This window comes from Collinsella sp. LCP19S3_B7 (genome assembly GCF_052121795.1).
Classification (GTDB): Bacteria; Actinomycetota; Coriobacteriia; order Coriobacteriales; family Coriobacteriaceae; genus Collinsella.
In genome coordinates, this window is record NZ_JBQKDO010000006.1 from 1 (window position 1) to 57,671 (window position 57,671).

A 57,671-nucleotide genomic window follows, 5' to 3' on the forward strand; every position below is an offset into this window, starting at 1 on the left:
TCGAAGAGCCCGATCGCCGCCTTCCTGGCCACGATGTCGTGCTTCACCCTCAAGTCGACACGCATAAAAAGCCTCCCATTTCTCATGTCCAAGAAATGGGAGGCAGTTCACGAAGTGCGCAGCGGGGGTTCTTTCATGTCCGAGGACGTGCTGGGAAGTTACCCCATGCGGCCAGCGGACAACTATGTGGCCTTGGACTAGAACATGCCCAAGAAACCGTGCACAAACAGCGCGGCCAGAGCGGCACCGACAAACGGAGCGATGCCAGGAACGAGCAGGCCGTACTTCCAGTTGTTGTCAGCCTTGTTCTTGATCGGCAGCACCTGATAGGCCATGCGAGGACCAAGGTCGCGTGCCTGGTTCATGGCGAAGCCGGTGATGCCACCCATGCCCATGCCAACGGCCCAAACGATCAGGCCGACGCAGATAGCGAGCATTAGAACGTTCTCGCCGGCGCGGCTAGCGGCAGCAAGGATGGCGCTGATGAACACAAAGGTGCAGATAGCCTCACAGAAGAAGTTGCGGGCATAGTTCGTGCCCTCGGTGGTGGGGTTGGTCGAGAAGATGTTGCGCTGGGCAATGGGGTCGACGACGCCCTCGGAAGCCTTGAACTCATCGGTATACATAAACCAAGCGATTACGGCGCCCACAAAGCCGCCGAGCATATCGGCAATCATGAAGGGGATGCAGCTGCTCCACGGCACCAGACCGACGATGCACTGGGCAAGCACCATAGCCGGGTTCATGCACACGGCGCCGCCAAAGACAAACAGGCAGACCGAGATGCCAAAAGACCAGGTGGTGATGGCAAACATGTGGCCGGAGCCCTGATACTTGGTGCCCTTAAGCACGGTATCGCAGTGTACGCCCACGCCAAAGATGATCATGAGGGCCGTTGCACCGAATTCGCAGAGGAGTTTGGTAAGCATAAAACCTTATCTTTCTTGTCGGTTACAAACGATTCGTTTAGGCCGCGCGCTAGTGCTGAGCGACGACAACGCCCAGGCCATCGGGAATGACGGCCACCTTGGCATCGGCACCCTTCATTTCAAAGGCGAGCTTGAGCGCCTCCTCGAGGGTGTTGACCGGTGTCATATGCATATCCTTGAGCATCTGGTGATCGCACAGGTCGGTGACCATGATCACAGGGTGATGCGCCAGGATGCGGGCAAAGATCTGGCTCGTCCACTGGTCGGGCAGGGTCTCGTCCTTAGGACGGTCGATGCAGGCGCGCTCAAACTCTGCCGGATCGTTGTCAGCGATGTTGTGATAGAAGCCCTCGCCACCGTGACCGTCGGCGCAACCGGCGACATCGATGATCACGCCGCCCTCGGGAAGTGTGGCCTCGGCAGCGCACATGCCCTTCACGGCCTGATAGACGTTCTGATCGAGCGGATAGCCACCGTTGGTGGTGATGGCAATCTCGCACTCGACGGGCTCAACGCCGGCAAGGCTCTTCACGAACTCGCAGCCGGCCTCGTGCGCCTTGTGAATGTCGCCGGCAAAGGAGCCGATGACCTCGTGCTTGCCGTTGAGCACCACGTTGAGCACAAAGGCAAGGTGAGCCATCTCGGCAGCGGCAAACATGTCCTCGCTCACGTGGTTGTGGCACAGGTTGCCGGCGCGCGAATGGGAATCGTTCACAAACTGGCCGTTGTGGTTGTACATGATGGTCTTGTAGCTGGCGATGCCGGGCAGCACGGACTTGCGGCTGCCAGAAAAACCGGCAAAGAAGTGCGGCTCAATGAAGCCCTCGGCAAGCAGTAGATCGCAATCGGCGGCAATCTTGTTGATGATGCACTCGCCACCAGAAGGCAGGGTGCCAATCTTTTCCATCATGCTATCGTCGGTCGCGACGTGCATGACAATTTCTTCGTTGGCAACGATCTCCTCGCCATACTTGTTGACGAGCTCCTCGTGCGTCGATGGACGATGCATACCCGTAGCAACCAGAATGCGAACGCGCGCCTCAGGCGCAGCGGAGTGGATGTGATGCAGCAGAATAGGCATCGTCACACGCGAGGGAACGGGGCGCGTATGGTCGGAGCTAATGATGACAATATCCTTCTTGCCAGCGCAAAGCTCCTCGAGCGAAGGCGATCCATAAGGGTTGGCAAGCGACTCCTCTACCAGCTCTTCCTGCGATTTTGCAGTCTTAAACTCGTTTTGGTGACCTTCCATCACACCCGCGAAGTTCTTATCCTCGAGCTCCAGATGCAATGTCTTGTGGTCAAACGGCAGTTCACATTCAAACAATGACGAGCGCCCTCTTCCTTTCAACTGACACACTAGATAAACCGTTGGAAGGATACGCCGCTCACCGAAAAACGCCACCTTCCACCGAGTCGTTAACACAACGTTCATATTTGACCCACAACAAAACGGCCGCGATCCCAAGAGGGACCGCGGCCTCCTGTCAAAGAAGCTATGGGCAGGGCGGCTTACGCAGCGCCGAGGCAAACATCAATCCTGTGGCATGCGCGTGTAAGCTATCTTGCATAAATAGGTCAATATACTGCATAGAATGACGCATTGGGTTTCGAACCGCAACATGGTAGCCCCCCTCCGGAGCGTGCATTTTTGCGAGTATTCAGCATCGCAAGATAAGATTTTGGTGTCAAAAGTCTTTCAAAAGGTAGATCGTCCTCATGACTCGTCCCATCTGGATAACATGCGGCGAGAAACCAGCCATATATGAGCATCGCCAAGGCCCAATTGTCTTGCAAAATCATCAACAAAGGCAGCGAGGGCCGGCTATGGCCTTATGCATCGATCTTTGGCTGCTGAAAACTCCGTTTTTTGCACGTCGCCCCAGGCACCACCCTCACCCAGCGGCCTTCCGCCGAAGCTGGACATCGCAAGGCCCGCCATATGTTTACTTTTAGGCACACTCCGCAGGACGCAAGAAGCCCTCGCCGCACTCCACGCTAAGCGCGAAGCGCGCCATTCTTCTCCTCAGCTTTAATTCCAGAAGACCGAGGACGAAGGGGCCCTACGGGTTTCCCTCTGAATGCATTCCGCAGCACGAAGCCCTTTCCAAACGCGCGAAGCGCGCCATTATTCCCCCAGCAGTAATCCGCCGAAGACCGGACATCGCAGGGCCCTCCATCAGTTTACTTTTAGGCACACTCCGCAGGACGCAAGAAGCCCTCGCCGCACGAAGTGCGCAGCGAGGGCTTCTTGCATCTCCGAGGACGTGCCTAAAAGTAAACTGATGGAGGGCCCGGACGACTGCAGGGCTATCGATTACCCCGTGTTCTGCAGACCTGCCGAGACGCCGGTCACAGTCGAAAGAATCAGGCTCATGTACTCGGCCTTCTTCTCCTCGGCCATCTCGTCCTGGTTCATACGCACCTCGCGGAGGGCGCGGACCTGGGCGATGGACAGGGCGTCGACGTAGGGGTTACGCACGCGAACGGCACAGCCGAGCACGCGACGACGCTGCAGCGGCCACTCGTCACCGACGATGGCAAGGACCCACTTACGGGTGAGCTGCATCTCGGTAAAGACCTTCTTGGACAGATCATCGCGGTCGCCCAGATGCAGATACATCTTGGCAATGCGCTGATCGGTCTTAGCAATCGACATCTCGATGTTATCGATAAAGGTGCGGAAGAACGGCCACTCCTGGTAGGCAGCCTTGAGCTGGTCAAGATCGCCCAGCTGCTCGCAGGCGGTGCCCAGGCCGTACCAAGCGGCCAGGTTAATGCGTGCCTGGCTCCAGCTGAAAATCCACGGAATGGTACGCAGGTCGTCGAGCGACTTGGCACCCAAGCCGCGCTTGGCGGGACGCGAGCCAATCGGCAGCAGACCGACCTCGGTCAGCGGCGTCACAGTCGAGAACCACGGTGCAAAGTCCTCGGTGTTCAGCAGGTCCAGATAGCGCTCGTGGCTTGCGGCGTTGAGTTTCTCGGCCATATCCCAGAACTTCTGCGTGGTCTCGGTGTTGGTCTTCTCGACGCTCGGGGCCGACTGCAAAAGCGTTGCGGCGGCAACGGACTCAACATGGCGCTGAGCCAGCGTGCGGTTGCCGTAACGGGCAAAGATGACCTCACCCTGCTCGGTGAGCTTAAAGAAGCAGTTGACCGAACCCTTGGGCTGCGCCAGTACGGCCTTGTTGGCCGGGCCGCCACCACGGCCCACGGCGCCACCGCGACCGTGCATGAGCACCAGGTCGATATCGTTCTTCTCGGCCCACTTGGCGATGCGCTCCTGCGCGGAGTGCAGCGCAAGCATGGCCGTGGTAGGACCGGCATCCTTGGAGGAGTCGGAGTAACCCAGCATAACCTCCATGCGGCGGTTGGTCTGGGCAAGACGCTTCTGCACCACGGGCAGCGTAAGCATCTGGTCGAGCACGTCAACACAGCCCTCGAGATCCTCGAGCTGCTCGAACAGCGGGATCACGTCGAGCTCGGGAACGTCCTCCTCGTGTGCGAAGGACAGGTGGGCCAGCTCAAAGACGTCGGCCACATGCTGGGCACTCTTGGTAAACGAGATGATGTAGCGGTGTGCCATCTTCTTACCGTAGCGCTTTTGGATGGAGCCGATAGCGCGGAAGGTGTCGATGACCTCGCGCGTCATGGGCTGCAGGTCGCCATGGATACCGTTTTCGTGGATGTCCTTGAGGGCGCGGGCATGCACCACGGAGTGCTGACGGAACTCCATCTCGACCATATGGAAGCCGAAGGACTCGACCTGCCAGATGATGGTCTGCACCGGGCCGTAGGCGGCACGGACGGCACCGCAGGCAGCCAGCGAACGCTGGACGACGCGCAGGTCATCCAGGAACTCGTCGGCGCTGTGATACATGGTGTCGGTGATACGGCGTACGGTGGCGTTCAGACGGTCGGCCATGACGAGCATGACGGCGCGATGCGGCTCGTGCTCGGAGATAAGCTCGGCGCGGGCCGTGTACCGGGCACTCATCTCGACCTGATGGTTCCACAGGTTGATGAGCTCGGCAGACGGCTTGCTGTAGGTGGCCTCGAGCGTGAGGTTGCGGCCGATGCGGCGGCACTTGTCCTCGAGCTTGAGCACCATGTGGGTGAAGTACTTGGCGGCGACCTCACGGCTCACCTTGGCGGTGACGTTGGGGTTACCGTCGCGGTCGGAACCGATCCAGCTGCCGGGATGGAAGAACGCCGGGCACAGCGGCGGCACGGTACCGGCCTTGTCACCCAGCACCCAGTCGTCAAATCGACGATAGATGACGGGGATGACATCGAACAGCGTGTTATCAAAGATGTCGATGATGGTATCGGCTTCCTCGACCGGCGTGGGCTTCTTGAGCGCGATGGGGCTCGTACGCACCAGGGCGTCGATCTCCTGCAGCATATGGCGCTCGTTCTCCACCAGGTCGGAGCCGCCCAGACGCGGACGCTCCTCCAGCAGGTTAGAGATACGGCGAATCTTGCCCTCGACGGCCTTGCGACGGGCCTCGGTGGGATGCGCGGTAAAGACGGGATGGAACTCAAGCTTGCCGAGCAGCTCGTTGGCGCCCTCGACACCCATCTCATCCACCAGCTGGTGATAGGCGACGGTAAGTTCGTTGGCGGGATCGACCTCGGTATCGGTCGATGCGCCGGCCTCACGCTCGCGCAGCTGCGTCACACGGTAGTTCTCCTCCGACAGGTTTGCCAGATGGAAGAAGCTCGTAAAGGCACGGACGATAACCTGCTGCTTATCGAGCGGCAGGCTGTCGATCAAATCGACGACCTCGCGAAACGCCACAGCAGTGGGCTCGTCGGCGGTGGGCACGCCCTGCTCGTCGACGGCCTCGTCGGCGGCACGGCTACCGGGGTTGCCGGCATTGGCCACGATCTCGGCTGACAGAATCTTGTCGAACAGGTCCGCGATCTCGGGATCATACTCGCTAAGCACACGGCGCTCCAGGCGCAGGAACAGCGCAAGGTTGTCGCGCAGCTCCTCGGGAATCTCAATCTCGGCGAGACGCTCCCTGGACTCGGCATTCGAGCCGATTCGGTTAACGAGGCGGTTGACCACGGCAGCGACGCGCGCCGCGGCTTCGGGTACAGACTGGTTGCTTAGGTTCTCAGCCACGTTTCCTCCCATTCCTCCTTCTATGCACGTAACATGCGGTATTCATTATAGGCACTTGAGAAATACTTTCGACACTGATTGCGCTTTACCACACAAAAGTATTTTCTGCATTGCAAGGCTTTTTGCCCCAAATGGTCGTATTTCTCGGTGGGCGGCATATGCAAACGGGGACATTCCGCATAAATGCGAAACACCCCCGTAACAATCGTTCGCCGCGAGCGGGACGCGCTAGCGGACCCGCAGCTCAAAATGATGCGCTACAGGCGCTCTCGAACCGCCTCGACCACGTTGGCCAGATCGACCAGCACCTCGTCATGGCTCTGCATGTCGCGCACCTTGACCTTGCCGGCGGCAAGCTCGTCGCCGCCCAAGACCAAAATGAGCTTAGCGCCCACCTTGTCGGCCTGCTTAAACTGAGCCTTGAGCGAACGACCCTGATAGTCTGCCTCGGTCACGATGCCTGCGGCGCGAAGCTTCTGCGTAATGGCAAAAACGTTCTGACGCAGTTCCTTGCCGGCGTTGGCAACGTAGACGCACGGAGCCTCATCGGCACCCAGGTCGCTGCCAAAGGCCTGCAGGGCCAGCAGGGCGCGCTCAAAACCGACGGCGAAGCCGACACCGGCCGTGGGCTTGCCGCCCTCGAGCTCGACCAGGCCGTCGTAGCGGCCGCCGCCACCGATGGAGCCGACGCCGGCGCCGGGGGCCTCGACCTCAAAGACGGTACGGGTATAGTAGTCCAGGCCGCGCACCAGGGTGGGATCCTCGACATACTCGATGCCGGCGGCATCCAGATAGCGCTTGACCTGCTCGTAATGCTCGCGGCACTCGTCGCACAGGTTGTCACCCATCAGCGGGGCCTCGGCCATGATCTCGCGGCAATGGTCGTTCTTGCAGTCGAAGGCGCGCAGCGGGTTGAGCTCGGCGCGCTCGCGGCACTCATCGCACATCTCGTTGGCGTGATCGAGAATGAACTGCTTGACCTGCTCGCGATAGGCCGGACGGCACTGGGCATCACCCATCGAGTTGATGAGCAGACGGAGCTTGGAAAGATCGAAGCCCAGACGCTTGTAGAACTCCATGAGCATAATGATGCACTCGGCGTCCGCAGCCGGATCGGGAGCACCGAGCCACTCGATGCCCACCTGATGGAACTGACGCAGGCGGCCCTTCTGGGGGCGCTCGCCGCGGAACATGGCCTCGGCATAGTAGGCCTTAAACGGCGTAGAGCCCTGGGGCACCAGGTTGTTCTCCACGACGGCGCGCACCACGCCGGCAGTGCCCTCGGGACGAAGCGCCAAGCGCTGTTTGGGCTTGAGCTTGGCATCGGTGCCCTCGGTAAAGACACGCTCCAGGTTGGCGCCGCTAAACACGCGGAACATCTCCTTGCGCACGACATCGGTCGACTGGCCGATGCCGTGGACAAACACGTCCACCTGCTCGATCGCGGGCGTCTCGATGGGCTTAAAGCCAAACGGCTCGAACACGCCGGCAGCGATCCGCTGCATCTTTTGCCAGGCGCGCATCTCGGCGCCGATAAGGTCGCGGGTTCCCTCCGCCTTCTGTGCCTGCATGGGCAAACACCTTTCTTTTAGTATCGCGTCATAGGTAGTGGTCATTATACGGCACAAAAACAAAACGCGGCGACGCGTCTGACCGAACGAGGGTATGGGAGCTCGTTCGGCCAGACGTGCCGCCGCTGCAGCCGATCCGCTTTCCTCCGCCCCCTTCGAATCACACAATCTGTTGGGGACAGAGGAAAACGGATCATTTTGTATACCCGTGGCCGCCTTGGAAACCGAATGATGGTACGAGCATCCATTCGGCTTCCAAGGCGGCCCCGGACAGAACACGGGGCGAACAGAAAAGAGCGACGGGCGGCTACTCCCCCGCCACGCTCGCACGCAGCTTAGCGGCGATGGGCTCGGATGCCAGCAGGAATACGAGCATGACCACAGAACACACCAGGCACACGATCCAGGTGCTCGCAAAGGAGCCCGTGGCATCGAACAGCACGCCCGAGACAATGGCACCCACGGTGCCGCCGACCATCTCGAGCGAGGTAATGGTGCCCGTGACCTTGCCCAGATCGGCCATGCCAAACTGCTTGGACGCGGCGATAGTGGGCGTGATGGTGCCCATGCACGTTCCGACACCAAAGCTCACGGCAGCCACGATGGGACCAAGATCGGTCGCGGGGAAGCACAGGGCGACGCAGGCGATAATGCACGCAACGGATCCCAACACGTTGCCAAAACGTAGGCCAAAGCGATCGTAAATGACGCCGAGCGAAATCTTGGCGATAACGACGGTGACCATATAGGCCGAAAGCACAGTGCCCGCCCACACGGGGTCGTGACCGCCCGTGACAATCTTGGCGCCGTTGACGGTAACGCTCGTCATGTTGGTGACCTGGTTGGGCAAGATGGCACCGTTAACGAGGCCCATAAAGAGAAAGGCGACGACAAGCAGCCAAAACGCCGGGCTCTTCTTGATGCGAGACCAACCGACGTTAACCTCGGGAGCCGTGTGCTCGTCCTTGTCGCCAGCTGTCGAGACGGACGGATCGCCCGGGTTCTCGCCGAGCGGCTTAAGGCCTATTTCAGAAGGCTTGGTGCGGAAGGAACAGGCCGTGATGGGCAGCGCCGCCACCATGCAGATAGCCGCGAGCACCAGGAAGGCGGAACGCCAGCCAACGCTCACGATAAGCGAGCTCACGGTGGGAGAAAGAACAGCGCCTCCAAAGCCCGAGCCCGAAAGTGCTATGGAGATCGCAAGACCTCGCTTGGCCGTAAACCAGTTGGCGGTCACAAGGCTAATGAGCAGGCGGGTCGAGGCGACGGCAAAGCAGCCCGAGACGGCAAAGAGCACGTAGACCTGCCACAACTCACCGACAAAGCTCATCCCGGCAAGAACGGCAGAGGTGGCGATAACGGTAAGGGAACCCAAGATGCGACTGCTCACTTTGTCGGCAACATGGCCAATGACAAGCGAGCCGACAACGCTCACCACGGTTGAGATGGCGTTGGAGATGTTGTACTGAGCAAGGGAAATGCCCAAGTCGCTCACGATAAGCGGCTGAAACAGGCTCATGCAGTTAACGAAAATCGTGTAACACGTGGCCATGATGACAAAGCCGGAGGCCACGACGAGCCAACCGGGGAAGAATTTATGCTGCTGGGACATGGATTACTCCTTGTGGTCGGCGATATAGCCCAGGGCGACCGCCGCATAAGCCGCGGCGCCGAGCGGCAACTCGGCATCGCTAAAGCGTGCCTTGGGATGGTGCTGGGCAAAGTGCTCGTCCGTATCGGTCGCAGCCGCACCGAACGTAAAGTACGCGCTCGGTATCTCGCTCGAGATAAGCGCAAAGTCCTCGCTCGCCATGGCATGGAACAGAGGCAGGAAGGCGGCCTTGGGCAACGTCGCACCCACATAGCCAAGCGAAGCCTGGGTCATATCGTCATCGAGCACGAGCGGGGGAACATCCGAGAGCGTCTCGATAGTCGCCGGCGTACGATAAGTCGTGGCAACGCCTTTGACGACCTCCGCGATGCGGGTCTTGAGGTGCTCCATGAGCTCAACGTCAAAGCCGCGCAATGTTCCCTCGAGCACGCAGGTGTCGGGAATCACGTTGGCCGCTTGGCCACCGGCAAACTTACCCACGGTGAGCGCGACCTCCTTGGCCGCCGGCACCTCGCGAGCGATAAGCTCCTGGAGCGCCAGGTGCACATGCACGCCTGCCGTGATGGGGTCGATGCAGATCTCGGGGCTCGAACCGTGGCCGCCCTTGCCCTGCAGCGTGATGCGGAAACCGTACACGCCCGAAAGCGCCGGGCTGCCGTAGAGCACCAGGCCAAGCGGCGACTGGCTGTTGACATGCATGGCAAAAGCCGCCTGAGGACGCGGGTTCTCGAGCAAGCCGTCGGCGATGGCAGCACGTGCCCCCTCAAAGGTCTCCTCGCCCGGCTGGAACAACAGCTTGACGGTGGCATTGGCGTCGACAAGCGCGGCCTCGCGAGCCTTGAGCAGGCGCGCCGCACCAAGCAGCGCCGTCGCGTGCATATCATGACCGCAAGCATGCATGCAGCCATTGGTAGATGCAAAGGGCTCGCCGGATTCCTCGACAACGGGCAGGGCATCCATGTCGCCGCGCAGCATAACGACCGTACCGGCCTGTTCGTCCGTGCAGACGCCATTGCCCTGGGCCGCGGCGGCACCGGCACCAACAAGGCCCACAACGCAGGAACCATCGACGAGCGTGGAAAATGGGATGTCCATCTCGTTCAGGCGCGCTTGGATATACGCAGAGGTCTGTGGGAGGTCGTTACCGAGTTCGGGCATCCGATGCAGATCGTGACGCCATGCGGCAAGCTCATCGGCAAAAGCCTGAGCCTCTTTGACCAGACCGTCACCAATGGCGGCTTGCGCCGCCGCTGAGGTCTGAAGCGCTGGTTGTGGTTGGAAATCGGACAGAGCTGGTGCCATAGATGCCCTCCAGTAAGGTTTTAGCAGCAAGCACTTTCATACTCTAAAGTGCAAGGCATAACTTTAAAGGCGACGCATAAAAAACGCCGCCCCAGAGGGACGGCGCAACAGATTGTTTACAAACGCGCTCGCGGCTTTTTACGCAAAAAGTCAAAGTGCGTCTCGCTCAAGATAATCGACAGGAAGATGAGCGCAAAGCCGGCAAGCAAACGCGAGGTGAGCACCTCCCCCATCAGCAGCACCGAGAACAGCACGCCCGATGGCGACTCCATCGAAAGCAGTAGTGAGCCCGTCGAGGCCGGGACATGCGCCAAGCCCACGTTTTGGATGAGCAAACCCACGCATGTGCAGCCTACCGAGAGAAATGCCATCACGCCAATAAAGCTCGGCGTCCACACGGATAAAGGCGCCTGGGTCTCGAACGGCAGCGAAGAGATCAGGCACAGCACACCGTTGCCCGCAAACATCCAAAACGTGATGACGTTGATGTCCATCTTGCGACCGTACTTAGCGGCCACCGCCATCTGGATGGCAAAGAAGACCGCGCCGCCCAGCGTAATAACATCGCCGACATTGAACTCGACGCTATCAAGCGCCACCAAGCCAATGCCCGCCAGACACAGCAACGCGGCACCCAAGTTGTAACGGGTAAGTTTTTCGCCGCTTAGGACATAGCTCGCAAACGGAACCAAGATGCAGTACGTGCCCGTCAAAAACGCGCTTTTGCCTGCCGTGGTCTGCGCCAGGCCAATCGTCTGCAAACCGTAGGCACCCCACATGAGCGCGCCCATGCCAAGTCCAACAATCAGATTTCGAGCGTTGAAATGGGCAACAATGCGCTTGTGGAAGACGGCAAGCATGACCAGCGACGCCGGAAGAAAGCGAATGTAGAGCAGCTCGAACACCGGAATGGTATCGAGCGCGTCCTTCATGGTGGTAAAGGAATAGCCCCAGATGACCGCTATCGAAAGCAGCAATACCTTCCAGAACAGCGGCGAGCGCGCACCGGCACCGCGAGAGGCACCGCCGGCACCCAGGTCTTCGCGGGCTACAGGGCTATCGGGCATATTTTCGATTTCAATAACGGCATGATGGGCCATAGGGCATCCTCGCGCTCGGTCTGGGCGTGGTGTCCGCACGCGCGCGACCGCATGCCGCCTCATGGTCAAATAAAAACGGGACGCGCCGGACCCCCGGCACGCCCCGCAACTGTAGCAACAATCAAGCAGCCCACGCAATTCAGCCCACTAAAGTATCGAACACAAAAGCCTCGATGCTCCGGCAATGTCAGCGTTCACATTGTTGCGCTAGATTAATTTAGTACTCTCCAGCTTTTCGATAATCCAGTCGTTGGCTTTGATGACCGGACGACGGAAGACCACACCCAGGGCCAGCGACGGAATCAGATAGCTCGCCAGAATACCCAGCTCAACCCAGTACTCCATATGGTAGGCGCCAGCCATGGCGGCATGCATGGCGTTGATGCCATGGGTAAACGGCAGGAACGGATAGATCGCCTGGAACACGGGGCCGGTCATCTCGATGGGGAATGTGCCGCCCGAACCACCGACCTGCATGACCAACAGCACGACAGCGAGCGCCTTGCCGATATCGCCAAACGAAACCGTAAGCGTGTAGACGATATTGGAGAACACGAGGCTCGCGACCCAGCCCGCCAGCACAAACTGCAGGGGGTTGTCGCACTGAATGCCAAAGAACAGAATGTCGCCGGCGCACACGAGCGTTGCCTGCAGCAAGGCCAAGCCGCCAAAGAACAAGTAGCGGCCCAAATAGATCTCGTGCAGGCGTACGGGGATGAGCTCGTTGATAAGCTCATCGTCAACCGAGACCTTCATCATGGCCGCCAGCACAATCGAGCCCACCCACAGCGACAGAATCGTATAGAACGGCGCCATGGCCGAACCGTAGTTGCGGATCGGATAGACCGGCTTGCGGTCGAGCGCGACGGGGCCGGAAAGCGACACGGCCAAACCCTCGGGATCGTTGCCGATCATCGTCTTGATCGTCGCAAGGTCATCCGACATCAAGGCGCCGTCGAGCTCGTCCTTAAACGCGCCGATCTTGTCCGACGCCTCACCCAGCTGATCGGAAGCCTTGTTGACCAGCTTTGCGGCTTTGGAGAGGCCCTTTGCCAGCGAACCAGATGCATCGGTCAGGCCGTCTACGGCGCTATCCAGATCGCCCGAGATGCCATCGAGCGAGTCCAGAATGCCCGAGACGGTCTTCTTGAGCTCCTTGGCCTTAACCGAGAACGTGGAATCGTAATCGGATTTGGCACCCGCGATACCGGCCTTGGCATCGGCGATGGCCTGGTCGACCTCGTCACGCGAGTTGTTGACCTCGGCCATGCTATCAGAAAGGGACTTAGCAGTTGCCGTCAGGTCCTTGGCGTTGTTGCGATACTCCACCGCGATCCTGCCCAGCGATGTTGCTACAGACTTAAGGCTCTCCTGGAGCTTTTCGTCACTGATCTGCTCGGCAAAGCCGCGGAGCTGGTCGGCCGTGGCGTCGATATCGTCGGCACGTGTATTGAGCGCCGCCGCGGCATCGTTGAGCTGGGACACCGTAAGGTCCACATGCTGGTTTGCGGTGTCGAACGCCTTCGCGAGCTCGGCAGACACATTGTCGAACGAGTCCGCGCTTCCGTCAATCGCCGCGTCAACGGCATCGTTGGCGGCCTTGAGCGCTTCCTTGGAATCATTGATGCCACTCTTGGCGTGCTCCATCAACTGCTTGGTCGACTCATCGACGGTACCCGTCTGCTGGAGCATACCGCTCGCCGACGTCAGCGAATCGGACGTGGAGCTCAAAATGCCCGCAAGCGACGTTGCGCTGGCCTGAACGCCCTGCAGGTCCTGGACCGAATCGCCGAGCGTCGAGGACAGGTTGGCGATAAAGTTGCTGACCTGGTCGGTGCTCATGTAATCGAGCAGGCTGGACACCGTCTTAAGACCGATGCTCGTAATGGTCTCGGTAAAAGTTTCGTTAACCTGGCTTTGAACGGCGCTCGAACCCTTCTCGGTCACGATCTGCGCGATGGCGTTGGCCTTCTGGTTCTCGTAAAACTCGATATCGGCGTGCTTCACCTCAGTCGAGAAAAGCGTCATCATGTCGGCGCTAAACGTTTTAGGGATAACGACGGCAGCGTAGTACGCGCCCGACTTAACGCCCTCGATCGCCTTATCGCGGTCGTTGAGGACAACCCAGTCGAAGTTCTCGTTGCCGCGCAGGGTGGCGGTTACGTTTTCGCCCACGTTGACCTCGACGGGAATCAGATCGCTCTCGTAGCCCTCGTCGGTGTTGACCACGGCAATCTTAAGATTGCCGGTGTTGCCGTACGGATCCCAGCTGCCGGCGATGTTAAACCACGCGTACAGACACGGCACGATAATGAGGCCCATCACGACAATCAAGCCGATCACGGAGCGAGACACGTTTTGGACATCGCGCTTAAACAGATGCAGGATGTTCTTCATTTATGCCTCACCTCCTTTGGAGTGCTTGCCAAGCGCGGTGGTATCTCCATCATTTGTGGCTGTGCTGTCGCTGCCCTGAGATTTATGGTGCGAGCCCATATGCGGCAAGCGGCCCGTGGACTGATCGCCGCCCTTGGCACCACGCTCGCTGGCGTTGAGGCCAAACATGTGGCGGGCGGCAGGAATGGCAGCCGTGTGTTCGCGCATCTCGCGACGCAAGTCCTCATCCGAAAGCGCCGAGATGCGCATCTGGGTATTGAGGCTCGCGCGGATATATTCGATATTGATAAGCCAGCCGCAGATGGCAATAACCGAGATGATCCAAATGACAAGCAGGATGATCTTGCCGTTATTGTCGATATCGAGAACCGTCGACAGGACAAAGAGCAGGACCTGGACGCCCACCACGGCGGCAAAACCGCCCTTGATGTAGTAGGGGTAACGGTGCTCAAAGGTCACCGCATGGTCGAGCAGTTCGCGACGGTACGAATCGGAATCGAGCATGACACGCATGGCCGTGCGCAGCGAGTAGCGCTGGCGCGGCAGGTCGTTGGACTCGCAAATCATCATACCGGTCGTGGAAAGCTGTTTATCAAAGAGCAGGTTAAGGTTGAGCAGCAGCGGACGCAGCTGCAGGCCGATAAAGAGCGCCACGATCAAGAACACGCCAAGAATGCACAGGTTAAACAGGTAGTTGAACGAATACATGCCGCCGACCGTCTCGCGCAGCAGATTGATGCCGTAGGTAAAGGGCAGCAGCGGATGCAGCCACTGGAAGAAGCCGGGCATCATCTCGATGGGGTACATGCCCGAAGAGCCCGGAATCTGCACAATGACCAGAATGACGCCGATGGCCTTGCCGATATGCTTAAACGTGGTGGACAGCGCATAGATGATATTGACGTAGGTGAACGAAATGGCGATGCCGCCCAGCACGAACAGCAGCGGGCTGACGCACTGCACGCCAATCACCAGATCGCCTACCGTAACGATGATGGCCTGGAACGCGCCCAGGATCACCAGTAGCAGCCAGCGGCCAAAGTAGCCCTGACGCGCGGTAAAGCTGCCGATGCCTTCGCGGTCGACCTCGAGCTTGTAGATAGCGATAAGCACGTAGCCGCCCACCCAAAGCGCCAGATTGGTATAGAAGGGAGCGATGCCCGAGCCAAAGCTCTTGACCGGGAAAATTGACTTGGAAGTCAGCTCTACGGGAGATGCCATAAAGTCTGCCACGTCATTGACGTCGACACCCATCAGATCAGCCAGCTCGCCCATGGACTCGGAGGTCTGCAGCGCCGCAATGTCGTTGGCGGCGGTTGCGAGCTTGTCCTGGACCTTGCCAAGCGAGGCATCGGTCTGGGACAGCGTGGTCTTGGCCTGACCGAGCGTAGCGTTGAGTTGCGAAAGTGTACCGCGCGCACTTGCAATAGTAGGCGTGAGGCCAGACACGATTCCCGTCAGATCACCCGAGACGGCGGCAAATGAATCAAGCGCGCTCGAGGCCTTCGGCAGCGCGTTTTGACCCAGGTCCGTCTGGGCCTGGCCAAGGTTAGTCGCACCGGTCTGGATTGCGTTATTGATAGCGTCGCTGACACCCGAGACAGCCGCGGCGTCATTCGCCATGGCGCTCGACTGCGCAGACAGACTATCCTTGATGCTCTGAAGTTTTTCATTCTGCTCGCGGAGCAAATCGATGGTCGATACAATGCGCGCGTCAATTTCCTCGGAACCTGTCGACGTGTCATTAACGAGAATTTCCAAGTGCCCGATAACGGCCTTATTGTGGTCGATCGTCGCCTGGAGAGACTCAAGCGAGTTGTCGATACGGGTGGTCGTAGATGTGACCGTGCCCGTCAGCTTGCCAATCGCAGCGTTCGCGGAGGCTGACGTTTTGGTGAGCGCAAGGCTGCCTTCCGAGAGCGCCTTGGAGAGCGAGGTGATGGAATTACCCGCCGTGGCGCGAGCCTCGCCCAGCAGGTCGTTGCCCTGGGAGATCGCCTGCGTCAGCGACGGCGCCTGACCCTGTAGACCGGCAAGTGCTGCATCTGCCGAGGCAATGGAACCACTCGTCTTATCGATGGCGGCATTCATGTCGCCAATCGAACCACGCACCTCGCCCAAGGTATCGGATGCTTCGGACACCGAACTTGCCAGCGAATCCTGGGTCTGGGTTGCCTTGTCCTTTAAATCGACTCCGGCATCCTTGGCGATACCGGCAACAGTCTCGCCCGCCGTGGAGACAAATTCCGAGTTGATCTGCTCCTCGATGGTGCTTGCGCCGGTGTCGGTAACCTTCGGCGCAATAGCGCTCTTCTTCTCATTGACGTAGTACGTAAGCTTGGGCTGATGGTAGTTGCCGTCGAGCATCGAAACCAGGTTATCTGAAAAGTTCTTGGGGATTACGATGGCCGCATAGTACTCACCGCTCTCGACGCCCTCTTTGGCATCGGCCGCCGAATCGACGAAGGTCCAGCCCAGCCGATCGTTCTCCTTGAGCTGATCGACGACCTTATCGCCCGCGTTGAGCTCGCCCACCAAGTCGTTTTGGGTGCCCTGATCGTTGTTGGCGATGGCAATCTTGATACCCTGGGTGTTTCCGTACGGATCCCAGTTGGCAACGATGTTGTACCAGGCATACAGCGAGGGAATAACACACACGCCGAGGGTAACCACCAGGGCGACGGGGTTCACGATCAATCGCTTGATGTCGCGTTTAAAGATTGCAAAGGAAACCTTTGCATCGGATAGTTTGCTGCCGAGACTCACGCTTGGACCATCCATCCTGTCGTTGAATCGAATCGTACTATCGATAACCATTGTACGAAGGCGTTTTAACGTCTCGATGCACAATGGTATTGAGTTTTGCGGGTAGCAATATACTACGAAGATGAGTTAACGTACAGTTGTACAGTATCTTAAATTTCAGCAGGTCACAAAACCACAACCCGCACAAATTAGCAACCCAACTAGTCATTGGGGACGTTCTTTAGTCATTAGGGACGTTCTTAAACGACCAGTCAAACAAGAACGCCCCCAATGACTACTTAGGATCACGAAAGCGTCGCTGGTTGAGCATAAGTCAGCGAAAACGCCCCTAAGCGAGCAAGGTGACGTGAAAGAGGAGGGAAGCGTACTTCGGTACGCGACCGACGATTGAACGTCAGATTGCCGCTTAGGGGCGTTTGCAGCGTCGACCGGTCTGCCGTTCGTTAGAACGGCAGAACCAATAGGTTCGTTAGAACGGCGGAACTGAGGGCAGCGTCGAGCCGTTACGCGGTTCGTAGAACCGCGTAACTTAAGTTACATTAGCTCGCAGACAGCCGCCGCGAAGGCAACGGGGTCCTCGGGCAAAATACCCTCGACGAGCAGGGCCTGGTCATAGAGCAGGCCGGAGTACTGCTTGATCTTGTCGGCAGCGCCCGCCTTCTGAGCAGCGACGAGCTTGGCAAAGACCGGGTGCTTGGCGTTGAGCTCGAGCACACGCTGGCTCTTGGGCATACCGTCGGGCGCACCCTCGGGACCCTTCTGAAGCACCTTCTCCATCTCGAGCGAAAGCGGACCCTCGGTGGTGATGCACGCGGGAGCATCGGTCAGGCGCGCAGAGACGGCGACCTTCTCGACCTTGTCACCGAGTGCCTCCTTCATGGCGCTAAAGAGGTCCTCGTTCTCCTTAGTGGCGTCCTCGGCCTCCTTCTTCTCGTCCTCGGTCGCCAGGTCAAGATCGCCGGTAGCGACATTCTTGAGCTCCAGGTGACGATCTTCGACCTCGGGCTCGGCACCGTCGGCAACAGCCTTCTCGGCAGCCTCGCGGGCAGCATCGTCCTCGTAGATCTTGGGCATATCGACGGCAACGTACTCACGCATAGCCTGGAATGTGAACTCATCTACATCCTGCGTCAGCAGCAGCACGTCATAGCCTCGGTCGAGCACACCCTTTACCACGGGCATCTTGGCCAAGCGCTCACGCGAGTCGCCGGCGGCGTAGTAGATGGCCTTCTGATCTTCGGGCATGCCCTTGGCATACTCGGCCAGGGTAATCATCTTCTGCTCCTTGGCAGACCAGAACAGCAGCAGGTCGGCGAGCTCATCGGCCTTCATGCCATAGCTCGAATAGATGCCGTACTTAAGGCCACGGCCAAAGTTCTCAAAGAACTTCTCGTAGGCCTCGCGGTCGTTGTCACGCATATCCTCAAGGTCGGCGGTAATCTTCTTTTCCACACGCTTGGCGATGGCCTTGAGCTGACGGTTCTGCTGCAGCGTCTCGCGCGAGATGTTGAGCGACACGTCGGCGGAATCCACGACGCCGCGGACAAAGTTATAGTAGTCGGGAAGCAGGTCGTCGCACTTCTCCATGATCAGGACGTTGGAGCTGTAGAGCGCCAGGCCCTTCTCGTAGTCCTTACTGTACAAATCGAACGGCGCGCGGCCCGGCACAAACAGCAGGGCGTCGTACTCGAGCGTACCCTCGGCGTGGAAGCTGATGGTGCGCGCAGGATCGTCAAAGTCGTGGAACGTAGACTTGTAGAACTCGTCATAGTCCTTCTGCTCAACATCGGAGCTGCGCTTCTTCCAGATCGGCGTCATGGAGTTAACGGTCTCGAGCTCCTGGTAGTCCTCGTACTCGGGCTTGTAATCCTCCGGCGCGTCCTCGGGCTTGGGTTTCTGGCGGCTCTTGGAGACCATCATTTGGATCGGGTAGCGCACATAGTTGCTGTACTGCTGAATCAGGCTCTTGAGGCCCCACTCGGTCAGGAAGCGATCGTAGGTCTCGGCCTCGCCATCGGCGTCGAGCTTCTCGTTCTCGCGCAGCGTCAGGATGACATCGGTGCCGTGCTCGGCGCGCTCGCCGTCCTCGATGGTATAGCCCTCAAGACCGTCGGATTCCCACACATGGGCGACATCCTCGCCATAAGCGCGGCTGACCACCTTCACGTGGCTGGCGACCATAAAGGCCGAGTAGAAGCCCACGCCAAACTGACCGATGATGTCGACATCCGAACCCTGCTGCTCGGCGTTCTCGGTCTTAAACTCCTCGGAGCCGGAATGGGCGATGGTGCCCAGGTTGCGCTCGAGCTCCTCGGCGGTCATGCCAATGCCGTTATCCGAGATGGTAATGGTGCGGGCGTCTTTATCAAAGGAGACGCGAATAGCCAGGTCGCCCTGGTCGAGCTTGACGCTCGGATCCTGCAGGCTCTTAAAGTTGAGCTTGTCGACGGCGTCGCTCGCGTTAGAGATAAGCTCGCGCAGGAAGATTTCCTTGTTGGTGTAGATGGAGTTGATCATGAGGTCGAGCAACTTTTTGCTCTCGGTCTTAAATTGACGCATGTGCAGTCCTTTCGCGCTACCCCCGTCCGCAAAAACAGCCCGGTTGCCCGAGCCGTATCGCAGACCTGCTATGTTCAGACTTAGATTTTATAACCCATTAGCGCGCATATATACATGCGGAATCGAAAAACTGTATGTCCGAGCACTCCGATACGCCAATTGCCGAGGAGTGTTCCCAACTGCCGACAGAAAAGGAACGTCCCTATCTGCCATCTACGCGCTTGGCCATCCAGGCATGGGGTTGGCCCTCGTCTTCGTAGTCAACCGGGGCAATTTGTGTGTAGCCAGCCTTTTCATAGAGCGGCAACACGTATTCCTGCGCGTGCAGCTTAATAAGTTTAGCGCCGGCATCGCGTGCGCATGTATCGCTGGCCTCGACGATCGCGCTTGCCAACCCGCGACGACGCATAGCCGGCAGCACGGCGACGCGCCCCATAATGTAGGTCTCCCCCGCAGCGACGCCTTCGTCCAAGTCGCACGCCGGTGGCACCGGAGCCTCCGCATCTGCCGCGCGCTCCAGCTCCTCGGGAAACACGCGCGAGCAGCCGGTGAGTTGGCCATCCACATACAGCGTCACATGGATGCAGCCCGGGTCCTCGTCAATCTGGTCAAACTCGTTTTCATAGCCTTGTTCGTCCATAAAAACGGCGCGGCGCACCAGCGCCGCGTCCTCAAAGCAACCTGTCTTAAGTTGGATATCCAAAGCGGCCCCTTTATCGGTGTTCTTCGCCTTAGCCATGCCTATTTACCACCTTTCATAGCCGGAATTCGGCCAACAACGGGAATACCCAGGAGCTCTTCTGCCTCTTCGGCACCGCGGATGCGCATGTTGAGTATATCTGCCAAAACAACGTAGGCAATTGCGATAAAGACGCCGGCAAGGAACGCAACGGCAACATACAGCAAGCGCTCGGGGTCGCTCGGAGACTCAGGGGTCTTGGCTTCATCGACCACGTTAATGCTCTGGGCGGCGCCAACATTCTGAGCAACCGTGCTTACCGAGTTGGCCATTGCCCTTGCAACCTTGGCCGTCTCCTTGGCATCGGTACCCGTCACCGAAAGCGTAATAACGCGCGTCGTGGTCTCGGACGAAACGGCAATCTTGTAATCATCCAGATCGGAAAGGCCCAGATCCTTGGCAGCACCGCTCTTAACGCTATTGCTGTCGAGCAGCGTGGCGATATCGTTGGAAAGCATCTGGCTCGCCGAAAGGTCGTTATAGCTCATCTGACCGCCGTCGGTCTTAGCGAGAATGTACATGCTCGTCGTGGCGGTGTAGGTATTGTCCATCATGGCAAAGGACGCGATACCCATGACGATCGCACAGACCACCGGAAGGGTAATGACCAGCTTGAGATGCTTTTTAAACAGCTGGAACAATTCGAGAAGGGCCATGCAGCGTGCCTTTCAGTTCCCGAGTTCGTATTGACAAAACTGTCCATTTGTTATCGCATCTTTTTCCCATGTCCAAACTCTATACATAAGCTACAGCGCTTATAACAATGTTGCGCAACAATAACGCCGCACCGGCAACCTCGATGCGGCGTTTACATCAAGGCCAGCGGCCAAGCGCTATGCAAACGGCTCTTTCTGCTGTGCGGGAAACGTCACCGTGATGGTTGTCCCCACCCCCGGCTCACTCGACAGGTCGATATTGGCATGATGGTACAGGGCGGCGTGCTTGACAATGGCCAGGCCCAAACCGGTTCCGCCACGCGCCTTAGAACGACTCTTGTCCACGCGATAAAAACGCTCGAAAACTTTACCCTGCTCCTCGGGCGCAATACCGATACCCGTATCGGCAACAGACAGGTACGGATGACCCTCGTCATTGGTCCCGCAGCGCAGCGTGACCGTACCGCCAGGTCGGTTGTAGCGAATGGCGTTGCTTGCAAGGTTGTAGATCAGCTCGTCAATCAGGCGCGGCACGCCTTCGATCACCATGGGCTTCGTCTCGTGCCCAATGGTCACATTCGACTGCCGGGCAACTTGCTCAAGACGCTGTTCCACCGTCAAAATGGCGCGAGAGAGCTCGATGGGTTCTGTGGACCCAATGGGCACCGCCTCGCCCTCGGATGCTCGCTCCGCCTCGTCCAAGTTGGAAAGCGTAAGAATGTCGTTGACGAGCGCTGCCAGGCGGCCCGCCTCGCGATAGATGCGGCCACCAAAGTTGCGCAAGTCGTCCTCGCCCTCAACCATGCCGTTTGCAATAAGCTCGGCATAGCCCGAAATCGCGGTAAGCGGGGTCTTGAGCTCATGGGTGATATTGGCCGTGAACTCGCGGCGCATTCGGTCGTTGTCCGCTAGCACCGCCATTTGGCGCTTGAGTTCCTGGCGCTGCGACTCGATACGCTCAAGCATGGGGACCATCTCGGCATAGGCGTGCTCATAGCTACGGCGTGGGTGGTCCAAATCTACCTCTTGCAACGGCGCGATGATTGCACGGGACTCACGACGCGCCATAAAAAACGAGAGTACTGCACCCGCTGCTGCGATAAGCAGCATCGGCGCCACCATCGACAGCAAAATCGCCGCAACGCCAGGCTGGGCTTGCGCCAAGCGGACAACCTGGCCGTTATCAAGGGCGACGGCGCGATACAGCATAATCTCGTCGAGCGTAGAGCTTGCGCGCTCCGCGGAACCCAAACCATTCTCAAAGGCCTCGATGACCTCGGGGCGATCGCCATGGTTGGGCAGTGAGGAAGGCGACGCCTCGTTGTCGTAGGCAACCGATCCATCCTTGTTAATCAGCGTAATGCGCAAGTCCTCGCGATCGAGGCTACGCAAGAACGGGATGGGCTCCTGCTGTTCGTCGAGGGCGGCAGCAATGAGCTCGGTTTCCTGCGCCAGATTGGCACTCGTGGCATCCGCCAAGGTGTTTTGCACAAAGAACGCACCCAGCACCGTAAACGCCACGATAACCGCCATGGCGCAAACAAAGATCGTTACAAAAACGCGGTGCGACAGCGTATGTTTTCCCTGGGGGGCGAAGACCACGGGTTACTCCTCCGATGCGCTGGCCGCGGTGTCGTCACCTTCGGCACCGTCACCGGCAGAAGGCTCGGCCAAGCGGTAGCCCACGCCGCGCACGGTCTCGATGGCGCTGGCATGCTCGCCCAGTTTTTGGCGAAGCGTCTGCACGTGCACGTCGACGGTGCGCGAACCGCCGTCGAAGTCCCAGCCCCACACGCTCTGCAGCAACGACTCGCGGGTAAAGACCACACCGGGCTTGCGCATGAGGTACTCGAGCAGGTCGAACTCGCGCAGGGTGAGCTTAAGCGGCTCACCGGCAACGGTCACCTCGCGATGGCTGGGCGAAAGCACGATATCGCCCACGCTGAGCACATCGCTCGCCTGCTTGACCATGCCGCCGCGACGCAGCAGTGCGCGGCAGCGGCTCGCAAGCTCCATGAGCGAAAACGGCTTAGTCAGATAATCGTCGGCACCGCCATCGAGCGCCATCACCTTGTCGAGCTCGGTATCCTTGGCGGTAAGCATCATGATGGGCACCGTCTCCGTCAGGCGATCGGCACGCAGGCGACGCATAATCGCCAAGCCATCGGTATCGGGCAGCATGATATCGAGCAGCACGGCATCGGGCACCCGTCGCGCCACGGCAGCCTTAAACTCACCGTCGCACGAAAAGCCTTCGGCCTCGATCCCCTGCTTGCGCAGTGCATAGACCGTCAAATCCCTGATGTTGTCATCGTCCTCGACGTAATAGATCATGTTGAACCCCTTTGCGGCCGGCATGACCGCATCTTAATCCTAAAGGTACCTTTACTAGATGGTATCAGCCAAAACGCCCCGTCAAATAATCCGCCGTACGCGGGTCAGTAGGATTTTTGAAAAGCTGAGCGGTGGGCGCGTGCTCCACCAACTCACCTAGCAAGAAAAACGCGACGGAATCGGATATGCGCGCCGCCTGCTGCATATTGTGTGTAACGACCACGAGCGTGCAGGTCTCTTTGAGCTCGCAGGCCAGCTGCTCCACCACGAGCGTCGACACGGGATCGAGCGCCGAGGTCGGCTCGTCCATCAACAGAATATCGGGCCGCACGGCAAGCGCACGGGCGATGCACAAACGTTGCTGCTGTCCGCCCGAAAGCCCCAGACCAGACTCCTTGAGTTTGTCCTTGACTTCGTCCCACAGGGCAGCGCGGCGCAGGGAATCCTCGACCAGCTCATCCAGCACAGCGCGATCGCGCACACCCATACCGCGGGGGCCATAGGCGACGTTGTCGTAGATGCTCATGGGAAACGGGTTGGGGCGCTGGAACACCATGCCCACGCGCTGGCGAAGGCGGCAGATATCGTAATCGCCCAGGATATCTTGACCATCGAGCGCAATCTTGCCCTCGATGCGGCAGTCCTTGATGCCGTCGTTCATGCGGTTAAAGCAACGCAGCAACGTCGACTTGCCGCAGCCCGAAGGACCGATAAACGAGGTAATCTGCTTGTCGCGGATCTTGATGGACACATCCTTAAGCGCGTGGTGATCGCCATAGAACAGGTCGAGGCCCTCGACATCGATGCGCGTCGGCGAGGTGGCAAGGTCCTCTGCCGTGGGGCGAGTCGCATCCCCAATTTCGCGCTCATGCGCGGCCTCGGCCTGCGCTTCCATTAGCTCCTCGAGCTCCGTGGGCCCCACAGCCGCAGCAGCCGTCATACCGCATACCTCCACATCGATATCAAATCAGCAGTATCGATAGTAAAAATAGCAGCTCATATAGTCGTGAGGGTATTGTCAAGTGTTTGTAAGGACCTCCTCGATACGCGACGGGCAATCATATCGACCGTGCACACCCAAGCGTCCGCTCAGACACGAAGATAAACCGCACGCGCCAAACCCCAAGCGACACAGCCGGTAAACGATATACTCTAGAGCCAAAGGAGACCATCCCGTCGAAAGCGAAATCAGTGAAGCATCTTACCCCTCTTGTAAAGCGTTCCGCGCAGCTGACCGTTGGCCTTGCCTGCGCCGTCGCCCTTGTCGCCGGCATTCCGTCCGTCGCCGGTGCCCAAGTGCTCACGACCGATAACATTTGCGGCAAAGCCGCCGATGCACGCGGCATTGCAGCCGAAGACCTGCCCGATATCGATGCCTCCAATGCGTTTGTCATGGGTAAAAACGGCACCGTCTACTATGCCCGTAGCGCCGACGAGCAAGTCAAAATCGCCTCGATCACCAAGGTCATGACTGCAATCCTCGCGGTCGAGAACTGCAAAATGGACGAGAAAATCACCGTGAGCAACGCGGCGGCAACCGTAGGCAACTCGACCGCGGGACTCCTCGAAGGCGACGAGCTCACCGTCGAGCAAGCGCTACGCGGCCTGATGATCCCCTCGGGCAACGACGCCGCCATCGCGCTTGCCGAACACGTGGGCAAAAAACTTGACCCCAAGACCAAAGATGCCGTCGCTACGTTTGTAAAAGCCATGAACGAGCGGGCCAAGAAGCTCGGCTGCACGGGAACGCTCTTCGAGAACCCGCACGGGCTGGATTTTGACGAATGGGCCGGCGATATGCATTCAACCGCACACGATGTGGCATTGATGATGCAAGAGGCCATGAAGGACGACACGATTCGCGAAGTCATGGCGAGCAAAGATCCCTGGATCGAAGTGACGGGCGCCGACGGCTCCGATCATTCGCATTCCATGGATACGCACAATGTTTTATTGGGCCAAGACGGCAATATCGGCGGTAAGACCGGCACCACCGACGATGCCGGATACTGCTTTGCAAGCGCCTACAATCGCGATGGCGACGAGATCTATACCGTTGTCTTGAACTCCAGCACCACCGACCAGCGTTTTGCCGATACGGCCACACTTGCTAGTTGGTATTACGACCACAAGGTAACGGTCGAAATCGCCAATACGCAAAAGAAGACCGCCAACGGAAATCCGCTGATGGCACGTGTCAGTCAAACCGACTGGACAGACAAAACGATCGACGCCACGCTTGCCGACCCCACCGCGCAGGCAACGGTGTTCTCACTCGCCGGCGAAGTGACCGAAAAGGTTAGCTACGATGACCTTTCGGGCACGGTGCATGTTGGCGATAAGGTGGGCAGCGTTACATTGAAGCAGGACGGCACCAAGATTGCCGTCATGGACCTGGTTGCCGACGAGGAAGGAACGGGGCCCAATCCCATCGAGTGGCTGCTCGTGAAGCTCGACCGCCTGGGCCGCCGCATCGACAACCGCCCGCTCACAGCCGAGAGCGAGACCGTAGCCAAGGCTCCTGAGGTGTAGGGCCAAAGCGATATCACATCGAACCAAATGAGGCGTCCAACGGGGCGCCTCATTTTGAATACCTCTTAAACGGGATGCGTCAGAATCAACAAAGCGACATTGCTAGCCGTTTACCTTCGCTGTGTCTTTTCGGATCTTGAAAACGGGTCCGCCGGGCATGCTAGTAGATCCTTTCGACCTCCTTGGTCAAGGCCCTGAACAGATCCCCAGTTGAGGGGTCTGCCCCAGGACACAGCGATTGCCAGGCACCCGTTTCTCCGATGGTGCCCGCACTCGTCATAACAAGATCGTCGCTCCGCCTGCGAATGGAGACACTAACGGAGCTGCCATTATGGAACCCATGGATATCGACTTTATTTATGCGCCCATCAGCTAGATAGCTGATAATGACATTGATGCTGTCACCATACTCCGGCAATTCGAAGCCGTGGGAATCCATCAATAGCTTCACGTCCTGATGGTAAATCCGGGCCTCGACGACATTCTTGGGCATTTTCCCCGTCTTTGTTGGAGAGCAAAAGCTGATGCTTGGCTCCTCTTCGCTCATGCCTCGGTCAAACCTAAGCATGCACGGGCATACCGACTCAATGGTTCGCAAGGCGTCCGCCGCGACCTTTTCCTCGGTAAACATCTCCACATCGATGCCGTTTTCTTCCATATAGGCACGGTTTTTGCGTTGAAGCTCTAGCCGAGCCGCAGCCTCCCCATCTCCACGCTGCTCCCAATTTCCGGAATCGGCGACATTTCGATCGAATGTAGAATCAACGGAACACGGCGCCCGCTGTTGAGTCGAATCGCTGTCGCCGAAACGCCTTAGCTCGGAGCGTCTCATCAGTAGTGTCACAATATCAAACAGCCAACCAAATCCAAAAAGACCAAAGGTAAAGAGATATAGAGAGAAGCTGCCCCACATCCGCGCATACGCCCTATGGGCGCCCGACCATCCGAGAAGAAAGCATAACAAAAGCGCCTTGTTTGCTCTGTCAACCGACGTGATTTCTCGAACAAGAGATTTCTGTTCAGGCTTCGCCAAAGGTATGACCTCGTGCGGTGGGACAGATGTTGAGGACGCCCTTGACGCCGAGCGTCGACCGCCTGATTTAGAGACGGCACGAGCGACATCCCCAACCCCGACAGTCGTCCTACTGTATACGGCATTGTAAGCGGCTTTCTTCGGATTCTTGATCCATCCCATGCCCTTCTTACCATAGCCGGGGATTATCGCCCGCTTTACCGCGCGTTTCGCCCTGCCAGTCGTCCGGGCCTTGAGTGATGACTTTAGGTTCGGCTTACGCAGCCCGATCTTTACCATGTTCCTACTCCATCCCCTCGGAGCCCTTCCCCATGCCGCGACATCAACAAAACGGCGAATCGGACCTTCGACCCAAAGGTAACACCTTTACGATTTTCAGCATCGTGTCTCATGGCCAACTACGGCCAGATAGACAACTGCTAGAAATACAGAATAATGCAGTAAATAGAAAACGTCCCCTGAACTGAGATAATCCAGAGGACGCATTAGCACGATGAGCGGAAAACTGAAGCGTTTAGGCATGCTTCGAACACCCTCCGCGCTCGCCTGAAGTCCGCGCTCCCGTTCTTCGCACTAAAAAAGGGCCCCAAATGGGACCCTTCTTTAAAGTCTTACTGGCGGAGAGCTGGGGATTCGAACCCCAGATGCCCTTTTGGGGCATACTCGCTTAGCAGGCGAGCACCTTCGGCCTCTCGGTCAGCTCTCCGTAACAGCCGTTCTATAGTAACCAAACAGTCGAGGATGGGCAAGAGGGAATTTGGAGCGATTCCATTTTTACCGTTCCCGTACCGCCTCCAACAAATAGTCGCGCATATACGGAATTGCAAACGAAACACAGCCATAGCCCGCAGGCTCAATCAACCCCGCATCGATGAGACGTTTACGATACGAGCCGACCTTGTTCGCCGGCAACCCCATCTTCTTGGCGATATCACCGTTGGCAATCTCATCGCCCTCGCATTGAGCCATTGCCGCGAGATACTGAAACTGTCGCTCTGAAACCCTGCGCAGCGCCGGGGCAATCACCATAGCATTAAAGCTATCAAGAGCTGCTTGGATACCTTTACGCGCGGACCCTTCGTTCACGCTCTCCGCCCCGCTGCGCGCAGCAACCTGCCAAGCGTAATATCCGACCAACTGGACCATAAAGGGATAGCCTGCTGAAGCCTTTGTTAATAGCTCAGCGGCGTCTTCATCGAGCTCCTTGCCCGCTCGTCTCATTGTATCCTCAAGCGATCCACCGACTTCAAAATCGGAGAGACGAGTGAGTTCGATATGTTTTGCCCGCTGAAGGAAGGTAAGGGTATCATCAACCACCACGCCATCCACCGATGTTGGCAAGCCGGCGAATGCAAAAGCGACATTCGCCCCTTGGCGAATCAAAAGCTGCATCTCATTGCCCAGCTCGCGCATTTCCTCAGTTGAGGCATCCTGAATCTCGTCGAGCGTAATGAGCAGACCTCCGCGCTTCGCGGCATCGTACATTGCCTCGCCCAGATGAGATGCCGACTTCGATACCTCAACGGAGCCAAGGCTGACTCCTAGAATTGATGGGGAAATCGACATTGACTCAAGACGAACATTTCGCTGTAGAGCCTCGAGGATTCTACTGCAAAAACCGGCATTCGAGGCGACGTCAACAACCTCGAATCCTTTTTTTCGCGCAAGATCACCCAATGCATTGAGAAGCACCGTTTTACCTGTGCCTCGGACGCCCGAGATGCGCATGAGTCGATCGGGAGCACCAGGACCATTCTCAAGGGCCTCGGCAAAATCATCCAAAACAGCGTCACGTCCGATAAGCTCAGGCGGATTCATGCCCGCCGTTGGCTTAAAGGGATTAATGGCTTTCGACATTCGACCCTCCTCTGCTAGTTTTAACAACTTTAACAAAGTTTAGCAACTTTAGCAGAGTTTAACAGGTTTAGCAGACCTAGCCGCTTTTGACCTTACCGGTCCTGCTGGAGCCACCCACCTGAGCAAATACAAATGGCTCCATTCAATTTGTCGGCAACCTGCTCGATACAGTAATTCGTACTTTAATTCGCTACGACTTAATTCGTTATACCTTATCTATACGCAAATGTTCCCGGTACGCCGGTAGCAGTAGCCCCTTCGTTTTGTCGGCATGGTGAGCAAATGGGATGACAAGCGCGGTCCAGCCCTTCTATGCCGCTCCTACCCCAACGACCGGCTGAGGGAGCCGAGCTCATCGTTTCCCATCGTGCGCCACATTTGGAAGATGCAGACACGTGCCAGGAAAAAGAAACCGTTATCGACCAGCTGCACAGCAGCGTCTGCCAGCTGGTTGGACACGGCGGGCACCGGCGGCAGTTCGAGCCCCGCCTTACTGATGGTCTCAACCGCTTCCTCGAACGTCGGTGGCTCATTGACACCCATCTCGTTCATAAGGCCCTGCATTTCCTCCAGTGCGTTGCTACCCGACTCCTCGCCGCGCGGTACCAAGCGGTAGCACGCCAACGCCAGCTCGAGCTGATCGCAGTTCCAGTAGGCAAACGCTAGGCGATAGAACAGGTAGCCGATTGAGGAACGGTCACTGGCAATGCGCAGGCCGTGGCGCGCCACCTCAATGACCTCGTCATAGCGCTCCAGACGCGCCAGCACGTTGATGAGTGCAAAGTGTGATTGCATGGATGAGCGCGCCAGATCGTAAAGATGACGCACCTCGGGCAATGCCCGCTCAAAATCCTCCTGATCGGCGTAAAAGCTGCAAATCTCATGCTGGGCAAAGTACAGCGCATCGGGAGCGCGCAAAATACGAACGGAGCGGTCTTCCTCCATTACCGGCAGCACCATACGCACCAGTTGGTTGTCGCAAAACAGCGTCTGGACCGGTCCTGTCGCCAAAAGCTCGGCAACGGCGCACTTGGCCTCCAGCTCCTCAACAAGACGGGAAAAGCCCTCAAACGCACCCGCGCGGTCGACTTTTGCCCGCTCGCGCAACTCAGCGACGCGCGCCACATACGGGTCATCGCCCTCCTCCATAACCTCAAGCTCATCAGCCGTATCGGCAAGCAGCAGGTCGCGCAACGCCGGCGGCAGCGAACGGTGGTCGTCACGCGGGCGAGCATGAACCTCAGCGGGCTCAATCGCATCCGGCGCGTCCGACTCATATGCCTCAAGCATGCGCTTGCACGGCATATCATCCATATCCATGCTTTCAAAATTCTTAGCGGCGGGAACGCAATTGGCCAGATAGGCCGCACGCCCAAAGGAATATGTTGCAATGATGCGCTCGCCCTGCTCGCCATCGGGAGCCGCAATCTGAACGTAGCAGCGCGCAATGCGAGCGCCCGAAGCAAAGCAAGCCGCCGCGAGTGTAAGCGCAATGCGCGCATCGTGCTCGGTGGCCCATGCTGCGCGCTTAGGCTCATCCACCTCGCGCCAGGCATCATCTTGAGCATCGTATTCGCGCTGCGGCAAAGCATCGACAACCGTGCGGCCAAATCGAACCAGCATGATGCCCTCGGCGACGTTCGCTCGATAGATGTAGTCGAGTCGCGTGACCACGTTGAGTGCTTCTACGATACGTGCAAAGCGGGTGCGAACGTCCCACTCGCCACCCGGCTGACACGCAACCGTCCCCGGTTTGGCCCACGGGTTGTCATTCGACAGCGTTTCGAGCAGGTGAGGAACGTCGTTTGTCGTCTTGCTGATATGCCATAGATCAAAGAGCGAGCAGCCCTCAAAGCTTGGCGACGAGGCAACGGGGCCCAACCCCGCCCCAATACGCTCAAGGATGCCGGAGAGGCGGTTAAGACGACCCTCGATAGCAAGCAGCATGTCAATCTCGTCTTGGTCCAGCAGGCTACGATCAAAATTGAGATAGAACAGCTTTGAGCGGTCGATACGCGCTAGGCCCATCTCGGACTTGGCAGCGATGGTGCGCAGTCGGGGCAAATCGACCTCGCTCATAAGGGCGGCGGCATAACGCTCGATACCGCTCGGATTATCGGCATGGTCAACGCGGTAGAGCAACGTCTCGATAGCATCGGGGAGCGGTGCCGTGTTAAAGCCCAAAAACACCTCGACCGGCTCGGGCAACTTTACGAGTTTGATCTTGTTGGCGGTGTTTTTTATACCCTCATCGAGCTCGTCGGCAGGTACCGTGTTCGCAAGGGCGTTTTTGGGGTCGGCAAATATCACGTAGCGCAAGAACATCGAGGCCATAAACTCGCCATAAGGGAGAGCACGGCTCGAATTCCATGTCTCGTGGTCGGACTGCTCACGCATGGCCCCTTCGGGAGAGCCGACCGTTCGCGCGCAAGCGCGCATTGTGCCGTTGGCTCCCCGCACCAAAATCTCGCCAACACTGGAATCGGACTCGTCAAGGACCAATTTCATGTCGGGGTTCTTGGGCAATGGCACTTTCTGAACAGGGCCGTCAACCTTATAGACCTCACCTGACACGCTCACGTAGCCCAAAAGCGATATGTGGCTTTTGCCTACGAATTCGACGACGTAGCAAGACTCTTTAGGATCCTCGCCAAAAACTTTCCAGACAACACCATACGAGCGCCCCGCGGGTTGCTCTGGCATCGATGGAAAACGCTTTTTGGGGTCGAGAAACCTGAGCTTGTATGTCGGACGCTCTGCCACGAAATATCACCCTGATCGGTCGTCTAGCGAAGGAGTGGTCGCGGATGGGCCGCGACATCTACTCGGAATCTTACACGAGTCGATAAGAAATAGTCTCCCGCGGGCGGAGGCGCACGATTCCAGTCGAGTGTCTGGGGTCGAATGGCGGCGTAAAAGAAAAGCCCCCGTTGCCGGAGGCTTTAAGCTCAATTGGTGCGGCGTATAGGATTCCGCGCATCCGCTTCGCGGATCCGCACCGGCTTCGCCCGCCTGCCGGCGCGCTCGCCCGCTCGCTAAAAACGCTCCGCGTTTTCTTTACGCTCGCGCCTCGACCGAGGTTCGAATCCATGCACGGCTTCCAAAAAAGAAAAGCCCCCGTTGCCGGGAGCTTTAAAGTCAATTGGTGCGGCGTATAGGATTCCGCGCATCCGCTTCGCGGATCCGCACCGGCTTCGCCCGCCTGCCGGCGCGCTCGCCCGCTCGCTAAAAACGCTCCGCGTTTTCTTTACGCTCGCGCCTCGACCGAGGTTCGAATCCATGCACGGCTTCCAAAAAAGAAAAGCCCCCGTTGCCGGGAGCTTTAAAGTCAATTGGTGCGGCGTATAGGATTCGAACCTATGACGTTCTGATTCGTAGTCAGACCCTCTATCCAGCTGAGGTAACGCCGCAACGCACGGATTATTATGCACGCGAGGCCCCGACGGGTCAAGCGACAATTTGAAAAAATTTTACGATGTGGTGATTATGCTGCTCGCGCCTCGACCGAGGTTCGAATCCGTGCATGGCTTCCAAAAAAGAAAAGCCCCCGTTGCCGGAGGCTTCAAGTTCGATTGGTGCGGCGTATAGGATTCGAACCTATGACGTTCTGATTCGTAGTCAGACCCTCTATCCAGCTGAGGTAACGCCGCAGCGCAAGACATATGAAACCATTTTAGTTAATTGGAGTCAAGCACAATCTTGATTTTTTTCTAGACCATTTTCCTCATGCAGCTCCGCATGTATCACCGTTTCCCATACGATCGATCGGCTTTTCAACCACATCGAACCCAACGCCGAGTTCCTTCAATAGCGAGCGCACCCGCTGGGCGCAATCATACTCGGCAAACGAGATACTCAGCATGCGTGCCACCTGGCTAGAAGTCCCGACTCCATAGAACCGTTCGAGTGTTGCAAGCCCTTCGTGCGTCACAAAGGTCTCAACTACATGTGGCGACTCCTCAAAGCACCATTGGGTCAACGGACCCTCGCTCGTTTGCCTCACCACCAAGCCACCCATACCCGATGGCTCACACGTAACTAGCAGGTGCTCCCCACCTTCATCGCTCTCAAATAAAACTACCCGCTCATCAAACAGGTCCATCACATCCCCCTTCTCCCGCTCGTATCTAGTAAAAGCATAGCAGGTAGACGAGCGTATACAGAACATTTGTTCGTGTATTTTGTATTGAGCTGTCCGCGCGACATGGTAAGGCTCCGCGCACAAAAAAGGCGCCCCGGATAGGGGCGCCCCCGCAAATCGCTTATGCAGCAAACCTACGCGACCGGCTCGATCTTCTCGAGGCCGCCCATGTAAGGACGCAGAACCTCGGGGATCGTAATGGTGCCGTCGGCGTTCTGGTAGTTCTCCAGAATGGCGGCCATGGTGCGGCCAGCCGGCAGACCGGAACCGTTAAGGGTGTGCAGGTAGCGCGAGCCCTTGAAGTTCTCGGGATCGCGATACTTGATGTTGGCGCGGCGGGCCTGGAAGTCGCCGCAGTTGGAGCAGGAGCTAATCTCCTTGTAGGCGTTGTAGCTCGGCAGCCAGACCTCGATGTCGTAGGTCTGACGGGCAGAGAAGCCCAAGTCGCCGGTGCACAGGCTAATCACGCGATACGGAAGACCCAGCTGCTGAAGCAGGAACTCGGCCTCGGCGGTCATGCTCTCGAGTTCCTCGTCGGACTCCTCCGGCTTGGCAAACTTGACCATCTCGACCTTGTCGAACTCGTGCTGGCGGATGATGCCGCGGGTGTCGCGACCAGCGGAGCCGGCCTCCTCGCGGAAGCAGGGGGTGAAGGCGGTGTAGCGGCGCGGCAGGGTGTCGGCATCGAGAACCTCGCCGGCGTGCAGGTTGGTAAGCACGACCTCGGCGGTGGGGATCAGGAAGTTATCGCCCGAGACATGATAGGCGTCGTCCTCGAACTTGGGCAGCTGGCCCGTGCCAAACATGGTCTGGCGCTTGACGACGATGGGCGGCCACCACTCCTTAAAACCACGGCTAGTGTGCGTATCGAGGAAGAAGTTGATGAGGGCGCGCTCCAGACGGGCGCCGGCGCCACCGAGAACGGTGAAGCGGCTACCGGAGAGCTTGTTGCCGCGCTCGAAGTCGAGGATGTCGAGGTCGGTGCCCAGATCCCAGTGCGGTTTAAAGTCGAAGTCGAACTCACGCGGGGTGCCCCAACGACGGCGCTCGATGTTCTCGTCCTCGTCCTTGCCGTACGGGGTGGCCTCGCAGGGAATGTTGGGCAGGTGAGCCATAAAGTCGTACTGCTCCTGCTCGAGAGCGGTGCGGCGCTCGGCCAGACCGTCGATCTTCTCGTTGACGGCGCGCACGGCCTCCTTGGCGGCCTCGGCCTCGTCCTTCTTGCCCTCCTTCATCAGGGCGCCGATCTTCTTGGACTCGGCATTACGCGTGGCCTGGAGCTCCTCGACCTCGGTGATGACGGCACGACGCTCATCGTCGAGCTCAAAGAACTTCTCGCGATCCCAAGACGTCTGGCGGTTAGCCATGGCGGTATCGATGGCATCGGGGTTCTCGCGAACAAACTTGATATCAAGCATTAGATCCTCCGGCGATATACATTCCATTTAGGTTGCAACCTTGTACATGTATGGGCAAGTATATACTTATGAGCGTTTACGACCCAACTCAACTACGCAAGAAGGCACCCAATGGACGCAGTTTTTTCCTTTTTGTTTGGCACCCGCACCGGTTTTGCCATCCTTTTCGCCGGCGGCATCCTGCTGTTTGCGATTCTTGCCTTTGTAATGGAGAAGCGCACCCATAAGCTCTACGTCGACCGCGGGCCCAAATCCGAAGAAGATCAAGACAGCTTCTGGGACTAACCTGCCATTTAGGGACAGGTTTATTTTGGTCGGTTTTATCTGGGCAAATGCAAGCGCCCCGCAACCGGTATCAACCCGGTTGCGGGGCGCTTTTCGCTATAGAGATAAAACCGCAGGAAAAACCTGCCAAAATAAACCTGTCCCTAAATGGCAGGTTTACTGAAGGGTGGCGTCGATGGCCTTGACCAGGGCGCTGCGCATGCCGGCGTCCTCGAGCGCGACGACGCCCTTGATGGTTGCGCCGCCGGGCGAGCACACGGCATCCTTCATCGCCGCAGGATGCTGCCCAGTTGCAAGCTGCAGTTTCGCCGTACCCAGAACCATCTGGCTCACAATGCGATAGGCGTCAGCGCGCGGAATGCCGTGCTTGACGGCCGCGTCGCCCAGGGCCTCAATCGCCATGGCAACAAATGCCGGGGCGCAACCGCCCACGGTACCACCCACAAACAGCAAGCTCGTATCGAGCTCAACGACAGTGCCAAGCTTTCCGAGCAGGTCGAGCACCACGGCACGCTGCTCGCCGTTGAGCGCAGAGGACTTCTCGCAGGCAATGACGCCCTCGCCCACCGAAACCGGTGTATTGGGGACCGTCGAGATGTGCGCGACACCCGGCAGAACCTGCTCCCACTTGGCACTGTCCCAAGTCCAGGCGACCGAAAGGACGACCTTATCGGCAAGAGTATCCTTGAGCGGAGCGAAGACCTTCTCGATCATGTACGGCTTGACCGCAGCAACCACGATATCGGATACAGCGACAACCTCCGCCGCATCACGACAGGCAAGTATCCCACGCGCCTCACAGCGCTCAACCAGGGCATCGTAGCGGCCCGCGCAGGCACACATGTCGCTCGCAGCCACACCGGCGGCAATCCAGCCATCGGCCATAGCGCTCGCCATATTGCCAAAACCGACAAATCCAATCTTCATATCTCATAGTCCTCTCAGACAGGTTCTTCAAATCGAGAGCTATTGTCCCACGGCATTGTTTCGTGTTGCCGACCTATTTGTGATACGGCTCACCACGGCTAATCTTGCAGGCGCGGTAGACCTGCTCCAGCAGCACCACGCGCGCCAAGTTATGCGGCAAGGTAATGCGTCCAAAGCTGAGCATTTCGTCAGCTCGTGAGCGAACATCGTCGCTCACGCCGTCCGATCCGCCAATCACAAAGGCGATGTCGCTGTTGCCTCGCAACATAAGATCATCGAGCCGCGCCGAGAGTTCCTCACTCGAGCGCTCTTTGCCCTCAATGGCCAGCAGAATCACATGCGCTCGGGGCGGCAGGGCTGCAAGAATCGCCGCTCCCTCCTTGTCGCGCGCGGCATCCACGCCGCCCGCCTTGGCCGGGTCGATATCGGCCACCTCGCGCATATCCACCTTGGCATAGGCGCCCAGGCGCTTGGTGTACTCGGCGCAGGCATCCTTCCAAAAACGCTCTTTGAGCTTACCGACGCATACAACGGTGCACTTCACGCGCGCCTACTCCTTCGAATCGTTTTGAACTTTGCCGGCGGTCAGCATCTGCTCGAACATAGAGGCCGACTGCGAAAAGTCGCTCGGCAGCACGACCGTCGATGTTTTACCCGTGCGAGCGAACTCCGTCATCATCTCGGACCATTGCGTAAACATGAACAGCTGGTTGGCCTCATCGTTGCCGACGCCCGTCTCCTGGATAATCTCGAGCGAATCCTTGATACCCAGCGCGATGGCCTTGCGCTGGTTGGCGATGCCTTCGCCCGCCTTTTCCATTGCCTCGGCCTCGGCGGTCGCCTCGGTAACGCGCTTGATGCGGTCGGCCTCAGCGAGCTCCTGCGCAGCAGCGCGCTTACGCTGGGCGGCGTTGATGTCATTCATAGAGTTCTCGACCTCGGTCGGCAGCGCGATCTTGGTGATGAGCGTCGACACGAGGGTAAAGCCGTAGGCGGCCATCTGCTCGGATACGGTGGCGTTGACGTCCTTGGCAATGTCATCCTTCTTGGCAAAGACCTCATCAAGGGTATAGACAGGGATGGAAGAGCGCAGGGCATCGGTAATGAAGTCGCGCATCTGGTCGACGGGCTCCTGCAGCATGTAGTAGCTCTTGTAGATGCCCGAATCTGCCGGGCCGGCTCCCATGTCATAGCTCACGTGGTACTGAGCAGAGACCTCAAGGCCGATAGTCACGTTGTCCTGGGTCTTAACGTCGATCCCAAAACCGTTTTTCATGGTGCGCAGACTCACCGTGGCGGCCTTGCGGTCGATCACGGGCACCTTCATGTGGAAACCCGCGTTGACGATGCGGTTAAACTTGCCCAGGCGCTCGATGATCACAGCATGCTGCTGTTCAACGACATAGCAGGCGTTGGGAAGCAGTAGCAACAAAATGATGATGGGAAGCAGAAGGCTCGTAAGGGCAGCGATAATACCGGATAACAGCATGGTCTCTCCTCCGATGGGCACACGTTGGCACTAGGATACCCGCACAAAGCAGCCATGTGACACCATCAGGAAGCCCATAACAAAAAAGCTCCCATTGCTGGGAGCTCTTTCAATCAATGGTGCGGGCGAAAGGACTTGAACCTTCATGGGGTTGCCCCCATACGGACCTGAACCGTACGCGTCTGCCAATTCCGCCACGCCCGCGTGCAGGAATTAGAATAACGGAGCGCCACCGTGAACGCAAGACTATTTTTGAAAAAGTTTGCAGGCATTGTCCCACGCAGCTTGCGCAATTGCCTCTGCTTTCTCTCCAGTACGATCGACACGGTCATTAACCAGCGCGTTTGCCGTGATGGAAATCATTGCCGGCTCACACTCAAGACCGCGAATGGGCTCCGGCGCCATATAGGGACAATCTGTCTCGAACAAAATACGGTCGAGCGGGGTCGCCGCGAATGCCTCGCGCACATCATTGTTGCGCTTAAAGGTGGCCGCGCCGCCATAGGCGATGTAACAACCCAAATCCACAAAGCGCTCCATCGTGGCGCGATCCTCGCCAAAGCAATGCAGCACGCAACCGGCCTGAGGCACACCCACCTCGCGCAGCACGTTGTACGCATCCACATGCGAGGAGCGCTCCTCGTCCGTGTCCTCATGACGCAGATGCAGCTCTACCGGCACATTGCGGCGTACGGCAACCTCGAGTTGGCGCGCCATACAGTCGATCTGCACGCTGTGGGGCGCCGGCGCGATGCCGTCGTCGTAATCCATGTGGTAGTCCAGACCGATCTCCCCGATACCGACGCATAAGGGATCATGAAGCGCAGCAACGACCTGTGCATGGATGTCATCGGTATAGTCCGGCGCGCCATAGGGGTGCACACCGGCGAGATACTTTATCTGCGGAATATCCCGCATCGGCAAAATCTCGCGCACCAGCCAGTCGCTATAGTCCGTCACGCTGCGTTTGTCGGCAATGGGATCAAAAATCGTCACCAACAGGTCGACGCCTGCAGCCTTGGCGCGCACAAGCGTCTCGGGTACTTCCTTGCCCCAAAACGAGAGCAGGTGCGCATGCGTATCGGCAAGCGGCGCCAAGGGCGCGGGGCAAGCAACCGTTTTCTTTTTCTTGGTAAACGTCACGCGCTCGTCATTAGGCATCATGGATTAGCTCCTGAGCCAGACGGACAAAATCGGCAACGCCAAGCGTCTCGGCGCGTGTGGTGGGCGCGATGCCGCAAGCCTCAAAGGCGGCATCGAGCACGTCCTTGGCAAAGCCGTTGGCGCTCATGGAATTGCGGATGGTCTTGCGACGCTGAGCAAACGCAGCGTCAATCACGCGGGCCACAAACTCGCGATCAAGCCCCTCGGGCGCTACGCCGTCAACACGGTCGATGCGCACGACGGCCGAATCCACATGCGGCGCCGGCATAAAGCAGCGCGGCGGCACCTCAAAGCGACCCGTCACCTGCGCATACAGGCCGAGCTTTGCCGTATAGCCGCCGTAGGTCTTGTTGCCCGGCGTTGCGGCAATGCGATCGGCAACCTCCTTTTGAACCATGACGACGGCGCGCTTGAGCGCGGGCATCGTCTGGAAGAACTGCAGAATGATCGTCGCTGCCACGTTATAGGGCAAGTTCGCGACAAATACCGTCGGCTCACCGCCCGCGGCCTGCTCAATCTGCTCCGGGCACACCTTGAGCGCGTCGCCCATGATAAAGCGGAAGTTGGCATAGTCGGCGGCATGGGCATCGAGCACCGGCTCGAGCTCGGGATCGGCCTCAATCGACGTGACGCACGCCGCCTCCTGAAGCAGCGCAAGCGTGAGCGTTCCAACGCCCGGACCAACCTCGAGCACGCGCTCATCGCCCGCAAGTTCGGAAAGCTCGCAAATACGCTCGATCACATGGTTGTCGATCAGGAAGTTCTGGCCCAGGCGATGCTTGGTCGCAAGGCCAAACTCCTCCAGCAGCTCCCTTGTTGCCGTGGGGTTTGCCAAAGGCGAAGTTGTCATAGTTGCCTCCTTAGCATGGTGGCGGCGTCTTGAAACAAAAGGGCATGGACCGTTGCGGCCATGCCCTTACACCTAAACAGCAGATTGCCGATATGGCGCGCGGCGTCTTAACCCAGGCGCGGGAACAGCGGCTCACCCTTCTCGACGGGCTGACCACCGGCAAGCAGACCCCAAGCGCAAATGCCCTTGAGATCGTCGCTCGCGGCCTCGTCCTCGCACGACAGGCGGCGCAGGGCCTCGGTAGAAGTCTGGGGCATGAGCGGCATCAGCAGGTGAGCGGCAATGCGGATGGCCTCGAGGAGGTTGTAGATCACAAACGCCAGCTCGTCGGCCTTGGCCTCGTCCTTGGCAAGTGCCCAGGGCTCGGAGTCCTCGATGTAGTGGTTGGCGGCGTGGATGAGCTCCATAACCTCGTCTTTGGCTCCACCGTAATCGAGCACGTCCATCTTGGCCATGTAGCGCCCGGCCAGGCCATCGGCGATCTTTGCCAGCGGGTTATCGAACGCATCGAACGATGCGGGCTTGGCGGGCGCGCAACCATCAAAGTACTTACCGCTCATGTTGAGCGAACGCGAGATGAGGTTGCCCCAGCTGTTAGCGAGATCGGCGTTGTAGACCTGCTCCATGCGATCGAAGCTGATAGCGCCGTCGGTGCCGGGGACCACGTCGGTCATAAAGTAGTAGCGATAACCCTCGACGCCCAGCATGTCGATAACATCCAGCGGGGCAATGGCGTTGCCACGGCTCTTGGACATCTTCTCGGCCTTGCCAGTCTCGGCATTGCGCACGGTCAGGAAGCCGTGGGCAAAGACGTGCTCGGGCAGAGCCTCGCCAATGGCCATGAGCATAGCGGGCCAAATGACGCAGTGAAAGCGAATGATGTCCTTGCCCACAATGTGGAACTGCGCAGGCCAGCGATAGGCCAGCTCGGCACGGGCCTCGTCGGTGTCGACACCGTAGCCGACAGCCGTCATGTAGTTGAGCAGCGCGTCGAACCACACATAGGTCACATGGCCCTCATCGAATGGAACCTGGATGCCCCAGTCAAAGCTCGTACGGCTCACGGAAAGGTCGTTGAGGCCGCCCTCGACAAAGCTACGCACCTCGTTCATGCGGAATGCAGGCTCGACGAAATCGGGATGCTCGTCATAGAGCTTGAGCAGCTTGTCCTGGAAAGCGGAAAGCTTGAAGAAGTAGGACTCCTCCTGCACGCGCTCGAGCGGACGATGACAGTCGGGGCACAGGTGCTGGCCGACGCTGCCGTACTCCTCGTCACCCTTCTGGACCTGCGTGTCGGTAAAGTAAGTCTCGTCGGGCACACAGTACCAACCGTCGTAGCTGCCCTTATACAGGTAGCCAGACTCCTTCATGCGCTCCCACAGATACTGCACCGCATGATGCTGGCGCGGCTCGGTGGTGCGGATGAAGTCGTCGTTGGAGATCTCGAGTTTGCTCCAAAGCTCCTTGAAGTGCGGAGCCTGGCTGTCGGTCCACTCCTGCGGCGTCATGCCATGCTTGGCTGCGGCCTCGGCGACCTTCTCGCCGTGCTCGTCCATGCCGGTCAGGAACTTGACGTTATAGCCAGCGGAGCGGCGATAGCGAGCCTGAACGTCGGCGATGATGGTGGAATAAGCCGTGCCCAGATGCGGATCGGCATTGACGTAGTAGATGGGGGTCGTGATAAAGAACGAAGGCTTGCTTTGATCCATGGGGTTTGTCCTCCAGAAAAACGTTGCATACAGGGGATGATTCTAACGCAAGGGCTGGATATCCTCCATCTATTGCATATTGAGCACCATGGCATAGACATCGCGTTTGCGGCGTGAATACTTCTGAGACAGACGCTTGGCCACCGCAGAGGCGGGCTCCCCCTCCTCGAGCGCGGCGCGGATATCCTCGCGCAGGGCCTCGTCGGGATCCGCTGCCGCTGCGCCAACCGGCACGATGCCGGTCTCCTCGTCTTCACTCGGTGGCGCGATGACCAGCGCAATCTCGCCCTTTACTTCGCCGCGAGCACGCAGCCCCTCGGCAAGCTGGGCGGCGGTCCCGCGCAAGACCTCCTCGTGCAGCTTGGTGAGTTCGCGGCAGACGGCAACCTCACGCTGGGGAAAGACCTCTGCCACGGCCTCGAGCGTCGCCACGATGCGATGTGGAGACTCGTAGAAGATGAGCGCGCCGGGCACCACGGCAAGGCGCTGCAAACGGCGTACGCGGTCGCCGTGCTTTCGGCCCAAAAAGCCCTCGAAGAAAAAATGCTCGCAGGGAATGCCGGACGATACGAGCGCCGTGACGCAAGCAGAGGGGCCGGGAATAACTTCGACGGGCACATCGGCCTCGCGCGCCGCCTCGACCAGCGCCTGGCCGGGATCGGACACGCTCGGCATGCCGGCATCCGAGGCAAAGGCAAGGGTCTCACCCGCCAGCAGGCGGTCGACCAGACCGGTGGCGCGGCTGGCGATCACATTCTCGTCGCAACGGACAAGCGGCTTGGAAATTCCCAGGTGCATCAGTAGCTTTGAGGTCACGCGCGTGTCTTCGCAGCAGATGGCATCGGCGGCGGCAAACGCCTCGCCAACGCGCGGAGACAGGTCGCCCAGGTTGCCGATGGGTGTTCCGACCACATAGAGTTTGCCCGTACGGGCGCTGTTTTGCGTCATATCAACCTATTCAATCATGCCGCGCTCGAGCGTACCGAGCGCCGCGCGGGCGTCCCATGCTGCGATGCGTTTCTCGGTCTTCCACGTTTGGAAGAACCAACCGGCAGCCGGCGCAAACGAAGCCAGCTGGTTGGCGATAAACACGCGCTCGTAGGCATTGCGGCCCTCGGGCGTAACCGACGAGTTGGCAAAGATCGCCGCGCCCGACCATTCGCCCACCAGCACGGGGAACCCAGTTGAAATCGCTTCTTTAAGCTCGCGCTTGTTACGCGAAATCGCCGTCGTCAGCCCGCGGGGGCTCGTGATGTCGAGCGCATGCTCGTCGCGGTAATGGTACAGGTGAAGGTCCATGTAGACGTTCTTGTACTTGGCGCCGCGCATAAAATGCTTCCACTCGCCGGGATGTCCTGAGGACGAAAAGACGACGATCTTATCCTCGGGCATATACGAACGGACGAGCTCGTAGGCATCGCGATAGAAATTGCGCAGGTAGTGGGCCGGAATGCCATCCGTCATGGTAAAGAGACTCTTGCGGACACTCATTCGAGGTGCATCCAGCAGCTCAATGCCCAGAAGGCTTTCGGCTTCGCCGTAGCGATCGGCCAAACGCTCCAGCACGTCGAGCGCAACGTGACGACCGTTGGTGGACGAATGCCACTCGGCAACAGCCTCCGGCGTGGTGGGCGAATCGTTGGAATCGCCCTGGCCACCGGGCACAGTCGCTAGATCGAGCAGCACGCGAATGTCGTACTTGGCAGCCCACTCAATTGCACGGTCAATGTAGTCGATAACCGAAATGTAGGACGCATCGGACTCCTGCGAGCCAAAGGCATACCAGGGCACCGGCAAACGCACGGCATTGAGACCAATCTGCGCCATACGGCGAAAATCATCTTCGCTTACGAATGTCTCATAATGGCGACGCATGCGCTCGTTATAGGCAGCAGTGCCCATGGCTTCTTGCAGTTCCGCCGCATTGGACGCACCTGTCGCCGCGTACAGCGACGGGGTCACCCAAGGCTCGGGAATAAACCAGCCAGAGAGATTAACGCCGAGTATCCTCTCCATCACGGCCCCCTTCGAATCGTGCAGGGCGAACCCGCATCGTATTGCATAGGAAAAGTATCGTTTTGAGTATACCCGCGCACACGGACAGCCGATCGAACGGTCTGCAAAGTGGCGCAAAAGTAGGAGTAATGTCTGGGCGGGCACACCCGAGATGGTACGCCAAGATGTGCACGCGCGCCGAAGGCAGGCGCCGGAAGGCGCATCCCGTTTTTTTGCTCAATAATGGAATGCATTTTCCGCCAGCGGGCCCAACCGGAAAGCATGTCCCGTAATTTCACGTCATTCCGGGTCGCATTTTCCCAAGCGCCCCTAAAGCGGAAAGCGCATCCCGCTCAGGATTGAAATTCTGGGATGCGTTTTCCGCGGGTCCACATAAAAGAAAAGGACCTCTTTGCAGAGGTCCTAGTCAATTCAAGGTGGCGGGGAAGGGAATCGCGTCCGCGCGCTGCGCGGACGGACCGCTGCGGCGCTTGCGCGCCTTGCGAGCTACGCTGGCAAACGCTATCGCGTTTCCTCAGCTCCGCGCCCTCTCGGGGTTCGATTCCGTGCGGGGGCTACATAAAAGAAAAGGACCCCTTTGCAGAGGTCCTAGTCAATTCAAGGTGGCGGGGAAGGGAATCGAACCCCTGACACGAGGATTTTCAGTCCTCTGCTCTACCAACTGAGCTACCCAGCCATTTGAGGTGTGCCTTGTTTCAAGGCTTGATTAGTATAACCAAGGACGCGCTCCGGTCAACCGAGAATTTGAAAAAAGTTTTTGGACACCGCCTCGGTTCTGTAAAGCAGCACGTCAGAGACATCAACCGGCCGCAAGAAATTTTTCGCTCAGGGCCTTCAAGCCTGCACTCGTTGCAAGACAGTGGGCGATACAAAGATTGAAGGGCGTTCCAGCACCGCCCAAGCACCGGGACAGGAACACATGCGCCAGGGGCGGACATTTTCGTAGCGTGCAAGGATATTGCCGCTGCAATCAATAAAGGCAATGTCGATGGGATAAGCCATAAAACAGGTGTGAACCGAAGAGCAGCACGGAAACGCCATGACGAGCGGCAGTCCGTCAGCCGTAATCGGCACGCGGCCCAGCATGCCGCGCAAGCGTGCGCCAAACGATTCTGCCACCATAAACTCTGCCGGCGACCAACCGAGCCTATTGAGCGCACGCGCGTAGGCGATATAAGACAAGACGGCGCTCACATGACCACCCCCGGTCGCCACGGATCGACCGTAACCGCGCGCTCGTGCGACAGCTTCGCCGGCGTCCCCAGAGAAACGCCGGCAATGCTGAGCAATCTAGGCCACGGCTCATAGTACATGACGCAGGCATAGGTCCTAAACGTCCCGGACAGAGAGAGCAAGCCGCCATCAGACGACGCCGAGCTCTGCTCGCTCGAGACCTCGACCTGCAGATTATAGCCCTGCATAGCCGCCTGAATCTCGGACTGGACACGCATCGAGGCATCGACAGAGCTCTCATCGCCCTCCCCTTCCGGCGCCACAGCGTGCGCCAGCACGATATCGGGCACCACGCGATCGAAGCGCGCAACGGCGCCGGCAAAGACCATGACGTTGTACACAATGAGCGCAAGCGCCAGCAAAACGGGAGCGACCACGGCCATCTCGACCGTCGCCTGGGCGCGCTCCTCGTACAAGACTGCACCAACGCCCATTACGATCCACCGCCCAAGGCGCCCGCCAGCGTAGCGACATCGACGGTAAGCGGGATGGAACCACCGCCGGGCAACGGAATCTCCGCAAGTGTGAACACCGTACCGCTAATGGTGCGTTCGACTTGATATTCCAACGCCTCGCAGAGCGCCTTGGGATCCGTCACGCCCAACGGAATACTTCGCAGTTTGTCTTGCGCTTGAGAGAGACCGGCAATGTCAGACCCCGGACTCTTAATGACGTTAGCGGAATCGGTCAGCACCGGCTTTCGCAGGCGCAAGTCGCACGGTTCCAAACCCAGCGCCGCCACGGACGCCGAAACGGTATCGCCGAGCCACGATGCAATGGAGCCCAACGCGCCGCTGCCCCCTCCTAGGTCTTTAATCATCTCGTCCATAAGTTCGTCGGCCGAACCTTGGATGTCTCCGTATCCCACAAGCAGGCGTCCCCAAACATCCATGACGCCATCGAGTACGCCGGCAACGCCGCCCGAGCGCTCTTCCAGTGTCGAGAAAAACCGCGAGAGCACGTTGTTTTGCGCCGTCGCGTTGTCGGGAGCCAAGACCGCGGCAGAGATTGCACCGCGACTGCCGAGCGTAACCGGCTTATTGAATGAAGAGTTGAGCTTACCGGGACTGGTCATATCGCCCGAGACCGCAAAGGAGACCACGCCGTTTCGGCCGGGCGGGGCGATACGCGGCCGCTCGCCCGAAAGCGCCTTGATGGCCTGGTCAAACGCATTGCCCGCACGGTCGGCCTCATCCTCGGTCTGACGCTCAAGTTCGAGTTCTTTGTTGCGGCAGTCGACGTAGTCTTCCAGGGCATCTTTGAACTTGTCAAAGTGGTATTCGAAGCCGTTTTCGATAGAAGTCGAAGGCGCTGCAACGGCACCGAGCGACGAAACGCCAAAATGGCATCTGTTGCATCTGTCCTGCCCGTCATAATCGGCAACCGAGGCTAACCCGCCTGGCGACCCCTTCTTATAGTTGGGGCAACTCGTTCCGTAATGCAGATACGTCTTGTCATCGATGGTACTAATTGGCCACGCCGCATCGGTATAGAGTTCCGTCGCTCGCACCTCTTCAGAGTTGCGCGGCAACAGCGGGATATGGGAAGTGACTTCATCTCCGTCCTCGGTTACATATGCACGATTGACCTCTGTACTCGCATAGGTGTAAAACGCCTTGCGCGCCGCCGACTCCGCCTTCGTCTCGACGCTTGAGCCCTGAGGTGCCTCGTTTGCAAGGCGCGAGCGGTAATAGGCCTTCGCGCGATCGAGCGCCACTTGCGGCTCCCATGTGACACTCGAGGCATAGTGCGGATTCTCAATATCCGAAAGCTTCGCCAAGCTCCTAGCGCGTTCCCACATGCACGAACAGCTTCCGACTGCGCCTCTGTCCGATCCGCCGCAGTCGGCAAGCCAGGCGCGTTCCTTGGCCTTTGACGTTTTCTCGGACGCTTTCTTCAGTTCCTTGGCAGCATAGTCAAGGTCTTTTGAGGTGCTCTCGATGGCATCGGTCGAGATTTCTGACCCCTCGAGCGCAACAAAGTCCGACTCCGATGTCCTGGGCACGGCGAGCGCTGTGCCGGTATAGATCACGTTATCGGTATCCTGCGCCGAAACAGCCTGCGTAGCTCGCGCGGCAACCAGATATGGCAGAGCCGTTTCGACTTTTTGCAAACCCTCCGACGCACTTTTGGCAAACTTATTGCGCGTTTTAATAATCTCAATCCCGGTATCGACCATATCGCTTGCGGCTATTTTCCCACCCGGCACCAGCATGGCAACCAAGCCGGTGCCGATTGTGGCAAACCCCGCCAGGCCCAAGCTCAAAATGCTCGCATCCACCACCGTGGCCGCTGTATGGTAGGACGATATCACGTTGGCACCCGCCAGAGCACCGCTATCGGCCGCCACCTGGGTATCCCCGGCACGCGACATACTCCATATCGCCGCCGTCGACGAAAACAGCAGCGTAAGCACCACAAGTATGACGACCGCCGAAGAAAGCGTAGTGTAGGCACCGTCCTCGATAAACAAGTCGATACCGGAGCGGCCCATGAAGCCGCCCCGCTTGCGGCGGGCATTCGACCGGCAACGGCACACGAGCCCTCGCATCATTCGCAGCAGGCGACGCCTAATCCCACGCGGCAATCCACGAATCATAGTCTCCCTCCAGCCATCCGGGACGCGATCGGTACGAAACGTCGACTTTCAACTCAACATTTCCTCCTCCCCCCACATTGCCCATGGCCTGCGCGAACGCGCCGATCACGGGCAGCGGCTTTACATCACCCGCGATAGATACAGACGAAACGCCCCCTGCGTCCGCCCGGCCAAGCTCGATATCCCACGACAGCGGTCCGCCGGCGTGAAAGATCGAGACATCGGGCACCGCGGCGAGACGGCGGCGGGCAAACTCCTTGAGGTCGTCGTCCTCCGCCGTCGTCGTGGTCATGAGCCGCGCCGTCTCGGCGGCGGCAGACTCCATGACCGCACGCGTATAGAGCAGGCACACCGGCTGCAGCGCAAGCAGGATGAGCGTCAAAAACGTCGGCAGCAAAAAGGCGGCCTCGACCGTGGACTGCGCCCAATCCTCGCGCGCGATATCAATAGAGTGCGATGTCTTTGGCGCCTGCGGCGGCGTCGATAACCGATGTCGAGGCGACGCCATGGGACGCCGCCCGTGCAGCCAACGCCGCCAAGCGTCCGTCGGTGCCGGCGCGCCAAAGCCCCGCAATCGCCAGCACGATGGAAAGCAGCGCCATGGTGACGATGGCGTACTCAACGGTCGATTGGGCAGACTCCTCGCGCAAAACGTCAAGCATTTCACGATCCCTCCTTTGACCCCGATGCTTGCGGAACCAAGCGCACCGCGCGTAAGCGGCACGAGGCGTCGCCGGCATCCGCGGCAACCGTCACCATGTCGACCCAGCCGCGCCCATCGCGCACGATGGCGCCCCATACGTTGCCCTTGATGTCGAGGTAACCGCTTAGAGCGAGCTGGGCTGTGGGCACCTCGCGATAAACACGCAACAGGTCCGCGGCAGCCTCGGTCATCGGTCGCTCCTCGGCCCATGTCAGCCGGGCTGCGACTGCGTTGTCCGCAGATGGACCCGCCGCAGCATCCGCCCGTTCGTCGAGGGCGCGCAGAAAAGTTTGTGCCGTGACGGCGGCATCCCTGTCGGCCGTGTCCCGCGCTTTGTCATCGGGAGGCGCCACCGCGCCCGAGCTCCCATCCGCGACGGCCCCAGAACGCTGCTGTCGCACGGCATTCAGCCCCCAGAGCGTCGCCGCAATCGCCACAATCAGGCAAGCGAGCACCAGCAGCACGCCAACAGAATGCCCGCCTTCTACAGGCTGTTGATGCCGTCTTTGATCGCGTTCCATAGCTTTTCGACGTTGCCCTTAAATGCAACGATGGCAATGATCGCGATTACCACGAGCACGCCGACCAAGATGGCGTACTCGGTGGTACCCTGCGCGCTTTCCTCCTGCACCAGCGCCTTGGCACGTTGACAGGAACGCATTGCACGGTAAAGCGTCCGACTCCAAACCCTACCCATAACGTCAGCCATTTTGTTCATGTATTCCTCCCTACATCATCCCGCCTGCTCCCAGCAGCGGGCCCAATATGGATAACAGCAGTGCCGGCAAGATGAGCGTGCCGGTGGGAATCAGCAGCTTGACGGGCGCTCGTTCAATCTCGCGCTCGACCGCGGCACGATGGGCGGCGCGGATCTCGCGACTTTGGGCAGCAAGGGTCTCGGCAAGCGGGGCACCCAGGGCGAGCGCTTGACCCACCGTAATGGCAAAGGTCTCGAGCGCCCGCACGTCCAGGTCCTGCGCGGCCGCCAACAACTCGTCCTCGCGCGCTCCCACGCCCACCTGCCACGCCATGCATGCCCGTTCAAGCCGAACAGTCAGCGCCGATCGACGATTGGCGCAAAAGATCTCGAGCGCCGCATCGAACGAAAGGCCGGCGGAAAGCCCCAGACGCACCACATCAATCATCTCGGATACCTCACCGAGCGAAACCTGCGCTGAGTTGTCCACGCCAAATGCGCCCCTCACCCGCGCAATAGCGGCATCGATCATCGAATGGGCCGCAGCAACGACCAGCACCGCCTCGCCCCTGAAAATCTCCATGGTCTTGCGCACATCCGAGCGCTCCAGGCCCGTCGCGACAAATACGCCGAAGGCGCACAGGCAAGCCGCGGCGGCAACCAGGGCGCTCACAGCTCCACCCGCATAATGCGCCGGATAACCACCAGGGCGACGCCGTTAAGGGCAAGCCCCAGAACCACGGCGCCGGCGCCTACCGGCGTTGCGAGACCGTAGCGAAAATCTGCCGAAAGCAGGGCCAGCACCGCGCACATACCCGCCGGCATCGCCGCGACCATATGCGCCGACATGCGCGCCTGCGACGTTTTGACATCCAGGCGGCGCTTGAGCTCGATACGCTCCCCCACCATGCTCGACGCCTCGGACAGCAGATCGGCAAGCGGGGCACCGGTCCGCTGCGACACCTTGAGCGCCAACGCGACAAGCGAAAGCCCGGGGGCGTCGATGCGGACAAGCAGGTCGTCGAGCGCATCGGCAGCCGAAATGCCGCAGTCGATCGCCGCCGCTACCCGCAGAAACTCGGTATGCACCGGCTCTTGCACGTGAGCGCCCACAAACCGCATGCCCTGGGCCAGCGAATGTCCCGAGGCAAGCGACATGGAAAGTGCCGTAAAGGCCTCGGGCATGGCTTCCTCCACATCGCGCTGCTCGCGTCGGTGGTCAAAGATGTCGCGTGCGGCGCCCGCGGCAAAGGGCGCAACCGCCCCCAAAACAAAGCCGATGGGCGATAGCGACACCACGGCAAGTGCAAGGCAGCAGACGCCACTCGATAGCAACAGGAACGCCAAGCGTGAAGCATCATCCTCAACGACAAGACCGATGCGGCGCACGGGAACCAACGATACCCAGGAGCGGGCGATCTTTTTTAGCAGATCATTTTTCACCAGCTCGCGTGGCAGCTTCTCGGCCACCGATTCAAACATATGGCGCACCAGCTCCGCCGGCGGCACCCTCGGCACATGAGGCTCCACTCCGCATACCGTCGCGACCGAAAACCCGGCAAGGCCCCCTACGACGAGGGGCACAACGACCTCCATTCGTCCACCTCCTCCTGCGTAAGCGTTCCCGAGCGCAAGCCCTCTGCGATAAACGGCGGCTCGCGGTTGAGGGTCCAGGTGCGCTCGGCGGCATCGAAGGTCACGTAGCGCTCGAGTTCCACGCCACCCGACGCGCCGCGTCGCACCCCCGAATAGGAGGACACAAAACGCCGGCCGTCCGCATGGCGCTCGGACATCACGATGCCGTCGAGCGCCATAGCGATTTGTTCCTCGATGAGCTCGCTCGGCAGATCGATGCCATAGCGCGCAAGCAGCGTCAAACGCACCACGGTCTCTTGCTCGGTGCCCGCATGAAGCGTGGTGAGCGACCCATCGTGCCCGGTGTTCATGGCCTGCAGCATGTCGCAACATTCCGCACCGCGTACCTCACCCACCACAATACGGTCGGGACGCATACGCAGGGCGTTGGTCACCAGGTCGCGGATTGTCACCGCGCCCTCGCCCTCAATTGAAGCCTCGCGCGCCTCCAGGCGAACCACATGCGGGTGATGCGCGAACTTGAGCTCGGCGGAATCCTCGATCGTCACGATGCGCTCGCCGGTAGATATCTCGCACGATAGCGCGTTGAGCAGCGTAGTCTTGCCCGACCCCGTACCGCCCGCAACCGCCAAATCTTGGCGCAGCGACACCGCACACGAAAGCAGTTGCGCATACCAAAGCGGCAGCGACCCCAGGCCCACAAGCTCATCCAACGAACAGATGCGATCCGAGAACTTGCGGATAGTGAGGATCGGCCCATCGATCGCCACGGGCGGAATCACCGCGTTGACGCGATAACCTGTCTTGAGGCGGGCGTTGACGATGGGACTGCGCTCGTCGATACGCCTGCCCAGCGGTGAGATGATGCGGTCGATGAGCACGCGGATCTGCTCGTCATCCTCAAACGCATGCTCGATGGGGTATAAGACCCCGTCGCGCTCAAAGAAAGCCGAGCGGCAACCGTTGATCATAATCTCGGTGACGGTGTCGTCCTCGATGAGCGGCTGCAGCGGGCCCAAGCCCACCACGTCATCCAAGATCTCGTTGATGATGGTCTCACGCTCGGGCGTCGCCAGGTCGGTCGGTTCTTCCACGTTGAGTGCCGCCTCCACCGCAGGACGCAATTCCGAGCGGGCAAGAACCGGATCGACGTAGGCACTGATGCGTGCCACCTCGTCGTAGCCCACGCGGTCCATCACGGCCCGCTTGGTGCGGCGCTTGACCGCACGGCGCCGTCCCACATCGATAGGTGCCGTCGCCGCTGCCGCACCGGCTGCTTTGATTCTCGTTTGCAGGCTCATCGCTGATCACCCTCACGCGACCAGGGAAGGCGAATGCGCGGGCGTTCGGCACGCGTCGCGCGGTCGATGACCGTGTCGCTCCAAGGCCCAACGGCGCAGCCCAGCTCCACGAGCATCTCGCGCGTGGCTTCGCGCACACTGGTCGCGAAGGCGCTGGCCTGGCCCACGGCCTCGTCGGCACGACCAAACGCCATGAGTGCAGCCAAATCCTGCCCGCCATCGGCAATTCGAATTTTGGAACTGAGCGAGCACGCGATCTCAAAACGAATGGCGACATCCTCGTCGGCCCCACGCGCGCCAAATCGGTTGAATACGGCGCTCATGCGCGTGCGCGGCACGCCCACACGGCTCGCCAGCTCAATGACGCGCGCTGCAGACGTCGCGGAAGAAACTGCCGCATCACCCACGACGAGGCAACGGTCGCACGCCGCCACCGCAGCCGCCACCGCATCGCCCCAAAAGACCGAGGTATCGATAAGGACCACGTCGGACTCACGACGCAAGATGTCGAGCAGCAGCTCTACCGGACGTGCCATGAGCTCGGCGCGCTCGGGCGCTGCGACAGGCCCCCAAAGCGTAACGCCTGGGGCAACGCGCATCGATGCAGCGACCACGTCTGGCTCCGCAAGGGCGCCCGCGACCGACGGCTCGATAAGTGTCGCCATGTCATGCGGGGCATCGGCGCCCAGCAGGTCGTAGAGATTTCCAAACATTAGGTCCAAATCGAGTACGGCAGCTCGCAGACCCAGCAACGAAGCGGCATGCGCCATCGTGGCGACAATCGTCGATTTGCCACAGCCGCCCGATCCCGAGACGGCGCAGATGACCGGAGCTCGATGCGACGTCGACGCAGTGTCTGCCAGCGGCGCAGGGGCTGACGACGTGGGCGGCAACGTCCCCGTCTCGCCAGCCGCACCCAAGTGCTGCGTCCACGCCGGCACGGCAGGCTGCTCAAACTGTAGGGGCGGAACTGGGGATTCCGCTGTCACGTCGACGTGCGGACCATCACCCGCGACAAGGCCCTCGACCTCATCGAGTCCATCGGCCAGGCTCACGCCGTGCACGTATCCCATATCTACGGCCAGGAGGTCTTCGCCATACGGCGCCGACGCTCCGGCGTCATCACATGCAAGGGGGCCCGGGGGGCGCCGAACATGCTCGGCTTCCGCTTTCCCATAGTCATCAACACGCGGGCCTCTTGTAGCGCGAGGCGCCCCGGGTTCCCTATCAACAAAAACATCGGGCTCAGGCGACACGCCCCAATCGGAATCAACCGCTCCCTCGCCCACATGTCCGCTGCCGCATATGCTGTGCGCAGCGATGACCTCGGTCGCCCCCGCGCGAAACAGCCCCTCGATATCCGACGGATCGAGCGCCTCTATCAACACGACGACGCGGCTCACGCGTCCTTCGGCAGTCAGGCGCGCAACGGTCTCTCGCACATCTTTAGTATCAAACAGGGATGCCGCGATAATGGCAGCGCCACGGCGCGAAGGAAACGCCCGAGCCATAGACACCAACCCGTCTAGGTCGCCCACGCGAAGCACCTGCGCGCCCGCATCGCGGCCCTCGACTTCCTGCTGCAGCAGTCCGTAATCGCCACACGCGCAGCACGCAAGCCAGATCGCTTTCATCACTCGTCGCCTCCGCTCTTTTTGCCGCGTGCCGTGGCGGGAATCGTCAAGCTGACCGTTCCCTTGCCCGAGGCTCCCAGCAATTCCTTGACGTCTTTGGGGTCGGCCGCCAGCGTCACCCACTCGACCTTGCCTTCGCGCGTGGCACCGGCCTCGTCGCTGGTATCGATCACATACGCGCCGCACAGCCGGTCGGTCACGCCGTCTTTTTGCACGTACACATCCACGTAGCTGCCCACGCCTGCGGCTCCGCCCACCGAATGCTCGGCATCGACCGCCACCGAAACGGCAACCTTGCCCTTGGGCACCTCGAGCGTATGGCTCTCGGCTTTGGTGTAGACATCGCAGACCACGGCATTTTTGGGAATACGCGAGGTCGTCACGTCGCCACGCACCTGGCGCAGCTCGGTCGCCGCATCACGCGGAAGCAGGCTCGCGAGCCACTCTTGGGTTACGACATTGGTCTCGTCGAGGGTCTCACCCACATCGATATCACGTGCGGCAACGCAAACTTCGACGCGATCGCCGCCGTATTTGGCCAAGGTTTTGGCCTGGGCCTGCTCAGCCCGCGAACGAACCGATGACCCGTAAACCATGCAGAGTGCCGCGGCGAGCACGCCCGCTGCCAGACTGATGGCGATGCGCTTGCTCTTGTTCACGGCAGCTCCTCTCAAGACAGCACTGGGCGGATGGGATGCCCGTACCACTATTGTCCGAGCGGCCAAGCAACAAAACAGCGCGATCACCATCTTGGTTTTAAGTGTCAAACCAATTACCAGCCAAGAGCTGACCAACCCGTCAAGCCCGCGGCAAGGTTTTGGTCAGCGCGTCGGCAAAACGCTCATTTAAGGGCGCATCGCCAGTAAAAAAGCCGCCTCCCGCACAGTTGGAAGACGGCTGTCATAGATAAATTCAATTACAGATGGATATCGGGATCGAGCATTTGGGCACTCACACGCATGGATGACGCCAAGTTTTGGAACGTTTCCAGGCGCAGGCCATCGATCTGCCCGGCATCGGCGGCCTCGCGAACGGCGCAGCCCGGTTCGTGGGTATGCGTGCAGTCGCCAAACCGACACGCACGCGACGCCTCGACGATCTCGGGGAAGGCACGCGCTAGGCCCCGCTCGTGACCAACGAGTGGCAAACTGCGCAGGCCCGGAGCGTCGGCAATGACGCCGGCGTCGCCCGGCAGCGCCACCATCACGCGCGCGACCGTGGTATGGCGGCCTTGGTCGTCGCGCTCGCGCACGCCACCGGTAGCCAGCGCATCGTGGCCCAGCAGCGCATTGAGCAGCGTCGACTTTCCGGCCCCCGACTCACCCAGGATCATGGCGCACGTTCCCGCCGGCACACAGGCGCGCACCTCGTCCAAACCACGGCCTTCGGCAGAGGACGTCACGATCACGCGCACGTCCGGGCCCACCAGACGGCGCACGCGATCCAGATCGCGCTCGAGTTCCGCGGCCTCACAGCGGTCGGCCTTGGTAAGCACCACCACCGGCTCGGCATCGCAGTCGAGCGCCAACACCAGCGAGCGCGCCACGCGGTCGAGCAGCACTTCGCCGGCGCCAAGTGCCTGCACGATCAGCACGCTATCCACGTTGGAACAAAGCACCTGACGCTCGCCGCGGGCGCGGCCACGCCAACGCTCAAAACTCGTGCGTCGCGGCAGGACGCATTCGATTACGCCCATGTCGTGCCCGGGTGCACGACGCACCGCCACACGGTCGCCCACAGCCGGCAGCAGTACCTCGTCCTCGCCGCGCGACTTGGCAAACCCCACGGCATGCTCGGCACGAAAGGTATCGTCGGCCGTCGCCACCAGCGGAAACCCGCGATCTAAGCGCACCACGGCGCCCAGTTGCATCTGCTCGGGCTCCTCGGCTTGGGCGCAAAAATCGTCAAATGCTGCCTGCTGAGCCGCGGCGACCGGCAGATCGCCAAACGCCGGAACATCCTGCAGCGCATCGAGTCCCGGCACGCTCGCCAGCAGCTCCTCAGCAGACGCGGGGGCTTCGGTCGCAAGCTTCCGACGACGATCACGCTTGGCCCGCGCCCCCGTCGTCTTTTTCTTCGCCTTAGCCCTAGCCTTGCCCACAAGCGCCTCCCAGCACCACAAATCACAACTGAGCAGGTATTTTAATCAAAAAGAGCTGGCCGGGCAAAGCCCGACCAGCTCACACACTTTCCCTCAGCCCTTTATCATCCGCGCGGGAGAAAAGCCAGCAAGGATACCGCAGGGCCCGCCCCGGAAGCCCTTTCTCCCGAACGATCCCGCAGCGCGAAGCGCGAGGACCAGTGAGGGAGAAAGGGCGTGGGGCGGACCCGGACAGGTACGTTACTCCTTCTCGACTGCGCGCATGATCGCCTTGTAGATCTCCATCAGCGGAATGATCAGGAAGGCAAGGCCCAGCGCGGCGATAACGCCCTTGAGCTCAAGCGTCACGGGGCCAAAGAACATCTCGGCAAGCGTCGGCTGCACGGTTACGATCACCGTCAGCACCAGCGCCAGCGCGGCAGAGGCCCACAGCCACTTGTTCTGCTTCTTCATCTTAAACAGCGACGTGCGGCGGCTACGCATGTTAAAGCAGTGGAAGATCTCGACCATGTTGAGCGTGATGAAGGCCATCATCACGCCTTCCTCGTCGGCGACGCCGGCGATCATATCGGAGATGTGGATGTAGCCCATGTCAAAGTACACGCCCACAAAGAAGCTCGCCAGCACCAGCGCGGCAATGATCAAGCCCTGGACCACGCAGTCCAGGCCCATATTGCCGGCAAAGACACCGTCCTTGGCGTTGCGCGGCTTGCGCTTCATGATGTCGCCCTCGGCATCCTCCATGCCCAGCGCGAGCGCGGGGAAGCAGTCGGTGACCAAGTTCACCCACAGCAGCTGCACCGGCTGGAAGATGGTAAAGCCGATGAGCGTGGCGATAAACACCGAGAACACCTCGGCAAGGTTGGCCGAAAGCAGGAACTGGATGACCTTGCGGATGTTGTCGTAGATGCGGCGACCCTCTTCGCAGGCACCGATGATGGTGGCGAAGTTGTCGTCGGCAAGCACCATGTCGGCAACGTTCTTGGTAACGTCGGTACCGGTGATGCCCATGCCAACGCCGATGTCGGCACGCTTGATGGACGGGGCGTCGTTGACGCCGTCGCCCGTCATGGCCACGATCTGGTCGCGCGACTTCCAAGCCTCGACGATACGGGTCTTGTGCTCGGGCTGGACGCGGGCGTACACGCCGTAGTCCTCGATGTGCGCGTCGAGTTCCTCGTCGCTCATGCGATCGAGGTCGGCACCGGTGATGGCATGGCTGCGATCGGTGACGATGCCCAGCTGCTTGGCGATGGCCACGGCGGTGTCGATGTGGTCGCCCGTGATCATGACGGTGCGGATACCGGCATCGTGGGCCTCGCGGATGGCGTCGGCGACCTCGGGGCGGACCGGATCAATCATGCCGGACAGGCCGCAGAAGACCAGGTCGTGCTCGAGCGCGGCGGGGCTGCAGTCGCTCGGGACCTCGGTGTAGGTGCGGCTTGCCAGCGCCAGCACGCGCAGGGCCTCGTCGGCCATGGCCTTGTTGGCGGCCACGAGCTCGGCACGACGCTCCTCGGTCAGGGGGACGACCTTATCGCCCTCGTAGATGTGGGTGCACAGGCCGATCACCACGTCGGGCGCGCCCTTGGTGTATTGCTCGTACTCGCCGTCCAGGGTCTCAACGACCACGGACATCATCTTGCGGCCCGAGTCAAACGGGGCCTCGCCCACGCGCGGGTGCTCGGCAGTCAGACCAGTGAGGCCCGCCTTTCCGGCATCGTTGACGAGCGCGCACTCGGTCGGCTCGCCCACGGCCTCGCCCAGTTCCTCGTCCCACTGGGCATCGGAGCACAGCGCCATACCTGCCAGGAACTTCTCCTTAGGCGCAGCGAGCTCGTGCTTGACGACGGTCATCTTGTTTTGGGTAAGGGTACCGGTCTTGTCGGAGCAGATGGTCTGCGTGCAGCCGAGAGTCTCGACGGCAGAGAGCTTGCGGATAATTGCCTGGCGCTTGGCCATCTTGGTCACGCCAAGCGACAGCACGATGGTCACGACGGCGACCAGGCCCTCGGGGATGGCGGCGACGGCGAGCGAGACGGCGACCATAAAGGTGTCGAGCAGGGCAGTCGGGTCGGTAAGGACGTTGCCCACGCCGTGGCGGACGATGTCGACGCCAAAGATCACGACGCAGATGACGATCACCATAATGGTGAGGATACGGCTGAGCTCGGCGAGCTTCACCTGCAGCGGCGTGAGCTCTTCCTTGGCCTCGGCCAGGGCACCGGCGATCTTGCCCATCTCGGTATCCATGCCGGTGCCGACCACGACGGCGCGGCCACGGCCGTACACAACGGTGGAGCCCATGTAGCACATGTTCTTGCGGTCGCCGAGCGGCACGTCATCGGTGCCCGCGGCAAGCTCGATCACGTTGGCGTGCTTCTCGACCGGCACGGACTCGCCGGTGAGCGCGGCCTCTTCGATCTTCATCGTGGCGCTCTCGATCACGCGGCAGTCGGCCGGGACGGAGTCACCCGCCTCGAGCATGATCACGTCGCCGGGTACGAGCTCGGCGCTCGGCAGGTGCACGAGTTTGCCGTCGCGTAGAACCTTGGACTGCGCCGCGCTCATCTCCTGAAGGGCCTCGAGGGCCTCCTCGCTCTTGGCTTCCTGGACCACGCCCAGCACCGAGTTGACGATAACGACGAACATGATGATGGCGACATCGGCAAAGTCCGCCTCGCCCTTAACCATGCCCGTGAGCGCGCTGATAACGGCGGCAACGATCAACATGATGACCATGGGGTCGGCCATCTGCTCAAAGAAACGCTTCCACAGCGGCGTCTTCTCGGCTTCCTCAAGCTTGTTAGGGCCTGTCTTGGCGAGGCGCGACGACGCCTCGTCGTTGCTCAGGCCGAGGTTCTCATCGACACCTTGGTCGCTGAGCACCTCCGCCGCGGCGGACAGGTATTCCTTTTGCATATAGAGTCCCCTCCTGGGATTCGGGCCACTCAGCAGATTGATGCCCGATCATAATTCCCAGGAGAAGGGCAAGGGCTCATCAAGGCTGCCGTGCTGAGCGGCAGTTGATAGTGGAGCTATGGTACCCCAAAGCGACGCGTCTAGCCAAAACAATCCATTTGGAAATATGGTCCATATGCAACGATGCGGACCGTGTGATGCTCAATACTGGTAAAACGTTTTTTCTTTGGCGCGTCGCCAAACTAAAATATCGCCCAGATAGCAGCGGTTAGAGCGGTTGGTAAAGTTTTTTCATATACCGTTTTTCCCGTAAAAAATGAACTTCTAATTCGACATACGGTCGATTTTTTGGGGTATTCGGTCGGCAT

Annotated in this window: 46 protein-coding genes and 5 tRNA genes; 4 read left to right on the top strand and 47 right to left on the bottom strand. The window is 59.6% G+C overall.

Features of this window, described 5'->3' with window-relative positions:
* The coding region (locus ACTQW0_RS03715) for a hypothetical protein (RefSeq protein WP_441567014.1) at positions 1 to 201 on the top strand (201 nt) is incomplete at its 5' end.
* Here ACTQW0_RS03715 and larD read toward each other — a convergent pair.
* The 15 genes from larD to pstB form a co-directional block, all read right to left on the bottom strand.
* On the bottom strand, positions 198 to 929 hold the full coding sequence (gene larD / locus ACTQW0_RS03720; RefSeq protein ID WP_441567016.1) for a D/L-lactic acid transporter LarD: 732 nt from the start codon (positions 927 to 929) through the stop codon (positions 198 to 200). The two genes, ACTQW0_RS03715 and larD, sit on opposite strands and share 4 nt — an antisense overlap.
* A 49-nt stretch (positions 930 to 978) precedes the next feature.
* Positions 979 to 2,256 carry a nickel-dependent lactate racemase gene (larA, locus tag ACTQW0_RS03725; RefSeq protein ID WP_427748316.1) on the bottom strand — a complete coding sequence of 426 codons (1,278 nt, stop codon included), beginning with the start codon at positions 2,254 to 2,256 and terminating at the stop codon, positions 979 to 981.
* Between the two features lie 990 nt (positions 2,257 to 3,246).
* A complete protein-coding gene (locus tag ACTQW0_RS03730) occupies positions 3,247 to 6,060 on the bottom strand; it encodes a phosphoenolpyruvate carboxylase (protein WP_441567018.1) in 2,814 nt (937 codons plus the stop codon).
* Between the two features lie 257 nt (positions 6,061 to 6,317).
* Positions 6,318 to 7,631 carry a histidine--tRNA ligase gene (gene hisS / locus ACTQW0_RS03735; RefSeq protein ID WP_441567020.1) on the bottom strand — a complete coding sequence of 438 codons (1,314 nt, stop codon included), beginning with the start codon at positions 7,629 to 7,631 and terminating at the stop codon, positions 6,318 to 6,320.
* Between the two features lie 307 nt (positions 7,632 to 7,938).
* The gene (locus tag ACTQW0_RS03740; RefSeq protein WP_441567022.1) at positions 7,939 to 9,243 is read right to left on the bottom strand and encodes an MFS transporter; all 1,305 of its coding nucleotides are present in this window, start codon (positions 9,241 to 9,243) and stop codon (positions 7,939 to 7,941) included.
* Between the two features lie 3 nt (positions 9,244 to 9,246).
* Complete coding sequence (locus ACTQW0_RS03745) at positions 9,247 to 10,545, bottom strand: M20 family metallopeptidase (RefSeq protein WP_441567024.1); 1,299 nt, start codon at positions 10,543 to 10,545, stop codon at positions 9,247 to 9,249.
* A gap of 116 nt (positions 10,546 to 10,661) precedes the next feature.
* On the bottom strand, positions 10,662 to 11,645 hold the full coding sequence (locus tag ACTQW0_RS03750) for a DMT family transporter (protein ID WP_427748318.1): 984 nt from the start codon (positions 11,643 to 11,645) through the stop codon (positions 10,662 to 10,664).
* 207 nt (positions 11,646 to 11,852) lie between these two features.
* A complete protein-coding gene (locus tag ACTQW0_RS03755) occupies positions 11,853 to 14,042 on the bottom strand; it encodes a YhgE/Pip family protein (protein ID WP_441567026.1) in 2,190 nt (729 codons plus the stop codon).
* Positions 14,043 to 16,808 carry a YhgE/Pip family protein gene (locus ACTQW0_RS03760; protein WP_441567028.1) on the bottom strand — a complete coding sequence of 922 codons (2,766 nt, stop codon included), beginning with the start codon at positions 16,806 to 16,808 and terminating at the stop codon, positions 14,043 to 14,045.
* Between the two features lie 534 nt (positions 16,809 to 17,342).
* Positions 17,343 to 19,367, bottom strand: coding sequence for a molecular chaperone HtpG (gene htpG, locus ACTQW0_RS03765; RefSeq protein ID WP_441032229.1), 2,025 nt, complete (start codon positions 19,365 to 19,367; stop codon positions 17,343 to 17,345).
* Between the two features lie 202 nt (positions 19,368 to 19,569).
* Complete coding sequence (locus tag ACTQW0_RS03770; RefSeq protein ID WP_427719041.1) at positions 19,570 to 20,106, bottom strand: GNAT family N-acetyltransferase; 537 nt, start codon at positions 20,104 to 20,106, stop codon at positions 19,570 to 19,572.
* Between the two features lie 2 nt (positions 20,107 to 20,108).
* Positions 20,109 to 20,762, bottom strand: coding sequence for a YveK family protein (locus ACTQW0_RS03775; protein ID WP_441032231.1), 654 nt, complete (start codon positions 20,760 to 20,762; stop codon positions 20,109 to 20,111).
* Between the two features lie 177 nt (positions 20,763 to 20,939).
* Entirely contained in the window at positions 20,940 to 22,364 is a 1,425-nt protein-coding gene (locus ACTQW0_RS03780) for a sensor histidine kinase (RefSeq protein ID WP_441032233.1), read from the bottom strand.
* 3 nt (positions 22,365 to 22,367) lie between these two features.
* Positions 22,368 to 23,096, bottom strand: coding sequence for a response regulator transcription factor (locus ACTQW0_RS03785; protein WP_441032235.1), 729 nt, complete (start codon positions 23,094 to 23,096; stop codon positions 22,368 to 22,370).
* A 64-nt stretch (positions 23,097 to 23,160) separates the two neighbouring features.
* Positions 23,161 to 24,036: a phosphate ABC transporter ATP-binding protein PstB gene (gene pstB / locus ACTQW0_RS03790; protein ID WP_441032237.1), complete on the bottom strand. Its 876-nt coding sequence runs from the start codon at positions 24,034 to 24,036 to the stop codon at positions 23,161 to 23,163.
* A gap of 251 nt (positions 24,037 to 24,287) precedes the next feature.
* On the opposite strand from pstB, the gene ACTQW0_RS03795 reads away from it, so the two are divergent.
* Positions 24,288 to 25,628, top strand: a complete 1,341-nt coding sequence (locus ACTQW0_RS03795; RefSeq protein ID WP_441032240.1) for a D-alanyl-D-alanine carboxypeptidase family protein — start codon at positions 24,288 to 24,290, stop codon at positions 25,626 to 25,628.
* A 160-nt stretch (positions 25,629 to 25,788) separates the two neighbouring features.
* Here ACTQW0_RS03795 and ACTQW0_RS03800 read toward each other — a convergent pair whose 3' ends face one another.
* The 8 genes from ACTQW0_RS03800 to serS all read right to left on the bottom strand — a co-directional run bounded on the left by ACTQW0_RS03800 (position 25,789) and on the right by serS (position 34,077).
* On the bottom strand, positions 25,789 to 26,661 hold the full coding sequence (locus ACTQW0_RS03800; RefSeq protein WP_441032242.1) for a TM2 domain-containing protein: 873 nt from the start codon (positions 26,659 to 26,661) through the stop codon (positions 25,789 to 25,791).
* Positions 26,662 to 27,276: 615 nt separating this feature from the next.
* Positions 27,277 to 27,367, bottom strand: a tRNA-Ser gene (locus ACTQW0_RS03805).
* 68 nt (positions 27,368 to 27,435) lie between these two features.
* The gene (locus ACTQW0_RS03810) at positions 27,436 to 28,518 is read right to left on the bottom strand and encodes an AAA family ATPase (protein WP_240128712.1); all 1,083 of its coding nucleotides are present in this window, start codon (positions 28,516 to 28,518) and stop codon (positions 27,436 to 27,438) included.
* A gap of 321 nt (positions 28,519 to 28,839) precedes the next feature.
* Positions 28,840 to 31,026 (bottom strand): tetratricopeptide repeat protein, encoded by a 2,187-nt coding sequence (locus ACTQW0_RS03815; protein ID WP_441032245.1) that lies wholly within the window; start codon positions 31,024 to 31,026, stop codon positions 28,840 to 28,842.
* A gap of 825 nt (positions 31,027 to 31,851) precedes the next feature.
* A tRNA-Arg gene (locus ACTQW0_RS03820) sits at positions 31,852 to 31,928 on the bottom strand.
* 163 nt (positions 31,929 to 32,091) lie between these two features.
* Positions 32,092 to 32,168: transfer RNA gene (locus ACTQW0_RS03825), tRNA-Arg, on the bottom strand.
* A gap of 74 nt (positions 32,169 to 32,242) precedes the next feature.
* Positions 32,243 to 32,620 carry a hypothetical protein gene (locus ACTQW0_RS03830; protein WP_441031677.1) on the bottom strand — a complete coding sequence of 126 codons (378 nt, stop codon included), beginning with the start codon at positions 32,618 to 32,620 and terminating at the stop codon, positions 32,243 to 32,245.
* A 173-nt stretch (positions 32,621 to 32,793) separates the two neighbouring features.
* Positions 32,794 to 34,077, bottom strand: coding sequence for a serine--tRNA ligase (serS, locus tag ACTQW0_RS03835; protein WP_118080822.1), 1,284 nt, complete (start codon positions 34,075 to 34,077; stop codon positions 32,794 to 32,796).
* 111 nt (positions 34,078 to 34,188) lie between these two features.
* Between serS and ACTQW0_RS03840 the strand changes: the two genes are divergently transcribed.
* Entirely contained in the window at positions 34,189 to 34,362 is a 174-nt protein-coding gene (locus tag ACTQW0_RS03840; RefSeq protein WP_195838594.1) for a DUF6724 family protein, read from the top strand.
* Positions 34,363 to 34,518: 156 nt separating this feature from the next.
* Here ACTQW0_RS03840 and proC read toward each other — a convergent pair whose 3' ends face one another.
* From proC to cpaB, 22 genes are all read right to left on the bottom strand, one after another.
* On the bottom strand, positions 34,519 to 35,289 hold the full coding sequence (proC, locus tag ACTQW0_RS03845; protein ID WP_441031680.1) for a pyrroline-5-carboxylate reductase: 771 nt from the start codon (positions 35,287 to 35,289) through the stop codon (positions 34,519 to 34,521).
* Positions 35,290 to 35,362: 73 nt separating this feature from the next.
* On the bottom strand, positions 35,363 to 35,833 hold the full coding sequence (rlmH, locus tag ACTQW0_RS03850; RefSeq protein ID WP_370450649.1) for a 23S rRNA (pseudouridine(1915)-N(3))-methyltransferase RlmH: 471 nt from the start codon (positions 35,831 to 35,833) through the stop codon (positions 35,363 to 35,365).
* A 6-nt stretch (positions 35,834 to 35,839) separates the two neighbouring features.
* Positions 35,840 to 36,778 (bottom strand): SPFH domain-containing protein, encoded by a 939-nt coding sequence (locus tag ACTQW0_RS03855; RefSeq protein WP_117848150.1) that lies wholly within the window; start codon positions 36,776 to 36,778, stop codon positions 35,840 to 35,842.
* A gap of 117 nt (positions 36,779 to 36,895) precedes the next feature.
* A tRNA-Leu gene (locus tag ACTQW0_RS03860) sits at positions 36,896 to 36,982 on the bottom strand.
* Positions 36,983 to 37,024: 42 nt separating this feature from the next.
* The gene (locus ACTQW0_RS03865) at positions 37,025 to 37,942 is read right to left on the bottom strand and encodes a TatD family hydrolase (RefSeq protein WP_441031683.1); all 918 of its coding nucleotides are present in this window, start codon (positions 37,940 to 37,942) and stop codon (positions 37,025 to 37,027) included.
* The gene (gene rsmA / locus ACTQW0_RS03870) at positions 37,932 to 38,792 is read right to left on the bottom strand and encodes a 16S rRNA (adenine(1518)-N(6)/adenine(1519)-N(6))-dimethyltransferase RsmA (protein WP_441031685.1); all 861 of its coding nucleotides are present in this window, start codon (positions 38,790 to 38,792) and stop codon (positions 37,932 to 37,934) included. Before rsmA ends, ACTQW0_RS03865 begins: the two co-directional genes overlap by 11 nt.
* A gap of 107 nt (positions 38,793 to 38,899) precedes the next feature.
* Entirely contained in the window at positions 38,900 to 40,501 is a 1,602-nt protein-coding gene (metG, locus tag ACTQW0_RS03875; protein ID WP_441031687.1) for a methionine--tRNA ligase, read from the bottom strand.
* 69 nt (positions 40,502 to 40,570) lie between these two features.
* Positions 40,571 to 41,449: a 16S rRNA (cytidine(1402)-2'-O)-methyltransferase gene (rsmI, locus tag ACTQW0_RS03880; protein WP_441031689.1), complete on the bottom strand. Its 879-nt coding sequence runs from the start codon at positions 41,447 to 41,449 to the stop codon at positions 40,571 to 40,573.
* A gap of 6 nt (positions 41,450 to 41,455) precedes the next feature.
* A complete protein-coding gene (locus ACTQW0_RS03885; RefSeq protein ID WP_427719073.1) occupies positions 41,456 to 42,517 on the bottom strand; it encodes a glycoside hydrolase family 5 protein in 1,062 nt (353 codons plus the stop codon).
* Positions 42,518 to 43,120: 603 nt separating this feature from the next.
* A tRNA-Phe gene (locus ACTQW0_RS03890) sits at positions 43,121 to 43,193 on the bottom strand.
* A 158-nt stretch (positions 43,194 to 43,351) separates the two neighbouring features.
* The gene (locus ACTQW0_RS03895; protein ID WP_427719076.1) at positions 43,352 to 43,711 is read right to left on the bottom strand and encodes a DUF192 domain-containing protein; all 360 of its coding nucleotides are present in this window, start codon (positions 43,709 to 43,711) and stop codon (positions 43,352 to 43,354) included.
* Positions 43,708 to 44,184, bottom strand: coding sequence for a hypothetical protein (locus ACTQW0_RS03900; protein WP_427793906.1), 477 nt, complete (start codon positions 44,182 to 44,184; stop codon positions 43,708 to 43,710). The genes ACTQW0_RS03895 and ACTQW0_RS03900 overlap by 4 nt, the downstream gene beginning before the upstream one ends.
* Positions 44,184 to 46,244, bottom strand: coding sequence for a hypothetical protein (locus tag ACTQW0_RS03905; RefSeq protein WP_441038663.1), 2,061 nt, complete (start codon positions 46,242 to 46,244; stop codon positions 44,184 to 44,186). The genes ACTQW0_RS03900 and ACTQW0_RS03905 overlap by 1 nt, the downstream gene beginning before the upstream one ends.
* A 76-nt stretch (positions 46,245 to 46,320) precedes the next feature.
* Positions 46,321 to 46,857 carry a TadE/TadG family type IV pilus assembly protein gene (locus ACTQW0_RS03910; protein ID WP_441031694.1) on the bottom strand — a complete coding sequence of 179 codons (537 nt, stop codon included), beginning with the start codon at positions 46,855 to 46,857 and terminating at the stop codon, positions 46,321 to 46,323.
* Entirely contained in the window at positions 46,793 to 47,011 is a 219-nt protein-coding gene (locus tag ACTQW0_RS03915; RefSeq protein ID WP_154517649.1) for a hypothetical protein, read from the bottom strand. Before ACTQW0_RS03915 ends, ACTQW0_RS03910 begins: the two co-directional genes overlap by 65 nt.
* Before the next feature lies 1 nt (position 47,012).
* Positions 47,013 to 47,243: a hypothetical protein gene (locus ACTQW0_RS03920; RefSeq protein WP_154517646.1), complete on the bottom strand. Its 231-nt coding sequence runs from the start codon at positions 47,241 to 47,243 to the stop codon at positions 47,013 to 47,015.
* 293 nt (positions 47,244 to 47,536) lie between these two features.
* Entirely contained in the window at positions 47,537 to 47,770 is a 234-nt protein-coding gene (locus tag ACTQW0_RS03925) for a hypothetical protein (protein ID WP_427719148.1), read from the bottom strand.
* Between the two features lie 10 nt (positions 47,771 to 47,780).
* Positions 47,781 to 48,422, bottom strand: coding sequence for a type II secretion system F family protein (locus ACTQW0_RS03930; protein WP_441031696.1), 642 nt, complete (start codon positions 48,420 to 48,422; stop codon positions 47,781 to 47,783).
* Positions 48,419 to 49,345 carry a type II secretion system F family protein gene (locus tag ACTQW0_RS03935; protein WP_441031698.1) on the bottom strand — a complete coding sequence of 309 codons (927 nt, stop codon included), beginning with the start codon at positions 49,343 to 49,345 and terminating at the stop codon, positions 48,419 to 48,421. The genes ACTQW0_RS03930 and ACTQW0_RS03935 overlap by 4 nt, the downstream gene beginning before the upstream one ends.
* Positions 49,318 to 50,646, bottom strand: coding sequence for a CpaF family protein (locus ACTQW0_RS03940; protein ID WP_441031700.1), 1,329 nt, complete (start codon positions 50,644 to 50,646; stop codon positions 49,318 to 49,320). Before ACTQW0_RS03940 ends, ACTQW0_RS03935 begins: the two co-directional genes overlap by 28 nt.
* Complete coding sequence (locus ACTQW0_RS03945) at positions 50,643 to 52,280, bottom strand: AAA family ATPase (protein ID WP_441031702.1); 1,638 nt, start codon at positions 52,278 to 52,280, stop codon at positions 50,643 to 50,645. Before ACTQW0_RS03945 ends, ACTQW0_RS03940 begins: the two co-directional genes overlap by 4 nt.
* Positions 52,280 to 52,939: a Flp pilus assembly protein CpaB gene (cpaB, locus tag ACTQW0_RS03950; protein ID WP_370450646.1), complete on the bottom strand. Its 660-nt coding sequence runs from the start codon at positions 52,937 to 52,939 to the stop codon at positions 52,280 to 52,282. The genes ACTQW0_RS03945 and cpaB overlap by 1 nt, the downstream gene beginning before the upstream one ends.
* Between cpaB and ACTQW0_RS03955 the strand changes: the two genes are divergently transcribed.
* Positions 52,926 to 53,129 (top strand): hypothetical protein, encoded by a 204-nt coding sequence (locus tag ACTQW0_RS03955; protein ID WP_195838599.1) that lies wholly within the window; start codon positions 52,926 to 52,928, stop codon positions 53,127 to 53,129. The two genes, cpaB and ACTQW0_RS03955, sit on opposite strands and share 14 nt — an antisense overlap.
* A 67-nt stretch (positions 53,130 to 53,196) precedes the next feature.
* Here the strand turns inward: ACTQW0_RS03955 and rsgA are convergent, their stop codons facing one another.
* Both rsgA and ACTQW0_RS03965 read right to left on the bottom strand, forming a co-directional pair.
* Positions 53,197 to 54,150: a ribosome small subunit-dependent GTPase A gene (rsgA, locus tag ACTQW0_RS03960; RefSeq protein WP_427728468.1), complete on the bottom strand. Its 954-nt coding sequence runs from the start codon at positions 54,148 to 54,150 to the stop codon at positions 53,197 to 53,199.
* Between the two features lie 471 nt (positions 54,151 to 54,621).
* On the bottom strand, positions 54,622 to 57,303 hold the full coding sequence (locus ACTQW0_RS03965) for a cation-translocating P-type ATPase (RefSeq protein WP_441031705.1): 2,682 nt from the start codon (positions 57,301 to 57,303) through the stop codon (positions 54,622 to 54,624).
* Positions 57,304 to 57,671: the final 368 nt, after the last annotated feature.

Excerpts from the sequence above, each read along its gene's own strand:
- ACTQW0_RS03830 (WP_441031677.1), bottom strand. The coding sequence starts at position 32,620 with ATGGACCTGTTTGATGAGCGGGTAGTTTTATTTGAGAGCGATGAAGGT.
- ACTQW0_RS03745 (WP_441567024.1), bottom strand. The coding sequence starts at position 10,545 with ATGGCACCAGCTCTGTCCGATTTCCAACCACAACCAGCGCTTCAGACC.
- pstB (WP_441032237.1), bottom strand. The coding sequence starts at position 24,036 with ATGACGGCTGCTGCGGCTGTGGGGCCCACGGAGCTCGAGGAGCTAATG.
- proC (WP_441031680.1), bottom strand. The coding sequence starts at position 35,289 with ATGAAGATTGGATTTGTCGGTTTTGGCAATATGGCGAGCGCTATGGCC.
- rsgA (WP_427728468.1), bottom strand. The coding sequence starts at position 54,150 with ATGCAACTGGGCGCCGTGGTGCGCTTAGATCGCGGGTTTCCGCTGGTG.
- htpG (WP_441032229.1), bottom strand. The coding sequence starts at position 19,367 with ATGCGTCAATTTAAGACCGAGAGCAAAAAGTTGCTCGACCTCATGATC.
- ACTQW0_RS03925 (WP_427719148.1), bottom strand. The coding sequence starts at position 47,770 with ATGAACAAAATGGCTGACGTTATGGGTAGGGTTTGGAGTCGGACGCTT.
- metG (WP_441031687.1), bottom strand. The coding sequence starts at position 40,501 with ATGGATCAAAGCAAGCCTTCGTTCTTTATCACGACCCCCATCTACTAC.
- ACTQW0_RS03940 (WP_441031700.1), bottom strand. The coding sequence starts at position 50,646 with ATGAGCCTGCAAACGAGAATCAAAGCAGCCGGTGCGGCAGCGGCGACG.
- ACTQW0_RS03740 (WP_441567022.1), bottom strand. The coding sequence starts at position 9,243 with ATGTCCCAGCAGCATAAATTCTTCCCCGGTTGGCTCGTCGTGGCCTCC.
- ACTQW0_RS03910 (WP_441031694.1), bottom strand. The coding sequence starts at position 46,857 with ATGGCGTCGCCTCGACATCGGTTATCGACGCCGCCGCAGGCGCCAAAG.
- ACTQW0_RS03920 (WP_154517646.1), bottom strand. The coding sequence starts at position 47,243 with ATGACCGAGGCTGCCGCGGACCTGTTGCGTGTTTATCGCGAGGTGCCC.
- rsmI (WP_441031689.1), bottom strand. The coding sequence starts at position 41,449 with ATGACGCAAAACAGCGCCCGTACGGGCAAACTCTATGTGGTCGGAACA.
- ACTQW0_RS03865 (WP_441031683.1), bottom strand. The coding sequence starts at position 37,942 with ATGATGCCTAATGACGAGCGCGTGACGTTTACCAAGAAAAAGAAAACG.
- ACTQW0_RS03900 (WP_427793906.1), bottom strand. The coding sequence starts at position 44,184 with ATGGGCGTTGGTGCAGTCTTGTACGAGGAGCGCGCCCAGGCGACGGTC.
- ACTQW0_RS03965 (WP_441031705.1), bottom strand. The coding sequence starts at position 57,303 with ATGCAAAAGGAATACCTGTCCGCCGCGGCGGAGGTGCTCAGCGACCAA.
- ACTQW0_RS03935 (WP_441031698.1), bottom strand. The coding sequence starts at position 49,345 with ATGGAGGTCGTTGTGCCCCTCGTCGTAGGGGGCCTTGCCGGGTTTTCG.
- ACTQW0_RS03855 (WP_117848150.1), bottom strand. The coding sequence starts at position 36,778 with ATGCTGTTATCCGGTATTATCGCTGCCCTTACGAGCCTTCTGCTTCCC.
- ACTQW0_RS03945 (WP_441031702.1), bottom strand. The coding sequence starts at position 52,280 with ATGAAAGCGATCTGGCTTGCGTGCTGCGCGTGTGGCGATTACGGACTG.
- serS (WP_118080822.1), bottom strand. The coding sequence starts at position 34,077 with ATGCTTGATATCAAGTTTGTTCGCGAGAACCCCGATGCCATCGATACC.
- ACTQW0_RS03905 (WP_441038663.1), bottom strand. The coding sequence starts at position 46,244 with ATGGGCCGCTCCGGTATCGACTTGTTTATCGAGGACGGTGCCTACACT.
- ACTQW0_RS03815 (WP_441032245.1), bottom strand. The coding sequence starts at position 31,026 with ATGAAATTGGTCCTTGACGAGTCCGATTCCAGTGTTGGCGAGATTTTG.
- ACTQW0_RS03840 (WP_195838594.1), top strand. The coding sequence starts at position 34,189 with ATGGACGCAGTTTTTTCCTTTTTGTTTGGCACCCGCACCGGTTTTGCC.
- larD (WP_441567016.1), bottom strand. The coding sequence starts at position 929 with ATGCTTACCAAACTCCTCTGCGAATTCGGTGCAACGGCCCTCATGATC.
- ACTQW0_RS03750 (WP_427748318.1), bottom strand. The coding sequence starts at position 11,645 with ATGGCCCATCATGCCGTTATTGAAATCGAAAATATGCCCGATAGCCCT.
- ACTQW0_RS03775 (WP_441032231.1), bottom strand. The coding sequence starts at position 20,762 with ATGGCCCTTCTCGAATTGTTCCAGCTGTTTAAAAAGCATCTCAAGCTG.
- hisS (WP_441567020.1), bottom strand. The coding sequence starts at position 7,631 with ATGCAGGCACAGAAGGCGGAGGGAACCCGCGACCTTATCGGCGCCGAG.
- ACTQW0_RS03885 (WP_427719073.1), bottom strand. The coding sequence starts at position 42,517 with ATGGAGAGGATACTCGGCGTTAATCTCTCTGGCTGGTTTATTCCCGAG.
- ACTQW0_RS03915 (WP_154517649.1), bottom strand. The coding sequence starts at position 47,011 with ATGCTTGACGTTTTGCGCGAGGAGTCTGCCCAATCGACCGTTGAGTAC.
- ACTQW0_RS03770 (WP_427719041.1), bottom strand. The coding sequence starts at position 20,106 with ATGGCTAAGGCGAAGAACACCGATAAAGGGGCCGCTTTGGATATCCAA.
- rsmA (WP_441031685.1), bottom strand. The coding sequence starts at position 38,792 with ATGACAACTTCGCCTTTGGCAAACCCCACGGCAACAAGGGAGCTGCTG.
- ACTQW0_RS03810 (WP_240128712.1), bottom strand. The coding sequence starts at position 28,518 with ATGTCGAAAGCCATTAATCCCTTTAAGCCAACGGCGGGCATGAATCCG.
- ACTQW0_RS03755 (WP_441567026.1), bottom strand. The coding sequence starts at position 14,042 with ATGAAGAACATCCTGCATCTGTTTAAGCGCGATGTCCAAAACGTGTCT.
- ACTQW0_RS03785 (WP_441032235.1), bottom strand. The coding sequence starts at position 23,096 with ATGATCTATTACGTCGAGGACGATGACAACATCAGGGATTTGACGGTC.